The 56,417-nt window shown below is 68.1% G+C and carries 52 protein-coding genes and 4 pseudogenes (1 of these 56 running past the window's edge); 30 read left to right on the forward strand and 26 right to left on the reverse strand.

The window, feature by feature from the left end; genetic code table 11:
* Positions 1 to 86 precede the first annotated feature (86 nt).
* From sigK to ACIA1L_RS29460, 6 genes and pseudogenes are all read right to left on the reverse strand, one after another.
* Positions 87 to 691: pseudogene (gene sigK / locus ACIA1L_RS29435) on the reverse strand (ECF RNA polymerase sigma factor SigK).
* A 233-nt stretch (positions 692 to 924) separates the two neighbouring features.
* Positions 925 to 1,620 carry a class F sortase gene (locus tag ACIA1L_RS29440; RefSeq protein ID WP_396076264.1) on the reverse strand — a complete coding sequence of 232 codons (696 nt, stop codon included), beginning with the start codon at positions 1,618 to 1,620 and terminating at the stop codon, positions 925 to 927.
* 3 nt (positions 1,621 to 1,623) lie between these two features.
* Positions 1,624 to 2,412 (reverse strand): hypothetical protein, encoded by a 789-nt coding sequence (locus ACIA1L_RS29445; RefSeq protein WP_396076265.1) that lies wholly within the window; start codon positions 2,410 to 2,412, stop codon positions 1,624 to 1,626.
* Positions 2,413 to 2,513: 101 nt separating this feature from the next.
* Positions 2,514 to 4,211 carry a protein kinase gene (locus ACIA1L_RS29450; RefSeq protein WP_396076266.1) on the reverse strand — a complete coding sequence of 566 codons (1,698 nt, stop codon included), beginning with the start codon at positions 4,209 to 4,211 and terminating at the stop codon, positions 2,514 to 2,516.
* A gap of 160 nt (positions 4,212 to 4,371) precedes the next feature.
* Complete coding sequence (locus tag ACIA1L_RS29455; protein WP_396076267.1) at positions 4,372 to 6,063, reverse strand: nickel/cobalt transporter; 1,692 nt, start codon at positions 6,061 to 6,063, stop codon at positions 4,372 to 4,374.
* The gene (locus tag ACIA1L_RS29460) at positions 6,060 to 7,364 is read right to left on the reverse strand and encodes a tetratricopeptide repeat protein (RefSeq protein ID WP_396076268.1); all 1,305 of its coding nucleotides are present in this window, start codon (positions 7,362 to 7,364) and stop codon (positions 6,060 to 6,062) included. The genes ACIA1L_RS29455 and ACIA1L_RS29460 overlap by 4 nt, the downstream gene beginning before the upstream one ends.
* Before the next feature lie 183 nt (positions 7,365 to 7,547).
* Between ACIA1L_RS29460 and ACIA1L_RS29465 the strand changes: the two genes are divergently transcribed.
* From ACIA1L_RS29465 to ACIA1L_RS29485, 5 genes are all read left to right on the forward strand, one after another.
* Positions 7,548 to 8,942: a DUF4331 domain-containing protein gene (locus ACIA1L_RS29465; RefSeq protein WP_396076269.1), complete on the forward strand. Its 1,395-nt coding sequence runs from the start codon at positions 7,548 to 7,550 to the stop codon at positions 8,940 to 8,942.
* Positions 8,943 to 9,098: 156 nt separating this feature from the next.
* Positions 9,099 to 9,749, forward strand: coding sequence for a hypothetical protein (locus ACIA1L_RS29470; protein WP_396076270.1), 651 nt, complete (start codon positions 9,099 to 9,101; stop codon positions 9,747 to 9,749).
* A gap of 90 nt (positions 9,750 to 9,839) precedes the next feature.
* Positions 9,840 to 10,871 carry a metal ABC transporter substrate-binding protein gene (locus ACIA1L_RS29475; RefSeq protein ID WP_396076271.1) on the forward strand — a complete coding sequence of 344 codons (1,032 nt, stop codon included), beginning with the start codon at positions 9,840 to 9,842 and terminating at the stop codon, positions 10,869 to 10,871.
* A complete protein-coding gene (locus tag ACIA1L_RS29480) occupies positions 10,868 to 11,656 on the forward strand; it encodes a metal ABC transporter ATP-binding protein (protein ID WP_396076272.1) in 789 nt (262 codons plus the stop codon). Before ACIA1L_RS29475 ends, ACIA1L_RS29480 begins: the two co-directional genes overlap by 4 nt.
* Entirely contained in the window at positions 11,653 to 12,525 is an 873-nt protein-coding gene (locus tag ACIA1L_RS29485; RefSeq protein WP_396076273.1) for a metal ABC transporter permease, read from the forward strand. The genes ACIA1L_RS29480 and ACIA1L_RS29485 overlap by 4 nt, the downstream gene beginning before the upstream one ends.
* A 139-nt stretch (positions 12,526 to 12,664) precedes the next feature.
* On the opposite strand, the gene ACIA1L_RS29490 is transcribed toward ACIA1L_RS29485, so the two are convergent.
* From ACIA1L_RS29490 to ACIA1L_RS29500, 3 genes are all read right to left on the reverse strand, one after another.
* Positions 12,665 to 14,569, reverse strand: a complete 1,905-nt coding sequence (locus ACIA1L_RS29490; RefSeq protein ID WP_396076274.1) for an ATP-binding protein — start codon at positions 14,567 to 14,569, stop codon at positions 12,665 to 12,667.
* 226 nt (positions 14,570 to 14,795) lie between these two features.
* On the reverse strand, positions 14,796 to 16,370 hold the full coding sequence (locus ACIA1L_RS29495) for an ATP-binding protein (protein ID WP_396076275.1): 1,575 nt from the start codon (positions 16,368 to 16,370) through the stop codon (positions 14,796 to 14,798).
* 360 nt (positions 16,371 to 16,730) lie between these two features.
* The gene (locus ACIA1L_RS29500; RefSeq protein ID WP_396076276.1) at positions 16,731 to 17,309 is read right to left on the reverse strand and encodes a hypothetical protein; all 579 of its coding nucleotides are present in this window, start codon (positions 17,307 to 17,309) and stop codon (positions 16,731 to 16,733) included.
* Positions 17,310 to 17,672: 363 nt separating this feature from the next.
* On the opposite strand from ACIA1L_RS29500, the gene ACIA1L_RS29505 reads away from it, so the two are divergent.
* Positions 17,673 to 17,999 (forward strand): STAS domain-containing protein, encoded by a 327-nt coding sequence (locus ACIA1L_RS29505; protein WP_396076277.1) that lies wholly within the window; start codon positions 17,673 to 17,675, stop codon positions 17,997 to 17,999.
* Between the two features lie 174 nt (positions 18,000 to 18,173).
* On the opposite strand, the gene ACIA1L_RS29510 is transcribed toward ACIA1L_RS29505, so the two are convergent.
* The 5 genes from ACIA1L_RS29510 to ACIA1L_RS29530 form a co-directional block, all read right to left on the reverse strand.
* On the reverse strand, positions 18,174 to 18,620 hold the full coding sequence (locus ACIA1L_RS29510) for a response regulator (protein ID WP_396076278.1): 447 nt from the start codon (positions 18,618 to 18,620) through the stop codon (positions 18,174 to 18,176).
* 325 nt (positions 18,621 to 18,945) lie between these two features.
* Entirely contained in the window at positions 18,946 to 19,206 is a 261-nt protein-coding gene (locus tag ACIA1L_RS29515; protein WP_396076279.1) for a DUF3040 domain-containing protein, read from the reverse strand.
* A 174-nt stretch (positions 19,207 to 19,380) separates the two neighbouring features.
* A complete protein-coding gene (locus ACIA1L_RS29520) occupies positions 19,381 to 19,683 on the reverse strand; it encodes an STAS domain-containing protein (protein WP_396076280.1) in 303 nt (100 codons plus the stop codon).
* Positions 19,684 to 19,953: 270 nt separating this feature from the next.
* Positions 19,954 to 20,274, reverse strand: coding sequence for a hypothetical protein (locus ACIA1L_RS29525; protein ID WP_396076281.1), 321 nt, complete (start codon positions 20,272 to 20,274; stop codon positions 19,954 to 19,956).
* A 361-nt stretch (positions 20,275 to 20,635) separates the two neighbouring features.
* Complete coding sequence (locus ACIA1L_RS29530; RefSeq protein ID WP_396076282.1) at positions 20,636 to 21,142, reverse strand: MarR family winged helix-turn-helix transcriptional regulator; 507 nt, start codon at positions 21,140 to 21,142, stop codon at positions 20,636 to 20,638.
* Positions 21,143 to 21,297: 155 nt separating this feature from the next.
* On the opposite strand from ACIA1L_RS29530, the gene ACIA1L_RS29535 reads away from it, so the two are divergent.
* The 8 genes and pseudogenes from ACIA1L_RS29535 to ACIA1L_RS29570 all read left to right on the forward strand — a co-directional run bounded on the left by ACIA1L_RS29535 (position 21,298) and on the right by ACIA1L_RS29570 (position 27,516).
* Positions 21,298 to 22,047, forward strand: coding sequence for a ZIP family metal transporter (locus ACIA1L_RS29535; protein WP_396076283.1), 750 nt, complete (start codon positions 21,298 to 21,300; stop codon positions 22,045 to 22,047).
* Positions 22,048 to 22,170: 123 nt separating this feature from the next.
* The gene (locus ACIA1L_RS29540; protein ID WP_396076285.1) at positions 22,171 to 22,788 is read left to right on the forward strand and encodes a flavodoxin family protein; all 618 of its coding nucleotides are present in this window, start codon (positions 22,171 to 22,173) and stop codon (positions 22,786 to 22,788) included.
* Positions 22,789 to 23,151: 363 nt separating this feature from the next.
* Positions 23,152 to 23,559: an ATP-binding protein gene (locus tag ACIA1L_RS29545; protein WP_396076286.1), complete on the forward strand. Its 408-nt coding sequence runs from the start codon at positions 23,152 to 23,154 to the stop codon at positions 23,557 to 23,559.
* A 322-nt stretch (positions 23,560 to 23,881) separates the two neighbouring features.
* Positions 23,882 to 24,127 (forward strand): hypothetical protein, encoded by a 246-nt coding sequence (locus ACIA1L_RS29550; protein WP_396076287.1) that lies wholly within the window; start codon positions 23,882 to 23,884, stop codon positions 24,125 to 24,127.
* Between the two features lie 101 nt (positions 24,128 to 24,228).
* Positions 24,229 to 24,552: an STAS domain-containing protein gene (locus tag ACIA1L_RS29555; RefSeq protein ID WP_396076288.1), complete on the forward strand. Its 324-nt coding sequence runs from the start codon at positions 24,229 to 24,231 to the stop codon at positions 24,550 to 24,552.
* A gap of 42 nt (positions 24,553 to 24,594) precedes the next feature.
* Complete coding sequence (locus ACIA1L_RS29560; protein ID WP_396076289.1) at positions 24,595 to 24,969, forward strand: hypothetical protein; 375 nt, start codon at positions 24,595 to 24,597, stop codon at positions 24,967 to 24,969.
* A gap of 726 nt (positions 24,970 to 25,695) precedes the next feature.
* Positions 25,696 to 25,829: pseudogene (locus ACIA1L_RS29565) on the forward strand (thioredoxin-disulfide reductase); the annotation flags it as partial.
* Between the two features lie 502 nt (positions 25,830 to 26,331).
* A complete protein-coding gene (locus ACIA1L_RS29570; protein ID WP_396076290.1) occupies positions 26,332 to 27,516 on the forward strand; it encodes a tyrosine-type recombinase/integrase in 1,185 nt (394 codons plus the stop codon).
* A gap of 423 nt (positions 27,517 to 27,939) precedes the next feature.
* Here the strand turns inward: ACIA1L_RS29570 and ACIA1L_RS29575 are convergent, their stop codons facing one another.
* From ACIA1L_RS29575 to ACIA1L_RS29590, 4 genes are all read right to left on the reverse strand, one after another.
* Complete coding sequence (locus tag ACIA1L_RS29575; RefSeq protein ID WP_396076291.1) at positions 27,940 to 28,170, reverse strand: DUF2188 domain-containing protein; 231 nt, start codon at positions 28,168 to 28,170, stop codon at positions 27,940 to 27,942.
* 72 nt (positions 28,171 to 28,242) lie between these two features.
* Positions 28,243 to 28,737 (reverse strand): DUF6527 family protein, encoded by a 495-nt coding sequence (locus tag ACIA1L_RS29580; protein ID WP_396076292.1) that lies wholly within the window; start codon positions 28,735 to 28,737, stop codon positions 28,243 to 28,245.
* Positions 28,734 to 29,915, reverse strand: coding sequence for a ThiF family adenylyltransferase (locus ACIA1L_RS29585; RefSeq protein ID WP_396076293.1), 1,182 nt, complete (start codon positions 29,913 to 29,915; stop codon positions 28,734 to 28,736). Before ACIA1L_RS29585 ends, ACIA1L_RS29580 begins: the two co-directional genes overlap by 4 nt.
* Positions 29,890 to 30,198 (reverse strand): multiubiquitin domain-containing protein, encoded by a 309-nt coding sequence (locus tag ACIA1L_RS29590; protein WP_396076294.1) that lies wholly within the window; start codon positions 30,196 to 30,198, stop codon positions 29,890 to 29,892. Before ACIA1L_RS29590 ends, ACIA1L_RS29585 begins: the two co-directional genes overlap by 26 nt.
* Before the next feature lie 258 nt (positions 30,199 to 30,456).
* Between ACIA1L_RS29590 and ACIA1L_RS29595 the strand changes: the two genes are divergently transcribed.
* Both ACIA1L_RS29595 and ACIA1L_RS29600 read left to right on the forward strand, forming a co-directional pair.
* Positions 30,457 to 30,819, forward strand: coding sequence for a hypothetical protein (locus tag ACIA1L_RS29595; protein ID WP_396076295.1), 363 nt, complete (start codon positions 30,457 to 30,459; stop codon positions 30,817 to 30,819).
* The gene (locus ACIA1L_RS29600) at positions 30,819 to 32,021 is read left to right on the forward strand and encodes a HigA family addiction module antitoxin (RefSeq protein WP_396076296.1); all 1,203 of its coding nucleotides are present in this window, start codon (positions 30,819 to 30,821) and stop codon (positions 32,019 to 32,021) included. Before ACIA1L_RS29595 ends, ACIA1L_RS29600 begins: the two co-directional genes overlap by 1 nt.
* 290 nt (positions 32,022 to 32,311) lie before the next feature.
* Here the strand turns inward: ACIA1L_RS29600 and ACIA1L_RS29605 are convergent, their stop codons facing one another.
* Both ACIA1L_RS29605 and ACIA1L_RS29610 read right to left on the reverse strand, forming a co-directional pair.
* Positions 32,312 to 33,283 carry a site-specific integrase gene (locus tag ACIA1L_RS29605; protein WP_396076297.1) on the reverse strand — a complete coding sequence of 324 codons (972 nt, stop codon included), beginning with the start codon at positions 33,281 to 33,283 and terminating at the stop codon, positions 32,312 to 32,314.
* Positions 33,284 to 33,492: 209 nt separating this feature from the next.
* A pseudogene (locus tag ACIA1L_RS29610) lies at positions 33,493 to 33,582 on the reverse strand (hypothetical protein); the annotation flags it as partial.
* 429 nt (positions 33,583 to 34,011) lie between these two features.
* Here ACIA1L_RS29610 and ACIA1L_RS29615 point away from each other — a divergent pair.
* From ACIA1L_RS29615 to ACIA1L_RS29645, 7 genes and pseudogenes are all read left to right on the forward strand, one after another.
* A pseudogene (locus ACIA1L_RS29615) lies at positions 34,012 to 34,724 on the forward strand (NAD(P)/FAD-dependent oxidoreductase); the annotation flags it as partial.
* 851 nt (positions 34,725 to 35,575) lie between these two features.
* Positions 35,576 to 36,493, forward strand: a complete 918-nt coding sequence (locus ACIA1L_RS29620) for a LamG domain-containing protein (RefSeq protein ID WP_396076298.1) — start codon at positions 35,576 to 35,578, stop codon at positions 36,491 to 36,493.
* Between the two features lie 154 nt (positions 36,494 to 36,647).
* Positions 36,648 to 39,926 (forward strand): hypothetical protein, encoded by a 3,279-nt coding sequence (locus ACIA1L_RS29625; RefSeq protein ID WP_396076299.1) that lies wholly within the window; start codon positions 36,648 to 36,650, stop codon positions 39,924 to 39,926.
* Positions 39,916 to 40,116 carry a hypothetical protein gene (locus ACIA1L_RS29630; protein ID WP_396076300.1) on the forward strand — a complete coding sequence of 67 codons (201 nt, stop codon included), beginning with the start codon at positions 39,916 to 39,918 and terminating at the stop codon, positions 40,114 to 40,116. The genes ACIA1L_RS29625 and ACIA1L_RS29630 overlap by 11 nt, the downstream gene beginning before the upstream one ends.
* 11 nt (positions 40,117 to 40,127) lie before the next feature.
* Positions 40,128 to 40,568, forward strand: coding sequence for a hypothetical protein (locus ACIA1L_RS29635; protein ID WP_396076301.1), 441 nt, complete (start codon positions 40,128 to 40,130; stop codon positions 40,566 to 40,568).
* A 163-nt stretch (positions 40,569 to 40,731) separates the two neighbouring features.
* Positions 40,732 to 41,277, forward strand: a complete 546-nt coding sequence (locus tag ACIA1L_RS29640; RefSeq protein WP_396076302.1) for a hypothetical protein — start codon at positions 40,732 to 40,734, stop codon at positions 41,275 to 41,277.
* Positions 41,278 to 41,488: 211 nt separating this feature from the next.
* Positions 41,489 to 41,644: a hypothetical protein gene (locus ACIA1L_RS29645; protein ID WP_396076303.1), complete on the forward strand. Its 156-nt coding sequence runs from the start codon at positions 41,489 to 41,491 to the stop codon at positions 41,642 to 41,644.
* Between the two features lie 14 nt (positions 41,645 to 41,658).
* On the opposite strand, the gene ACIA1L_RS29650 is transcribed toward ACIA1L_RS29645, so the two are convergent.
* Complete coding sequence (locus ACIA1L_RS29650; protein ID WP_396076304.1) at positions 41,659 to 42,927, reverse strand: MFS transporter; 1,269 nt, start codon at positions 42,925 to 42,927, stop codon at positions 41,659 to 41,661.
* Positions 42,928 to 42,973: 46 nt separating this feature from the next.
* On the opposite strand from ACIA1L_RS29650, the gene ACIA1L_RS29655 reads away from it, so the two are divergent.
* From ACIA1L_RS29655 to ACIA1L_RS29680, 6 genes are all read left to right on the forward strand, one after another.
* A complete protein-coding gene (locus tag ACIA1L_RS29655) occupies positions 42,974 to 44,107 on the forward strand; it encodes an ROK family protein (protein ID WP_396076305.1) in 1,134 nt (377 codons plus the stop codon).
* Positions 44,108 to 44,152: 45 nt separating this feature from the next.
* Positions 44,153 to 45,187, forward strand: coding sequence for a zinc-dependent alcohol dehydrogenase family protein (locus ACIA1L_RS29660; RefSeq protein ID WP_396076306.1), 1,035 nt, complete (start codon positions 44,153 to 44,155; stop codon positions 45,185 to 45,187).
* A 494-nt stretch (positions 45,188 to 45,681) separates the two neighbouring features.
* A complete protein-coding gene (locus ACIA1L_RS29665) occupies positions 45,682 to 45,993 on the forward strand; it encodes a hypothetical protein (RefSeq protein ID WP_396076307.1) in 312 nt (103 codons plus the stop codon).
* Entirely contained in the window at positions 45,990 to 47,651 is a 1,662-nt protein-coding gene (locus ACIA1L_RS29670) for an alpha/beta hydrolase (RefSeq protein ID WP_396076308.1), read from the forward strand. The genes ACIA1L_RS29665 and ACIA1L_RS29670 overlap by 4 nt, the downstream gene beginning before the upstream one ends.
* Positions 47,648 to 48,115, forward strand: coding sequence for a hypothetical protein (locus tag ACIA1L_RS29675; RefSeq protein ID WP_396076309.1), 468 nt, complete (start codon positions 47,648 to 47,650; stop codon positions 48,113 to 48,115). The genes ACIA1L_RS29670 and ACIA1L_RS29675 overlap by 4 nt, the downstream gene beginning before the upstream one ends.
* Before the next feature lie 201 nt (positions 48,116 to 48,316).
* On the forward strand, positions 48,317 to 48,811 hold the full coding sequence (locus tag ACIA1L_RS29680) for a CAP domain-containing protein (RefSeq protein ID WP_396076310.1): 495 nt from the start codon (positions 48,317 to 48,319) through the stop codon (positions 48,809 to 48,811).
* A gap of 77 nt (positions 48,812 to 48,888) precedes the next feature.
* Here the strand turns inward: ACIA1L_RS29680 and ACIA1L_RS29685 are convergent, their stop codons facing one another.
* Positions 48,889 to 50,025 (reverse strand): LCP family protein, encoded by a 1,137-nt coding sequence (locus tag ACIA1L_RS29685; RefSeq protein WP_396076311.1) that lies wholly within the window; start codon positions 50,023 to 50,025, stop codon positions 48,889 to 48,891.
* A 192-nt stretch (positions 50,026 to 50,217) separates the two neighbouring features.
* On the opposite strand from ACIA1L_RS29685, the gene ACIA1L_RS29690 reads away from it, so the two are divergent.
* Complete coding sequence (locus tag ACIA1L_RS29690; RefSeq protein WP_396076312.1) at positions 50,218 to 50,424, forward strand: hypothetical protein; 207 nt, start codon at positions 50,218 to 50,220, stop codon at positions 50,422 to 50,424.
* A gap of 8 nt (positions 50,425 to 50,432) precedes the next feature.
* Here ACIA1L_RS29690 and ACIA1L_RS29695 read toward each other — a convergent pair whose 3' ends face one another.
* The 4 genes in view from ACIA1L_RS29695 to ACIA1L_RS29710 are tightly spaced (each overlapping or abutting the next) and all read right to left on the reverse strand, a layout consistent with a single transcriptional unit that may run on beyond the window.
* Positions 50,433 to 53,555, reverse strand: a complete 3,123-nt coding sequence (locus ACIA1L_RS29695) for a BTAD domain-containing putative transcriptional regulator (RefSeq protein ID WP_396076313.1) — start codon at positions 53,553 to 53,555, stop codon at positions 50,433 to 50,435.
* Positions 53,500 to 54,783, reverse strand: coding sequence for an MFS transporter (locus ACIA1L_RS29700; RefSeq protein WP_396076314.1), 1,284 nt, complete (start codon positions 54,781 to 54,783; stop codon positions 53,500 to 53,502). Before ACIA1L_RS29700 ends, ACIA1L_RS29695 begins: the two co-directional genes overlap by 56 nt.
* Positions 54,780 to 55,703, reverse strand: coding sequence for a phosphotransferase family protein (locus tag ACIA1L_RS29705; RefSeq protein ID WP_396076315.1), 924 nt, complete (start codon positions 55,701 to 55,703; stop codon positions 54,780 to 54,782). Before ACIA1L_RS29705 ends, ACIA1L_RS29700 begins: the two co-directional genes overlap by 4 nt.
* Positions 55,700 to 56,417: the 3' portion of a hypothetical protein gene (locus tag ACIA1L_RS29710; protein WP_396076316.1), read on the reverse strand. 137 nt of this gene lie beyond the right edge of the window; only the last 718 of its 855 coding nucleotides appear in the window; the start codon falls outside the window, past its right edge — the gene reads right to left on this strand; the stop codon is at positions 55,700 to 55,702. The genes ACIA1L_RS29705 and ACIA1L_RS29710 overlap by 4 nt, the downstream gene beginning before the upstream one ends.

A 56,417-nucleotide genomic window follows, 5' to 3' on the forward strand; every position in this document is an offset into this window, starting at 1 on the left:
TACGACCCCGCCAAACACGGCGGAGCCTCGCGGTTCACCACCTCCCCGCCGCTCGCTCAAGCGGCGTGAGGTTGACACAGGGGGTGTCATGCCGGCACCTCCACATTCATGCAGTCGCGCAGCCGGATCAGTCCGTCGCGCATCCGGGACTTGATGGTCGGCAGCGGCGTTTCCAGCAGCTCGGCGACTTCCCGGTACGTGTGACCCTGGTAGTAGGCCAGCGTCACGGCCTGGCGTTGCAGCTCGGTGAGGTCGTCGAGGCAGTGCCGTACCTGCTGGCGTTCCAGCCGCCCGGCCACCTCGTCAGCGACCTCGTCGTACGGGGTGTCGACCGACGCGGCGCCGGCCCTCATCGTGCGGATGGTGGCGGCCTGCTCGGAGCGGACCCGGTCCACGGCGCGGCGGTGCGCGATCGTGAACACCCAGGCCGTGGCCGTGCCGCGGGAGGCGTCGAAGCGGGCCGCCGTTCGCCACACTTCCACGAGAACCTCCTGGGCGACCTCCTCGGCCTGGGCCGGGCGCGTAGGACCCGGCGGATCAGGCCGTACACGCGTGGCGCGATCAGGTCGTACAGCTTCTCGAAGGCAGCCTCGTCGCCGCGGGCGGTCGCCCGGAGCAGGTCGCCGGCGTCCGGCGGTGTAGACGGAACCGCCGAGAGGTGTTCCGGCCTTCTCGCACCGCCGCGATCCATCCAGATCCACCTCTCCGTCTCGGGTTTCCCAGAGTGGATTCGATGCTGTGCGCCGTCGGGATGGGTGGCTCTCCTGCGAATGGCAGCCCTGCAACCGCAACGAGCTGTCCTTATCTGGTGCTGGCCGTGGTTCCTTGTCGTTACTCGCCTCGTACCGCCGGCAATCGAGTCCAAGCATCCACTTTGGTGGTTGTGCCTGCCGCCCGGTCAGGGAGGCGTTGTCAGCCCTCTGCTCAGGGGCGTGCGGGTTGGGCTGTGCGCAGAGTGGCGTAGACGACGATGTTGTCTTCGTAGTGGCCGGTGTCGTTGTCGAAGTCGCCGCCGCAGGTGATGAGTCGCAGGCCGGCGTGGTTGATGGGGCCGTACACGGCGTCGGTGGGGAATTTGTCCTTGGGGTGGCGTTTGGCGGCGGTGACGGAGAAGGTGGCTGTGCTGCCGTCTCGGCGCCGTACGGTGATCAGGTCTGCGGGTTTCAGCTTGGACAGGCGGGCGAAGGTGCCGAGCTGGCCTTGGTAGTCGACGTGGCCGGCCAGGATCGCCGGTCCGAGCGCTCCGGGAGTGGGTGCTTTGGTGTACCAGCCGACGGTGGCGGCGTCGCCGGGCACCTGCATGCTGCCGTCAGCCTGCTGGCCGAGCCCCGTCACGGGTACGGAGATCTTGAGGGCGGGAATGGACACCCGGGTGGGTGCTGAGGTGTCCATCAACGGCCCGGTGGTCAGCGTTGCCCGAGTATCGGGCGTCGGCGCGGGTGACGGGGCGGTCGGGGTGTTTGTCGTGGCGGCGGGTAGGTCTGGTTCGTGCAGGCTTCGCTGCACTCCGATGGACAGGGCGGTGAAGCCGAGCAGGGTGAAGGCGAGGGTCATCGCCGGGAGCAGATGTCGCTCCCAGCGATGCTTGGCTGGCAGCGCCGGCGTGTCTTCGTCACTCATCGGTCAGCTCTGGGCGCGCAGCCGGCGGCGGGCGACGACGGTGCCGAGTGCGCCGAGCAGGGCGATGCCGCCGAGGGCGTACATCGGGGTGGAGTGGGGGCGGCTGGTGCCGTCGCCGGCGGCGACCGCGCCTACCGGTACTGATCCGGCGGCGGCGCCGGAGACCATGCCGCAGGTGGCCGGGTCGGTGGCTTCCTGCGGGATGCCGGTGAGTCCGGCGGATTTGGCCAGGGTGGATTCGCCGAGGCCTTCGAGGTCGTACTTGTCGTTGTTGTTGGCGTCGATGCCGTGTTGCACGACGTGCAGGTCCTTGAGGTGTTCGAGGGTGCCTTTCGGCAAGTCGGCGCCGGGGATGGTGCGGTCGTAGGTCAGGTTGCCTTTCGCGTCGGCGGTTGGCATGCGGTCCACGGCCAGTCCGCTGGCCTTGGCGGTGTCGCCTTTGGTGGTCAGCGAGATGAAGATGTCGCCGTACATCGGTAGACCTTCTTCGGTGCTGACGTAGCCGTTGCCGTCCTTGTCCGCGGACATGTCGGGGCAGTGGAAATCCATCCCCTTGACCGAGCCGTGCAGGTGCTGGGCGTGCGGCGAGTTCGGCACCAGATTCTTGGACCGGATGCTGACTTTCAGGTCGCCGCTGCTGGTGACGGTCAGCGTCGCGGTCCCGGAGGCGCCGGAGTTGTTCAGCGCGTCGAGTTGGACGTGCACGCTTTCGTCGGCGAACGCCGGCGCGGGTGCGGCCAGCAGAACGGCGGCGGCCGCCGGTATGGCCAGAAGAGTGCGGTGCAGTTTCACGGGGGTGCTCCTCGTCGATCAGGGGGTGTCGACAGGGATTCGGCTCCGCGGAAGGTTCGGCTGGGTCACTGATCGATATATGACGCTGAGCGGTTGCCCGGTTACTGCTTGGGTGCGGGTACGGACCAGGTGGCGGGTGCGGAGGACCGGTCGCGGAGGCCGTCGACGAGGATGCGCTGGTGTGCCAGGTTGCGTTGCCAGTCTTGGTCGGGTGTGGTCCAGGTCAGCAGGTGCGAGCGGGTGCTGTCGACGGCGCGCAGGATCTGGTGCGTGTGCAGTCGAGGTCCTGATGGCGGCTGCCAGGTGTATTCCCAGTCGGCGCCGCCGCCCGCCACGAGAAGAACGCCCATGCTGACCCTTCGATAGCCGGGCAGGGTTCCGGAGGCGAGTGCCTGCTGCTCGACCGTCTGCCAATGCCGCAGTGGGTCGCCGGTAGGCGCGAGCCCTGGCTGCACGGTGAAAGCACGACTCCCGGCTGGATCGCAGAACGACACTCTGCTGGCGTCGGCGGTACGCGTCCAGTCCTGCGGGACCGGCAAGGTGAAACCGGCGGGATCGACATGCTGTAACCAGCCGGCCGGCGCCTGGCGCGTATTCGCCGCGGGGGTTGCCGCCAGGGACTCGCGACGCCCCTGGGCACAGGGCTCAACTGTTACTGCTGCCGCTGCGGCGGTAGCCGTAGGACGCGATGTCGGCGGAACGGGAAGAGGATGATCGTTTCCGCGGACGGTTGCGGTGACGGCCGCACCCGTGCCTGCGGCCAGCGCGATGGCTGCTGCCAGAATACCGGCGCGCTTTCCAGGATGGGTGCGGTGCGGCCGGGCAGATGCCTCGGCGCTGCCCGGCGCCGGCGTGCTGGGTTCTCCTCGTGATGGGGCCGCGCGCTGCGGTGGTGGGTCAGCCAGGTCCAGGTTGTCGTGGAGAGGGCGTCGTGGCGCCGGAACGGTAGCCGAACCCACCGCACGCCGGGTCAGTTCCCCGAGCGCCGCCTGCGCCTCGGCGGCCTGGGTGCGGCGGGCTGGATCGGGGTTCAGCAGACCGGCGATCACCGGATGCAACGGACCAGGATGTCGTGGTGGATCCGGGGCGTCCTGCAGGACGGCGGTGAGGGATTCCTCGACGCTGGCGCGTTTGAAGGGTGGTCGTCCTTCGACGGCTGCGTAGAGGGTGGCGCCGAGTGACCACAGGTCGGTACGGGCGTCACCGATCCCTTCGCGCAGCCGTTCGGGTGCGAGGAAGTACGGCGAGCCGAGTAGCGGTTCTTTCGTGCTTGCGGCGGTGCCGAAGGCGGCCAGCCCGAAATCTGTGAGTACCACCCGCCCCTGCGCGGTCAGGAGCACGTTGTGCGGTTTGACGTCGCGGTGCACCACGTCTTGATCGTGTGCTGCCCGCAGCGCCGTCAGGACCGCCAGGCCGACCTTCGCGGCCTCGCGGTGGGACATCGGTCCGTCTTCGGTGATCACCTGCTGCAACGAACGCGATGCCACGTATTCCATGACGATGAAGGAGCGGCCGGCGGTCTGCACGACATCGAAGACGCGCACCACCGCAGGATGGTCCAGACGCGCGGCGGCACGGGCTTCGCGTACCGCCCGGGAGTGGATGTCGTGCTGGGCGGCAGCAGGGAGGCCGGAAGGGGCGACGGCTTCTTTGACGGCGACCTCGCGGTCCAGCAACTCGTCGTGCGCGCGCCACACCCGGCCCATACCGCCCGAGCCGATGAGGGAGCTGAGCCGGTAGCGGCCGGCGACGACCGTGGGCGCGGCGACGATCGCGCGGCCGGACCCGGTCTGCCTCATGTGGCTGCCTGCCTCCTCCTGCGCCGATCACCGTCGCAGAGAAGTTCGAGGCTCCTGAGCTTCCGGCTTGGTGAAGGAGAAGAAAATTTCGCAGGCAGGAAGCGACCGGCCGCTCGTGCCCGTCTTTGGCCCTTTTCCGCCCTGCGGTGAGCGCGGCCGATCAGCCGGGGGAACTGAGGAGGCCGATGGTGGCCATGGCCGTCATGCCGAGGCCGACGGTCAGGATGGTCGCGGCGGTGGCGGTCGGCATGCGGAGCAGGACGAAGCGGCGCCATCGGCTGGAGCCGAGGTGGCGCAGGCGTTCGCCCCAGCGGGCGAGGGCGAATCCGATGCCGGTGAGGGTGGCGGCGAGGCCGATGCCGTAGGCGAGGACGAGGAGTACTCCGTACCAGGCGCGGCCGAGGGCGGCTGCCCCGAGCAGGACGACGACGGCCGACGGGCTGGGTGACAGGCCACCGGCGAAGCCCATGGTGAGCAGGGTGCGCAGGCGTAGCGGTTCGTCCGGGGCGGGCAGGTAGTGCGTGTGGGAGTGACCGCCGTGCGAGTGGGTCAGCGCCGTCTGCTGGCGGCCGCGTCCGTGGGCGTGGGCGCGGTGCTGGCCGTCAGCGTGGTGGTGGCCGCCAGGGTGGCGATGGTCGGCAGCATGGTGATCGTCGTGCGCGGTGTGCGAGTGGACGTGGTCGTGCGCGGTGCGCGAGTGGTGGTGGCCGTGACTGGCGGCGACGGTCTCGGGGAGGTGGTCATGGCTGTGGTCTCGGGCGTGCGGCGCGTGATGGTGGTCGTGGTCGTGATCGTGGTCGGGGGCTGCGCGCCGTCGGCGGGCGTCGCGGATCGCGCGGTGCAGCAGGTGCGCGCCGACGAGGGCGACCAGGACGCCGCTGGCCATCCGGAGCCAGTCGTAGATCGCCGCGGGTGCCAGGTGCAATGAGGTGGCGAGCAGGATGCCGAGGGCCAGGACGCCGACGGTGTGGGTGGCGGCGACAGTGCCGGCGACGGTGAGGGCGTGGCCCAGCCGTCCTCGGGCGGTGACCAGGTAGGCCGCCATGATGGTCTTGCCGTGTCCGGGTGCGAGGGCGTGGAAGCCGCCGAGGATCACCGCGATGAGGATGGCCAGTAGGCCGACGCCGAGGGTCAGTTCGGGGCGTCCGACAAGGTCGGTGAACAGGGTGGTAAGCCGGTCGCTGCTGCCGGGTTGCGCGGCTGAACCGTCAGCAGCGGTGGCGGCTTGCGGGGCGGCGGGTCCGCCGGGGCGCACGGTCATGGTGGCGCTGCGTACGTCGGAGGTCGCGGTGGTGGAGGGGTAGGCGGTCAGCCGTGCGCTGTTGGTGGCGGCGGGGACGTCGGAGTCGGTGATCGTGTAGCGGTCGCCGACGGCGGTGATCTCGCGCCAGCCGATCCGGGTGTCGTAGAGGTTGTTGCGGTAGCTGACGGTGGACTGGGTGGAGATCCGGGCGTCGGCGTGCAGCAGGCAGTGCAGACGCAAGGTGGCCAGTCCACCGCTGCCCGGGGGGAAGGTGAGTGCGACCGTACGCGCGGTCATGCTTTGGGTGCGGTCGTTGACCGTGAGGGTGGCTGCCGCGGCGGCCTCGGTGCAGGTACGCGCGGCGTAGGCGTCCCGTTCGGCGGTCGAGGTGACGGTGTCGCGGTCGGTGTCGATGTCCGCAGTGGTCTGATAGGCGGGCAGTTCGGCGAGGTCGAGGATGAAGTCGACGTCGATGCCGGAGGTGCCGATGCGCAGGCCGGAGTACTGGTTGGTGGTGAAGTTTCCCAACGGGTGGGCCTGCGCCGGGGCGGGCAGCACCAATGCGGTGACGACGGCGATCGCGCCGGTCGCGAGCAGTTTGCGGATCATGCGGCGTCTTTCAGTCGGTCGAGGGCGGCGCGGGCGTGCGGCGCGTACCGCAGGGAGAAGTGCGGGTTGATGGCCAGCGCCTGGTGCAGGTCGGCGCGGGCGCCCGCCCGGTCACCGAGGGTGAGCCGGATCTGGCCGCGGTAGTAGTGGGCGCGGGCATCCCGGGTGCCCAGGCGCAGGCTGCGCTCGGCGTGGGTGAGTGCCTCGCGGTCGCGGCCGGCAGCGTGCAGTGCCCACGCGTACGCGCTCTCGACGGCGACGCTGGGCCGGGTGGCGTACAGGGCGGCGGCCCGGGTGACGGCCTGGCTGGCTTGTCCTCGGTCGGCGTAGAAGAGCACGAGGTCGATGTCGGTGGTGCCCGACGAGCCGGCCGGCAGGCGAGTGCTGGCGCGCACGAGCTCGTCGGTGCGCTCGGCGCCGCCCGGATCTCCGGCCGCGGTCAAGGTGTCGGACAGTGCTGCGAGGTGATCGACCGTCGGCAGGGTGAGCGTGACGGTACGCAGAGCGGCGACGGCGGCGGGCAGGTCACCGCGAGCGGCCTGCACCCGGGCCTGCCAGGCCAGCAGCGCGGGCTGTCCGGGAGTACGGGCCAGTCCTCGGTGGAAGTATTCGGCAGCGGTAGTCAGATCACCGGTGTTGAAGGCGAGTTCGCCGAGGTGGGTGAGGGCGAACGTGGTGTCGCCCGCGGTGGCGGCGACCGCCAGGGCCTGCTGCATGAGATCGACGGCGCGGGCCTGGTCGCCGCGCAGTTCGAACAGGTAAGACGCCCGGGCGTAAGAGCCGGTGTCCGGGCGCAGGTCGAGCATCCGCTGGACGGCATCGGTGGCCTCGTCATAGCGGCCCAGTTCGACGCAGGCGTCAGTGAGTACGCCGAAGGCGTCGGCGGAGTAGGCGTCGACGGTCACGGCCCGGCGCGCGTAGCTCAGGGCCGTGGTGAACTCGTGCCGGGCGGCGGCGAGCGCGCCGAGGCCGGTCAGTGCGGCAGCGTTGTCTTGGGGTTGGACCTTCAGGGATCGACGCAAGGCGGTCTCGGCGTCGGCGTAACGGGCTGGGTCGGACGAGCGACGGGCCAGCTCGAGCTGGGCCATGCCGAGCTGCGCCCACGCCTGCCAGTCCCCGGGCGTGCGGGTCAGGTGCGCGACGGTCCGGGTCACGTACCGGTCGAGATCGTTCACCGACGCCGCAGCCGGGTCCCCGGGCGTCGCGGTGTGGACGGATTCGCGCTGGTCGTGCGGGCCGAGCGCAATTCCGACACCGATTAGCGCCGTCGCAGCGAGGCCGGTCACCAAGACGAATTTCATCCAGCGTCTGCGCATAGAAAGCGTTCCTCTCGCCGACGGCCCAGTACCCGCTCTAACGGACGACACGATCGAAAGAAGCTCCTCAAATCATCCAAATTGTCCTTAAAGGGTGTTTAGTGGATCGCGATGACTTTCGTGACGGTGGCCACCCACGCCGTTGACCCGCACCGAAATCGGAGAATCATGAAACTCGCGCCATCGCGCCGCCGTGCGTTGCGGACCGCCGCCGCCGTCGGGGTGTCCGCCGCTTGTCTGGCCACGCTCGCACCCATCCCGGGCAGCGCGTCCTCACACCGCGAAGCACCCCTGATCGCCGGTACGCCCAGCCTGGACAACACCGACCTGTACGCGTTCGTCAGCCCGGACGCACCCAGCACGGTGACCATGGTGGCGAACTGGCAGCCGTTCTCCGAACCGAACGGCGGGCCGAACTTCTACCCGTTCGCCGAGCACACCGCGCACGACATCAACATCGACAACGATGGTGACGCGCGCGCGGACATCACCTACCGGTGGATGTTCAAGACCACCTACCAGAACCCGAACACGTTCCTCTACAACACCGGCCCGGTCACCTCACTGACCGACCCGGACCTGAACGTGCGGCAGACGTACACGTTGCAGCGCATCACCAAGGGCGGCGCCAAGACGCTGCTGTCCAAGGCCCGGGTGGCACCGTCGTTCACCGGGGCTGCGTCCATGCCGAACTACGGCGCACTGTCCGACGCCGCGGTCACCTCCTACGGCAGCGGCGCGAAGTCGTTCGCCGGGCAGGCCGACGACGCGTTCTTCGCCGACCTGCGGGTCTTCGACCTGCTCTACGGCGGCAACCTGTCCGAGGTCGGGCAGGACACCCTCAAGGGCTACAACGTCAACTCGATCGCCCTGCAGGTCCCCAAGGCCGACCTGGCACTCAAGGGCGACGCCACCCGTAACCCGGTCGTCGGCATCTGGACCACCACGTCCCGCGCCGGCGCGAGCATGAAGTCCAAGAGCAGCAAGCTGCAGCAGGTGTCGCGCCTGGGCATGCCGCTGGTCAACGAGGTCGTCATCCCGGTCGCGAAGAAGAACGAGTTCAACGCCTCCAAGCCCGAGAACGACGTGAAGTTCCTCAAGTACGTGCAGAAGCCCGAGGTGCCGAAGCTGATCCAGGCGATCTACGGCATTCCGGCGCCGGCCGAACCGCGTAAGGACCTGGTCGAGGTGTTCCTGACCGGCGTCTGCAAGGCGTGCGGACCGGTCCAGGCGGACCTGAACTCTCAGCTGCTCAACATGGACGTCAAGGCCAAGAAGTTCGCGCCGAGTGAGCAGCTGCGCCTGAACATGTCGGTGGCCCCGGCCGCCGCACCGAACCGCCTCGGCGTCGTGGGCGGCGACCTCGCCGGCTTCCCCAACGGCCGGCGCCTGGCCGACGACGTCATCGACGTCACCCTGCAGGCCGCCGAAGGCATCCTGCTGCCCAACCCGCCCGCCGCGGTCGCGACCCTGGGCGACGGCGTCAACAGCAACGACCACGCGTTCCGCGCCATGTTCCCGTACGTGGCACTGCCCAACATGGTCGCCGTCAACCAGTCCTGACCACATTCCCCACAGGCAGCGGGGCCGGATCTGTCGATCCGGCCCCGCTGCACGTTCCCGTCCAGCTCATAATCGCCGCGAGAGAAGCCCCCCATGCCTGCTCAGCCGTCCTCCGACTCGACCCGATCCGCCCTCCGTCGAAGGATCGTCCTTACTGTGGCTGCGGGCCTGAGCGTCGTTGCCGCAGGCGCACTCACGGTTCGTGCTGTCCTGCCCGACGACGCACCCGACCCGGCAACCGCCGCGGTCGCCGCAGCACCCGCCGCCGAATCGCCGGCGTCCAGTGCCGTCCCGGCTCCCGCCGCCGACAGCGTCGGCACGGTACGTACGCCGGCGTTGCCGGGGCCGTCCGAGAACGGCTCGCCGGCAGGTGGACCCGCTCGACCGTCCACAGCCGGAACCCTGTCGACCGTCGGCCGTCAGGTCGAGGCAGCCGAACACACGCTGGTCGCCACCGTGCACACCTACCGCCAGCCCGTCGCGGCGGCCACCGTCGACCCGGGCAGTGACACCGAATGGGGTGCCGCAGACGTCGAAGTGTGCGCCACCGCCGGTGCCCCGGGCGATATCCGGATCTCGCATCTGCCGTGGGCGCTGGAGTTCGCCGACCGCACCCGCACCACGGCCGCCACTGTTCGGTACCGCGAATTCCCTCGGCCCGGCTACCCGGTCACCAGCACCCCGCTGGCTCCTGGCGCTTGTGCGCGCGGCTGGATCACTTTTCCCGTACCTTCCGGCGAGCGACCGGCCCTCATCGAATGGTCGCCCAGTAACGAACCTCAGCCGCAACGCTGGCGTATCGCCTGACCCCCCATCCCCCTAAAAGACAAGAAAAGGCTCCACTTCCCTTGTTGCGAGTCTTGGGTAATAACAAGGAGTTCGCACTAAAGTTCCGGCATGTTATTCAACACCCGATATCAGCGGTCATTTCAAAAAAGTGTGGCGATCGCGGCGGTGAGCTTGTGCGTGCTGTCGGGCTGCCGCGGCGGTCAAGCCGGCCAAGCTGCCGCCGGCCAGGACGACGCGCTACGGGTGGTCACCACCGTCGCTCCGCTCACCTCGATCGTGGCCGGCATCGGCGGCGACAAGATCGTCATCGACGGGTTGGTGCCGGAAGGCACCAACTCCCACACCTTCGAGCCGCCACCGAGCGCGGCGAAGGTCCTCAGCAAAGCCGATCTGGTCTTCATCAACGGTCTGCAGCTCGAAGAACCGATCAAGAAGCTCGCCCAGTCCACCACGAAGGACAGTGCGACGCTCGTCGAGCTCGGCACCCAATCACTCCCCGAACGTGAATACCTCTACGACTTCTCCTTCCCCGAGGAAGACGGGAAACCGAACCCGCACCTGTGGACCGACCCCACCTACGCGATCAAGTACGCGGCCCTCATCCGCGACAGCCTGACCGCCGCCGACCCCAGCAACCGCGACTACTACCACGCCAACTACACCGCGTTCGAAGCCCAGGCCCGGCAACTCGACACTGCCTTGCGCGCCGACCAGGACACCCTGGCAGCCGACAGGCGGCAGTTGCTGACCTACCACGACGCCTACGCGTACTTCGCGAAGACCTACGGCTGGACGGTCGTCGGCGCGATCCAGCCCCGCAACTTCGAAGACCCCACACCCCGTGAGGTCGCTGCCCTCATCGACCAGGTCAAAGCCCGGCAGGTCCCGGTGATCTTCGGCTCGGAAGTATTCCCGTCCACGGTCCTCGCCGAGATCGGCGCGGCCACCGGCGCCCGCTACGAGGACACCCTGCGCGACGACGACCTGCCCGGCGCACCCGGCGAGGCAGAACACTCCTGGATGGGCCTCATGCGCTACAACTACGTCACCATGGTCACCGGCCTCGGTGGCACCGCGACACACCTCACCGCACTGGCCACCACGCCGAACGTTCCCGACAACGCCACCTACCCCCAGTGACCCCCACCCGGGACGGCGAACCCCTCATCCGGATCGCCGACGCGACCGTCAGCTACGACAAACACGCTGTCCTCACCGACATCGACATGACCCTGCACGCCGGCGCCTTCGTCGGAGTCGTCGGACCCTCCGGGTCCGGCAAGACCTCACTACTACGACTCATCCTGGGCAGCCTGCGACCGCGCCACGGCACGGTCACCCGCCGGCCCGGCCTGGCCACCGCGTACGTGCCCCAACTCGAGACGGTGAACTGGAACTTCCCCATCACCGTCGGCGAATGCGTGCTCATGGCGCGCACCCGCCGTACCTTGCCGTGGCCGACCCGGGCCGAACGCGCCGACGTCGCCCACACCCTCGAGCGCCTCGGCATCGGCGATCTGGCCCACCGCCACATCAGAGATCTCTCCGGCGGACAACAACAGCGCATGTTCCTCGCCCGGGCACTTCTGCGCCGACCGCAACTGTTGCTGCTCGACGAACCCACCTCCGGCGTCGACATCACCACCCGCCACGACATGCTGCATCTGCTCGCCGACATCAACACCGACGGCGTCGCGATCCTGTTGACCACCCACGACCTCAACGGCGTCGCCGCGCACCTGCCGCAACTGGTCGCCCTGAACCGCACCATCCTGGCCGCCGGCTCTGCCCACCAGGTCATCACCGCACCCGTGCTCGAAGCGACCTTCGGCGCACCGATGCACGTCATGAAACACCTCGGCATGCCCGTCGTCCTCGACGCCCACCCGCCGGCCCGGCACACCCCGAACCGGCTCGCCGCATGATCGAGACGCTCGTCGACCCGTTCACCTACGCCTTCTTCGTCAGAGGCGTCACCGCAGCCACCCTCGCCGGCGGCCTCTGTGGACTGATCGGCGTCTACATCACCCTGCGCGGCATGAGCTACATCGGCCACGGCCTGTCCCACGCCATCTTCGGCGGATTCGCCGCCAGCTCCATCATCGGCATCAACTACTACCTCGGCGCCGGCATCTGGGGACTCGCCTCCGCCCTGACCATCAACCGCGTCACCCGCCACCACCGCATCGGCGCCGACGCCGCGATCGGCGTCGTCACCACCGCCTCATTCGCCCTCGGCGTCGCCCTACTCACCATCTTCGGCAACCGAGGACCCAGCTTCGACGCCGCCCTGTTCGGCAGCATCATCGGCGTCACCACCACCGACGTCTGGGCACTGGCCGCCACCACCGCATTCACCCTCGCCGTCATCACCGCCAACTACCGAGCACTGCTGTTCACCACCTTCGACCCGGACGTAGCGGCCGTCACCGGCATCCGCGTCGCCCGCCTCGACGCCCTGCTCATGCTCACCCTCTCCCTGTCCATCCTCGCCACCCTCACCGTCATCGGCGTCACGCTGGTCGCCGCCACCCTCGTCATCCCTGCCGCCACCGCACGGCTATTCACCCACCGCTTCGCCAGCATGCTCTGGACATCCACCATCATCGGCACGATCTGCGGCTTCATCGGCATGAACGCCAGCTACCACCTCGACATCCCCTCCGGCACCACCATCGTGCTCACCGACGCGGCCGCCTTCGCCATCACCCTGCTGCTGACCGGCGGGCGACGTCTGCACCGCACCCGAACGACCCACGTACGCCACACATCTGCCGCTCCAATCCCGCGCTGATCCACGCCGCCCGGCCATCCAGACTGCGTGTTCGGACGTGGGTTGGGCGCGGATCCCCGGCGTCGATCCGCGAACACAGCCTTTCCGTACGCCCCTCCTCCGGCTAGGCCGTGCCGAGCGGGAGGAGGATGTTCGCCGGTCACGAATGCTGGAACTGATCCGCGGCCTGCTTGCCGGAAGTGTGGAGCGGAGCGATCACGTCATGGTGCGCGATGCCGTGCCCTGTTGCCGGGCCGGGACGGGGCTGTACCTCGGGCAAGGTGATCCGGAAGACGGTGCCGCCGCCGGGATTCTCGTCGGCGACGATCTTCCCGTGGTGTCGCTCGATGATGCGGTGCACGATGGTCAGGCCGAGTCCGGTTCCGGGGTAGCTCTGGCTGCCGTTGGCTCGGGTGAATGCGGTGAATACGGCCTTGCGTTGTGCGGCGGGAATGCCGATACCCCGGTCACTGATCTCCACGGTCCAGGCGTCGTCGTGGCGTTTGGCGGTGATGTTCACCTGGGCGGCGGTGCCGGGGTGGGTGTACTTCAGTGCGTTGCCGATGAGGTTGTCGAAGACCTGCCGTAACAGGGTCGGATCTCCGTCGATCGTGGGTAGGTCGTCCATGGAGACGGCCGGGACGATGTCTGCGCTCTCGGCGGTGCGGTCGGTTACCACCTCGGCGACCAGGTGCGCCAAATCTACGGAGGTGATTTTCAGGTCGCGGTTGTCGGCTGTGGCGTAGTCGAGCAGGTCGTCTAGCAGCGACTGCATCCGGGTGGCCCCGCCGCGTACCCGTTCGAGGAATTCACGGTGCTCTGCGTGGAGGGAGGGTGCGACCTCTTCGCGCAGGAAGTCGGTGTAGGCGCTGATCCTTGCCAACGGCTGGCGCAGGTCGTGGGCCACGATCCCGGCGAACCCGACGAGTTCTTCCTCGCGTTGCCGTAGCTGGTCCTCGACGAGTTCGCGGCGGGCGATGTCCTCGCGCAGCTCTCGGGTGGCCTGCGCGACCCGGCGCACTGCCCGGTCGCGGGAGGTGGTCACCGTCGCGGTCAGGATTGCGAGCAGCGCCGTGAGTACGATGCCGATGATCCACGCTGTTGCCACCGGGTGGAGCCTTGCGTCGGGCTGCAGCTTCCCGGTGGCCGTTACCGTCAGCTGCCATGCGCGTTGTGCTGCCGGCACCGCGGTTACCCGGCTGCCGCCCGCCTTGGCTCCGCCCTGCCGGGCCTGGCCTGGATTCCAGCGGGCTAGCACAGTCGGGGTGCCCTCACTGGAGGTGTCGCTCAACGTGACGGTGACGATGTCGCGGGCGACGACGGCGATGCTGTCGCGTAGGAAGTCTCCGCCCCGCAGCCCGAGGATCACCCAGCCCCGGAATCGGCCGCGATCGGATGCCCGCGGTGATTTGGACGTCACCGGCGCCACCAAGATTGTGGATAGCTGCTGCTGCGCTGCCGGTAGTCCCGCGTCTCGGAGCAACTGGTACGGGCGGCTCGCCGCGACAGAGCCGGTATCTCGCGCCGCCCGCAGAGTCTCCGTCACCGCCTGGCTGACAGCGAGGTCGCGTCCCGGCAGTCCGGCTGAGTCGTCCACGGGCCGCGACATCACCGTGAATGCGTGTTCCCCGGTGGCCGGCTCCGCGGGGCGTAGGGTCAACCCGGTGGCGCCGCGGGCACGCCAGTATTGCTGGACCGCTGACACTTGACCGGCGGGGGCCGGGACGACCAGGGAGACACCGGTCGCCCCGGGAAGCCGTGAACCGTCGATCGGTGCGGTGATCGCCGCGAACTCGGCGGCCTGTAGATCGGCCTGAGCGCCTACGGCGGCTGCCACATCCCGGATCACGTTGCCGTACCGGCGCACCTCCGCGGCCACTGTCAACGACACCACGGCGGAGTGCTCGTTCAGCGCCTGTGCCGCCCGGTTCTCGTCGCCGCGCCGCAACGCTGATGCTGCGAGCAGGGTTGCTGACAAGCCCAGCAGTACCACGACGATCAGCAGGACTACCGACCGGCGACGCGGCGCTACCGCATCCCACACCGCCCAGACCGGAAGTCGCACTGTAACGACGCTACGCGCTCAGGGAGGACCCGACGGGGACTTCCGCGACAGGCAGCAGCGAGTGCACCGTGGCGGATGTCCACCACGGTGCGGGGCACCGACGCCTGTGATGCGAAACTGAGTTGACGGTCTCGTCGCAGCGGCTGCCCGAGGGGGTCTACCACCGGTGAGATGCGGCGTCCGACGGCAGCTCTCGTCGAGATCCAGCGTCTTCGGTGCGTGGCTGTCACGCGTCGCCGGGCGCGCGGTGGTGGGTGGGCAGACGTACGGTGAAGGTGGTGGCGGCCTCGTCGGGTTCGCTGACGGTGATGGCTCCACCGTGTTGATCGACTACGGCTCGCGCCAGGGTCAAACCCAGTCCTGCGCCGGGGTGGGCGTCGATGGTGCTGTCGCTGGTGCGAAAGAAGAGGTCGAAGACGCGGGCGCGGTCCTCGGCGGGAATCCGAGTGCCTGAGTTGCTGACCGCCAGCACCGCGGTGTGGTCATCGCCGTGCACGTTGATGCCGACGGTGCTGCCTTCAGGTGCCCAGGTCAGGGCGTTGCCCAGCAGTTCGTCGACGACGTGGCGCAGCCGGTGTGGGTCACCGTCGATGAGGACGGGCGGGGAGGTGTTGACGTCGATGACGGCCTTGAGTTCGCTGGTGCGGGCGTCGGCGGCAGCTTCCTGCACGACCGCGGCCAGATCCATGTGTTGTGGTTGCAGTGCGATGTCTCCGGAGCGGAGCCCGGCGACGTCGAGCAGTTTGGCGATGAGTGCGTGTACCCGGGTCGTGTTGCGGTGCATGACGTCGAGCATCTGGGCACGCTCGGCGGTGTCGAGGTTGGGTTCGTCGCGCATCACCTCGGTGTACGACTGGATACTGGTCAGCGGGGTACGCAGTTCATGACCGACCAAGGCGATGTACTCGTCGCGGGTCCGGTCGAGTTCCATCAAGGTCTGTTCCGCGCGGCGACGTTCCAGAAATTCGCCGAAGTGCGCGGCGATGCCGGACAGTACGGCGGTGCGGATGTCGTCCGGTGTCTCAGGAGTGTCGCTGTAGCACATCAGGACACCGAGGGTCGCCGAGCCGCTGGGAATCGGCACTGCCAGAGCGCCGCGCAGCCGGCCCCAGTCAGTACCCGGAGCGGCGGCATCGGGGTCGGTGTGCAGATCAGCCGCCCATCGTGCCTCTGCGTTCTGCCACGCCACTCCGGGCAGACCTTCGCCTTCCACGAGCTGGTCCGGAAGGTCATCGGGGAGTTCGTGACCGGCACTGGTCCAATGGGTGCTGCGGCGGAGCACTTGACCGACCGGGTCCAGGGTCCAGAACTCGGTGGCGCTCCACTCGAGCATGTCGCCCAGCAGCGCGACCGCGTCGGCCATGACCGTGTCCGGGGGAGCCGGCCGGGACAGCAGCTCGGAGATCTGCATTTCGCAGTCCTTGAGCCGAGCTGCTCGTGTCTGCAGGGTGACGTCGTGCAGCGCGATCACCGCGGCGAGCGTGTCGTCTGGGACAGGGCGGCCGTGTACGCGAAACCTTCGCGGCGCAGTACCTCCCGCGGTGACCACCAGTTCAGCGTCTCGCACCTGTTCTCCACGTAACGCCCGCAGCAGTGGAAGATTCGCGGGGTCCGCTGCGCCGCCGCGTCCGTCTACGACACCCAGGCGTTGCGGCCACTGCGCCAACGGAACGTCGAGGATCGCGCCGAACAACTCCCGGGCCGCACGATTGAACAGCACCGGCTGCCCGTCATGATCGCAACCCAGCACGGCGGTCTCCAGGCTGTCCAGCACGGTCTGAAGGACCCGTCGATCGTCCACGCGAACTTCCCCACAGTAAACCGACACAACCGTACAAATGGTATCCCGGGTGCTGCTTACCGTCTTGCGATCACCAACAGTCATCGGGCGAGCTGGACGGCTCCACCACGCCGTCGACTCGGACATCGCTTCCGGTAGTGCTGGGTCTACCGATGAAAGTCGACCTTGCGTGGTGTCGTGGGTTGAAGCCGACGACCTGGATTGGGGTCTTGACGGAGAGGCTGCTGCGGGCGGGGCCGAACGGCAGTTCCGGTGATGGCCGGGCTTGGCGCCTGTGAGCCTATGCGCGGCCTGCGCGGCGGATAGCACCAGACGTTGCTGTCCTGGCTAGTCGGCCACGCCGCTTCGCGTGGCTGCGCCTCAGGACGAGAGTTTCACGCTGGTGACGGGCACGGACAGGTAGAAGCCCTGCTGCGCGATCTGGTCGGCGCCCTCAGCCCGGGTGACCCCGGAGTCGGCGGTGAAGTTCGGGGTCACCCTCGCGATGACGCCGGTGAAGTCGACGGTGTCCCCGCGCCGCACGGTGAAGACCGATTCGCCGCGGGTGCCGGTCAGCTGCACCCAGAGTCGATCGAGAGGGCCCGGACCGATCCAGAACCCTTCATCAGCGGGTACTGATTGGACTCGGACCCGGTGTCCGGTCGCGGTGGCGGCGTCGTTGGCGCGTAGATTCGTCACGTTGTCGGCGCCGAGCACGTTCACGCCTGCGGCGATGACGGCACCAGCCACGATGGTGGGGCTGCTGTCAGCCGCTGCCGGGGTCGCCGCGGGTGCACGATTCGCGAGTTGGGTGGCGTCTTGCGCGCCGCACCGCGCCAGCAGCAGCGACACGGCCAGCACGGTCACCACGACAATCGCCAGCGGCAGCACCCACGGAGGTCGGGCAGCGCCGACCGGCGCGGGCGGTGGGTATGGCGCTGGCGCGTCGGGATTCGGCATGATCGCCGCATTCCCCCAAGATCAGTCATGAAACGGCGACCTACCTTGGGTTGCTGTCGCAGTTCCGGATGCACATCGCCCGCATCGACGGGCATCCCCGATGCTGCTGGAAGCTGCGGGGAGCCGATTAAGTGCCACCAGGATGGCGCTACAAACCCCGAACCCCCTCTACCTCGCGGGAATCACTGACCGATGCCCGCGGTCACCGGTTCGAGACCGGTCACCATGACGCTGCCCTCGGCACCGATAGAGTTTCCGCACCACCCGCGCAGAAAAGAAGCGCACCACCGAACTTCTCCGGCACCATCCGGCACGACCCCGATCGACGGGCTCGCCGTCGCGCGCACTGTTGAAGGAGGGATCGTGAACGAGGAACAGCCGCTGTGGCAGCTCCACCTTCACCGCACCGCCGCCACCACCACCTTTGCCCTGGCCGGCGAACTGGACCTACAAAGCGCCGACGACATCCGCACCACGCTGATCGAGGAAGCTCACCGTCCCGCCACGACCACGCTGGTGATTGACCTCGCACAGGTGACGTTCTTGGACTCCACCGTGCTGGGATGTTTCATCAACGGCTATTACGCCGCGCAACAGGCCGGCCGGACGCTGACCATCGTCAACCCCAGCCCCGCCGCGCACCGCGTCCTCAGCATCACCGGCCTATTGGCACTGCTGGCCGAGGCATAGCCACAAAGCAGCCCCTGGTCACCTGGAGGCGATCAATCGACCGCCACGCGTCGATAACTAATCATGCAGCGCAGGCGCTTCCCGGCTATAGATCCGGTCGCGTCGTCGCCGACTATCACCCCGAACGCCGCGTCGACGGGTCCGGCAAGCACGGCGCCGCGGCCTCCCGCCTGGTTACACCCCGACCCGCTTGGACAGGACAACCTGTGTCGCGGCGCGGGGATTCAAGCATCCCGACGCAAGATCATGCCGGTGTGGGCCTGCCGTGATGAGGCGTTGCACCGTGGTGAGCAAGCTCCTGTTGGACATCGGTTCCAGCAGGACAGCGCATGAGCCGATATCCCGTACCCGGGGGTCGTCACGGTGCAGCGTGCCGCTGAGAATCGCGACTGGCGTAGTGCGCAGTCGCCGGTGATTGCGCAGCTCTCGGCAAAGCTGCGCACCGTCAAGACCGGGCATGTCCATGTCCGCCAGGACCAGGTCAGGTTTGTTCGTCACCGCCAACTGCAGCGCCGCGGCTCCGTCCACGGCGCTCAGGACACCGTGACCGGCCCGCGCCAGCAGCAACGTCAAGACCTCACGGATGTCCGCGTCGTCATCAGCGATCAGGATCACGGCCACCTGTCGACGCCCCCCTCAGCGCGAAAGCGATCCGGCCTCCACGATTCTGCGCCCTGTTCCTCGGAGCGGTACAAGGTTCACCGCCATCCACGACGACATCTTTGCCCTGTAGCAAAGAAGACGCGACGCCACAGCCGCAGAAGCACACGCCAGCCCCACTACATAGCGAGCCCACCCGCCAGCACCCAACGGACAAATGACTGACATGCCGGGTCTCTAGCGTGGTGCGTTGCCGCCGCGGGTACCGCGACAGCCTTCACCAGACCCCGAGCAGTCGATGATCCAATGTTCGGGAATGGCTACTCGACAAACATGTGCACCGTGGTCAGCGAGCGCCACGACGCCGCCAGATCACGATGCCCGCCACGGCCGTGACGTTGACGGCGACCAGCACGGCACCGAAGACGTTCCACCACGTCGCGAGCAAGGGGGTGACCAGCCACCACCCGACGACGATCATCGCGATCAGGGTGAGGCTGGGGTCCTTCTTGCCGGGATGACGCATCCGGTCGGCGAAGCGTGGATCTTCTCGCTGCAGACCTGACTCGATGGCGGCCAGCTCACGGCGTTCACGCTCGTTGAGCATCGGCGTCCTCGTCTCGGATTCTTGCGCTCGCCCGCCGGCTCGCATCAGGCAGGCCTGGCCGGGCCTGCCAGCGGTGGCCGCCCTGCTTGCGTCAGTCGGTGCTGAGGCCTGGCAACGCGCGGCACGGTCACACTCGGTGGGGATGCCGCCCGATGTACGCGGGCTTTGAGCTTGTCAGGGCGACGTGCGCAGCCAGGCCTGCTCACCGACTGCCCGCAGCACGTGACGCACTGCCGGATGCGCGGCGGTAAGCACCACCTGTACCTGCTGCCGTGCACCGATCTCGCGCAGATGCAATAAGGCCCGAAGACCCGCCGCGTCACAGAACCACAGACCGGCAAGATCCAAGGTGATGACGTGCGACGGCGGCGCCACCAGCGGTGTCACGGTCGCTGCGAAGCGCGGCGCGTCGACCGAATCCAACTCGCCGACCACCCGCAGCCATCGCACGCTTCCCCGCGCCCGGGCACTGCTCACGATCACCGATGCGATGCGCCACCGCCCCCACACAGTTCGACTGAGTCCCCTCTGGCTGTGGGCTTGACCCTCATGATGGCGCGTGGCATCGGCATGGTCAGCATCCACCGAAGCGGCAAGAAATCACGCCCGCGAGACGTTCATCGCGGCGAGGAACGCGCCAAGAGGCTCGCACTGCCCGTTTCCAGCACTGAGCGATCACGACGATAACCCCGCCCGGCCGGTGCATGAGGCCAACTTCGCCACGGCGGCAACCCCGCAGCCGGATGATCAGATCAGTTTGCCGACGGCAGCGTCGCCAGAAGCCGTCACCGTCTCGCTAGACAGGGCCTTGCCGCCCCGGGTGGCGGGGCGGGCCGGGGACACCTTCTGCGTGCTACCGGCCGACGGAGTCGGCGCCGTCGGCGCCGATCCGGCCCGCACGGCAGAGCCCGCCGGTGGCAGGTTAGTCAGCGAGGGCGAACTGCCACTCTGGTCGCGGCCGGTCGCTTTCCGCACGGCCCCCACGATCTGTTCGTACTTCTCCCGGCCGGCGCGGCTGCCCAGCACATACCCCGCGGCAAGCCCGACGGCGAACTTCATCATCTTCATCCGAACTCCTTGACTCGGCGAACGCGCCTTTACTGCCGCGGGACCAGGCCTTTCAAACCCGCAGGCAGGGTGACAGTGAAAGTCGCCGCGGCACCGGCTCCGCGTTCACGCCTGCGCTCACCGAATCCTGAACTACCTCTTCGCATGGACGGTCGGGGACGGCAGGTTGCTGCCGCCCCGACCACCGCGGATCACTGTCGACGGTGCTGAACCAGTTCGCGCTGAACACGAATGAATCGTGGGGGCAGCGTGCGAGGCAGCGTGGTCGCAGGCCGCGATGTCAGGTACCGCCAGGCCGCCATCTCGCCCCATGAATCTCGGGGTGGCGTCAACCGGCGATGGCGTGTCGATCATCATGCGGTTAGCTGCGAGGGCTGCGCCTTTGCTGAAGCGGGTATCGAGGCACCGGCAATGGCGGCGCGCAATCTTGGTCAGCGGCGTTCTCGAACTCGCGTAGACCCCGGAGGAGGGCGGCACGGCTCAGCGGGTCCATCCGGTGCAATACCTCGGCCAGAATCTCGCGACGGAGGCGGCGCAGGTCCTTGAGCAGTCGGCGCGACGACGGCGTCAGGAACAGGGCGATCTCACGGCGGTCGGCATGGCCAGGCCTGCGGTGCACCAGCCCGCAAGCCACCAACCGGTCGCAGAGCCGACTCACCGACGACTGCATGGCATTGAGCTCGTCGGCCAAGGTGCGCAGATTCGCCCCTTCAAGACGTTCCACCGCCAGCAAGGCGTTCAGCTGCGGCCAGGACAGCCGCGGCGCCGCGCGGTCGCGGGCAGCCTCCCACACCGCCAGCAGAGCTGGCGCGGCATCGTCGACTGCCGCGGCGAGAAGGGGGCTGTCCAGCCCGGAATGTTCGCGCAAAGTGCCGACAGGATACCCGTGCGGTCATCTCGATCGCCGCTCGGCGAGGGGCGAGACGCACCCACCGCAGCTCGCCTGCCGGGTATGGCCGGTCGCTGCCCGGCTGCGTCTGGTTCCAGGCGTTTGGGGTCGTGGCGGCGGGGCACAAGATCGCGGTGCCAGGATGGATACACGCGGGCGGCTGGGGTCTGCTGGGCGGATCAGCGTTGTTGATCGGCGCCGCGGTCGGCTACGGAACCCGGCTGCCGCCCAAACTCATCGCGTCCGTCATGGCGTTCGGCGCCGGCGTGCTGCTATCGGCAGTGTCCTTCGAGCTGATCGCCGAGGCACACGAACAGGCAGGACTCCTACCCACGACGATCGGCGCGGTCACCGGCGCCCTGACATACACCGGCTGCAACATGCTGCTGGCCCGCCGAGGCGCCCGGCACCGCAAACGCTCCCAAGATCAGCAGCCATCCGAGGACGAGCAGGACGGATCCGGCACCGCGCTCGCGCTCGGCGCGCTGCTGGACGGCATACCCGAGTCGATCGTCATCGGGACCAGCCTGCTCGCCGGCGGAGCCGTCTCGACCGTGACGGTCGCGGCGGTGTTCATCAGCAACATCCCCGAGGGGCTGGCCAGCGCGGCCGGCATGCGCCGGGCCGGCCGTTCCCGCGGCTACGTCTTCGGCCTGTGGGGCGCCATCGCCGCCCTCAGCGGCGCCGCCGCGATCGCCGGTTACCTGCTGCTCGGCGGCGCCGCACCCGCCGTGCTGGCCTTCATCACCGCCCTGGCCGCCGGCGCGATCCTCACGATGATCGCCGACACGATGATCCCGGAGGCGTTCGAACACACGCATCTCGCGATGGGATTGATCCTGCTGGCCGGCTTCCTCAGCGCCTTCGCCCTCTCCCAGCAATAGCCCCGTGAGGGTCCGGCGAACGACGCCGCTCCCGCACACTCACCATCAGCGCGCAGAGCAGCGGCGTCAGCCGTCAGCACCACGGAAGCGTTTCGGCCGATCATGGGCGGGCATTCCCGGCGCATGACTGAATCTTCGACCTTGCGTGCTGTCGTGCTCGGCTGCTCGCTGAAGTCTTCCGGTAGCGAGTCGAGCAGCGAATTGCTCGGCCGTCAGGTTCTCACCGCGCTCGCCGACCACGACGTTGACGGCGAGGTGATCCGGATTGCCGACCATGACGTCAAGTTTGGGGTCAGCACCGACGAGGGTGACGGCGACGCTTGGCCCGCCCTGCGGGAGAAGATCTGCGCCGCGCACATCCTGGTCATCGCCACGCCGATCTGGATGGGTCAGCCCTCGGCCATCACGAAAATGGTCCTCGAACGTCTCGACGCCGAACTGTCCGAGACCGACGACCAGGGCCGGCCCTCCATGTACGGCAAAGTCGCCGTCGTCGCGGTCGTCGGCAACGAGGACGGCGCCCACCACGTATGCGCCGAAGTGTTCCAAGCCCTCAACGACGTCGGCTTCACCATCCCGGCCGCCGGCGGCACCTACTGGGTCGGCGAAGCCATGGGCAAGCTCGACTACAAAGACGCAGGCCCGAAACCGGACACCACCGGCGACGCCACCAAGACCCTCGCCGCGAACGCCGCCCACCTGGCCCGGCTACTGGCCTCCGCCGCCTACCCGGCCCCCTGACGACCATGCACCCCGCGAGAGCTAGTTGCCGTCGAAGCCGGTTCCGGACGGTCGCCCTTTGGTCGGAACGTCCGCTCGACGGAGCAATGACGTCGAGAGCATCCGAAAGGGCACAGTGGCCCACCTCGAGTTCGATCCACCACTGACCTGAATCGACACCCACGAGGAACCTGCAGATCGCATGACCCGCGACGCAAGATGTGCGAACAGCCCCGCAATCTTGCGGCACTAACTGCAGGCAACCCCTGATCATGGTCAGGGTGCCGGGCTCGTGTCGTCGTCCAATCACGGTGCCGGTGCCTGTTCAGTGGTGCGCGAGGGACGGCGGGCGTATTCAGCGGTATGCAGGGTAGTCGGCTCGCCATGGATACGTTGCGGTTGGCGTTCACCCGTGGCACGGACTGCGCCGACCTACGCCAGCAGGCTCGACCGGTCCTGGCGCAGTGGCAGAGCCCTCCACTCGTAGAGGACACGCTGCTGGTCATCACCGAACTAGTCCAGAACGTGGAACAACACACGACATCCGGCGGGGAACTCGCGATCTACCGGCATGACAATGTCGTCCACATCGAGGTCACCGACTCCTGCAGCAACATGCCCCACGCCCGCACAGCTGACCCACGCCGTATCGGCGGACGGGGCCTACTCGTCGTCTCCGCCATCACCACCAGCTGGGGAGCTCACCGCATCCATCAAGGCAAAATCGTCTGGGCGCACATCGCCGTCAACGAACCAAGCACCGCCGACTCCCTCCAGCCGATCTTCCCGTGACACAGCACTACCAGCGGCCAAGAGCTGGACATCATCGGGCGTCCCGGCCCACCACTGGCAAGCCTTGAGCGGCCAGGACGTGCGGCAGGCAACCCATCTCGGTGAACGCGCTGAGCGTCGCATCAACCGCCGGCTTGCCGGCGCCCTCGGCGCGAGCGCACCGGACGTCGTTGCGTTGCTCCAAGATCCGAAACAGCGACGATCGTGTTGATCCGTGACGTGATGACGCGGACCAGCTCGGCGCTCGGCACTCGGGAGATCGCGTCGGCGCAGGTTCGCGATTTGTTCGCCGCGGGTGGTCAGCGGGGAGGACGATGATCGCATGACGGACACGCAGGGCAAGAATCTGGCGGAGCTGTGCCGGATGTGGAATGACCTCCCCATATCGGTATCCGCGTTCGCGGACCTGGTCGAGAAGACCAAACACGATGGCCCGCGCTCCGACTCGGCCTACGCGATGAAGGCTGTCGCCGAAGAAATCGCCGATCTCAACGCTGTGGCAACCGCGATCGCCGACCGACTCCTCGCCGGTCACGACAACGCCGATGACTGCCAACTCATCCCTTAATCGATGTGGCGAGTGGCTCTCCATTCCCTACACGTACGTGGGATGGCCTTTGCCCTGATCCGCAGGGAGAATCCTCCCCGAGGCCGGTACGGGGAGAGTGTGTGAACGAGCCGCCGTTGTGGCAGTACGACCTGCATCGTGACGGCGGAACCTCGACCGTCGCCCTCGCCGGAGAAATCGATCTTCAGAACGCGGACGAGGTGCAAAATCTGCTACTCGAGGAAATGCAGCGCGGAGACACCTCAGCGGTAGAGGTCGACCTCCGTCAAGTCAGCTTCCTAGACTCCACTGCCGTCGGCTGCCTCATCAGTGGCTACCACGCCGCGAAGAACACCGGCTGTGGACTCGCAGTCGTCAACCCGAGCCGCCCGGCACACCGAATTCTGAGCCTGACCGGAGTGCTCGCTGTCCTGACAGGCACCTGAAACAGCGCCCAGCGGCGGCACGCCGATTCACTGTTCTCCTCGATGCAGGTGTCCGGGTCTTCGGCAGCGAAGAACAAGGCCTTGGCCCTGCGCGTGCTCGGCGAAGAAGCGCAGCCAGCATGCGCCAAGATCGAGGCGAAGCTCCCGGCTCGCATGCTTGCGGAAATCGGGAAACACCTCGCCCTCCTCCTCGGCCAGGTGCTCGCCCTCGACTCGGCCTATTTTCCGCCAGCTGACCGACCACGGCCGGGCCGCCGCGACCAACGCTTAGCGACGCATACGGTGGATGGGCTCGGCATCGGCGGCAGCAGCCCGAGCAAGTCGACCCGCCGACTTGTTCGCGGTGGCGCCGGAATCGCCGTGCAAAGCGGCGGTTACGCTGGATTAACCGCAACCCGAGGATGTGACCGCGGATGATCAATGTGCAGGAATTTGCCCGCCGGCTCAGCACCCTCGCAGCCGAGGAGTTCACCACCGACGATGTCGTCGACCTGGCGACCGCCGCCGACGTTCGGATCAGCACTGACCTCGAGATCGACGCCAATCTGGCGCAGCGGCTGCTTGATCGCATGTCACCCGCTCCGTCCGTTACAGGAGCGCAGATCGCAGCGTCGCAGTGGCCGCCGCCGGCTTCCTCCCGGCCTGCGGCGCCTGCGGTGTCGTTCTCCAGCCCCGGCGCCGTCGATGGCCCTGCTGACCAGCCGACTCGACCCCGCAGTTCCAGGCCTGCGCGAAGCGACCGGCGACCCAGCTCGCGACGACCTGGTAGGTGAACTGGAATGCTTATGCCGGTCCGTCCGTAAGTTGCACTGGTTCGCACGAGCACGCGGATCGCAGCATCGCAAATGTGGTAAAGGTCGTTACCACCCGGTGCCGCAACTTCCGGAGGACGCCACTCCACAGTCGACTTGAACCTTCATTAAACCCCGCGATCGCACCGCCGCTCGACGGCCAATGAGTCCACTTCCGCGCGGCCGGAGTGCATCGAACCTGCAAGATCTTCCGATCGCTCGTGATGATCTAGGATCGGGATTTGTCCCGCCCGGTCCCCCGTGCCGGGCGGGCCATCCCGCCCCCCCGCTCTGCTCGGGCGCTCAGATAATGCGTGCGTGCCGACCATCAGTGATCGCATCCATGATGGCTGAGCTCGACGATGAGCGCTACGTGAAGGTCGACTCGCCAAGCACCCCGTGCCAACCTGCCCGGGCGTCTACGCCGCCGGCGACCTGGTCGACCACACGTGCCGCCGGGCCATCACCGTCTCCGGCGCCGGTTAAGCCGACGTGCTCGTCACCGAAGGTCCCGCGCGGCCTCCTTTGTGGATGCACGATCAGCGGCACTCCGCACCGAGGCGAAATTGGATGTCCAGTACACCCTTTTAATCCTTAGGTTCGGGGTTCGAGTCCCCGGCGGCCCACCATGTTTGACCTGGGATTTTAGCTCTGCCTCGCTGCTCGGCGGTGTGGTTGTGGGGCGTAGGTGAGGCGCGGTTGCGCCTCACTGGTCGGGCATGGTTGGTCGCTGGGAGCTTGAGCCCCGGACTTGTGGGATCGAGAGTTCTGCCGTTGGAGGCAGTGTCGACTTGATCAGCATTTTCGGAGTCGAGGCCGGTGCTAGCGGGCCGGTCCGCGCGAGTTCGCGACGGGCGGTCGTATGGGTACGGACAGTCCTGGGTCGGTGTTTCGCCGGTGTGCGTGCCGCTCTGATCAGACGGGCCGGCAGTGGGGCGCGAAGTGTCCGCGGTTGGTGGAGCCATCGCATGGGCGCTGGTATTTCGATGTGCATGTGCCCGGGGGTGACGGCCGCAAGCGCAGGCTGCGCCGCGGCGGTTTCGGTTCACAGGCGGACGCAGAGTGGGAGCTGGCTGGCGTAGTTGGCCTGTCGGGGCCGGAGGCGATCGCGCAGACGTGGACGGTGCGGCGGTGGCTGTTGTGCTGGTTGTCGCAGATGGAGGGCCGGCTGCGGCCGTCGACGGTGCGCGCGTATCGGTCGGTGACGCATCAGCATTTGATCCCGAGGCTGGGCCAGTTGCGGTTGGCGGATTTGGATGGTCGTGCGGGTGTGCGCACGGTGCAGCGGGCGGTGGACGCTATCGGCCGGCAAGAGCTCGCGGACGGCGGGTTGATCGCTGCGGGAACGGTGCATCGGATCGTCGCGGTGCTGCGCAGCGCGTTGAGTGAGGCGCGACGCCAGGGTTTGGTGACGGTGAACGCGGCGTGGCGGTTGCGTCTGCCGCAGGGCGGCCGGGCGCACGCCGTGGCGTGGACGCGGGAGCGGGAGGCGTTATGGCGGGCGACCGGTGCCCGGCCGAGGGTCGCGGTGTGGGACGTCGAGAACGTGGCGGCGTTTCTGGAGTCGGTGCGTGATGACCACTTGTTCCCGCTGTGGTGGTTGGTGGCCTTGCGGGGTTTGCGGCGTGGGGAGGTGGCCGCGTTGCGGGAAGCAGATCTCGATGAGGGGTTGCGCGAACTGCGGGTGTGCCGCCAAGTGTTACGGGTGGATGGGCGGGTCGTGGTGGGTCCGCCGAAGTCTGCGGCGGGGGTGCGGGTGCTGGCCTTGGACGAGTTCACGAATCAGTTGCTGCGCGAGCATCGGATTCGGCAGCGGGATCGATTCGGAGTCGATGGCAGCAATCCGGACGGTTATTTGTTCACCCGTGCGGATGGGCGGCCGGTGGCTCCGGATTGGCTCAGTCACCGGTTTCGGGCCTTGATGCTGCGCAGCGGGTTGCCGCCGGTGCGCTTGCACGATCTGCGGCATGGTGCGGCGAGTTTGGCCGGTGCGGCCGGTGTGGAGTTGAAGGTGATCCAGCACGACATGGGTCATTCCAGTTCGGTGACTACCGCCGACACGTACTGGACGGTGTTTCGGGAGTTGGGGCATCGGGCGGTTGCGGCGACTGCAGGTTTGTTGCGGTCGCATGCGCGGGTCCGGCTGAGTTTGGTGGGCGCATCTCAGGCCTGAAGGTGCAGATGCCGCAGCACAGGTTCGGCCTCGGCCGATGTGTCACCGCCACGGGAGTGCAACTGGTCACGGGCTGTTGCCCGGTTCTGCGAGCGGGTCGGGTCAGAGCAGGGTACGCCAGTAGTCCCAGAACTGGACACCGATCAGCGCGGTGAGGGTCATTATCCAAGGAATCCCTCACCTCTGCGCTAGCCAGGTTCACGGTCGACTCGGCGATACTGCCCCGCCGGCACCGGCTGCGCCGCCGCGCTGGACGCCGAGCGCTTCATCGCATCTTTCGTAAACGCGTGAGCACGGTCGCCGCGTTCGGCTTGCTCGCCCTGGCGAGGATGGGCGAGACATGCAGGGTCTCGAGTAACCCACCCTCGCCCTCTCCGTCCACGGCGACCGTGCATGCAGACGCTGCCGAGAAGCGGACGTCGGTCAGCCCTCAGATCCGCGCGGGTCGCGGCTGCGGGGGTAGGTGTTGCGCTCGCCGATAGTGCCGTCCTGTTTGTGGATGATGTGCTCGACGCCGCGGTCGATCGCCAGGTCGCGACCGGCGGCTTGGGCCTCGGCTTTGGTGGTGGCGCTGTTGGTGGCGCGCTGGTTGCCCTCCGCCCTGTTCACCCATTTGTCGCCCTGCTTGCTGGTGTGGATGTCTCCCTTGGCCATCAGGCCCTCCTTAACCGGTGTAGCAATCTTTGATCTCTGTGTCCCGGGCCGTTGGTGGCCCGAAGGCAGGGCCTACTTTTTGGGCCGTCGGCCGTTCATGAGGCGGTGCCAACGGTCTTTCAGCCAGCTCTGCCGAGGTACGGGGCGCGGGCGCCGTGCCTCTCTGGCGGGTGTGGGATCCGGTGGGGTGGGCGCTGGCGTCGTGGACGAGGCCGGTACCGGTCCGTCGAAGTACGCGGCGCGGTGTGCGCTCTCCTGGCGGCGAGCCGCGGCGATCTCCGCGGGACTCCATTGCCGGTCCCAGCGGACGCGTCCGTCGGTGATCCAGTAGTGGGAGTGGCAGGGGAAGTCCCAGTTGCCGATCGAGGGGTGGAGCGAGACGGCGATGCCGTTGAAGGTGAGGCGCCATCCGGTGGGCTTGATCGGGGTGACGACTTCCTCGCCGCAGCCGCACAGGCACAGGTGCATCGCGGTCGTGTGCGGGATGCAGACGTACACGATGCCCTCGGCGAGGTCGTCGGGTACGACGTCGACGAACTGGTGGGCGACGGCGGTGGCCCGGCTCATGCGTGGTCCTCCCCGCTCAGCGCTCCGGTGCCGATGGTGAAGGTGCAGTGGTGCTCCCCGGAGAGGTTGAGGTAGGAGCCGTAGAGCTTGCGCCACTGCAGGACGGCGAGGGCCGCGTTGAGGGTGTTGAGGTCGCCGGTCTGGATGTTGCGTTCGTATTCGTCGTCGGGGTCGGCGGCGTCCGTGGGGATGCGGTGCCGGTCGTGGACGTGGTTGCGCTGCCGAGGCGTGCTGGTGGTGACCCGTAGGATCCCGCCGACCGCCCCGTCGACGTTGTAGAGGCCCATGCCGACGTCGATGAAGGGGATCTCGAACTTCTCCAGCGCGGCGATGATGTGCTTCTTGGGCGGGCCGTCGTCGATGGCGATGAAGACGAAGGTCATGTCCTTGAGCTCGTCGACGTTGTCCTTGGTCAGGTAGTAGGGGTGCGCGACGATGCCGTTGCGCATCACCGAGTACATCTCGGTGTAGTAGTCGACCTTGTTCATGCGGCGGTGCAGCTGCTCGATGGGGGTTGCGCCGGGCGCCCGGAAGGCGCAGTGCTGCTGGAAGACGTCGCCGTCGAACAGGTGGATCTGCCGCACCATGGTCTTCGCGATGTTGTCGAGGATGTGCGCGCCGGTGCCGCCGAGCCCGATGATGGCGACCTTGTCCAGCGCCATCTTCGCGGCGCTCGCGCTGATCCCGGCACGGCCGGTGGCCGTGTCGAGGTAGCGGAAGATCGCGTCCGGGTCATCGTCCTCGACGACCCGGTGGGTGCGGGCAGTCACGTCCGGGTCGAGCGCCTGCGCCGGGCCCTGGAGCATGGCGATGTAGGTGGTCATCTTGTGGTAGTAGTCGCGGTAGCCGTCGTCGGGCTTCTGCGAGAACAGGAACCGCAGCCGGATGTCGTCGCCGACCTGCTCTTCGATCACGCTGTTGATCAGCGTGGTGAGCGGGCGGCCGTCGCGGTCGCAGGGCTGCTCTCCGGCGAACCGGGCGACGTGGTCGCCCGGTCGCGCCGTGTGGTCACCAGCGAGTTCCAGCCCCGACACCAGGGTGCCGTAACCGATCTCGCCGGCCGGGGTGACGTACGGGATGTTCCGGACGACGAGCTGCCCATCCACGATCGCCACCTCGAAGCCCTCGTCGCGCAGCCGACGCAGGTCGGGGCTACGACTTGTTAGTGCGTGTGACATCGAAGATCGTTCCCTGCTTGATGGTCACCTTGCCGCCCGGGCTGAGAACGCCCTCGTGCTGCGGCTTCACCGCCCGGCTGTAGGTGACGGTGAACGTGACGTCCGGGCCGGCGGGCACCGCCTTGAACGCCAGCCGCACGATCTCGTCGAAGGTCAGCACCTTCTCGTGCACCACCTTCCCGCGACCGTTCACGATGATCGCGAACTCGCGGGCCGACGCGCGGGCGTCGTCACCCTCGCTCTCGGCCTCCGCCTGGACATCGACGGTCTGTGCTTCCGTCATCTCTGCTCCTTCCGCGGACGTCCGCCCCACTTGAGACAGAGCACTCGCTCTTTACCAATTTGGTTCATTACCTTGCGGTTCAACATCAACAGATACGCCGATCTTCGCCGGAGCACAAGAGCGTTTCCTGGCCGGACACGAAAGAGTGAAGGGCTGACGCTGTGCGGAGCTGCGCCACGCCCGCGGTAGGCCGGCGTCGCTTGCGCACGGTGGGGGTATCGTTACCTGATTGGTGAACCGCAAGATCTACGGAGCAACGTGCAACTCCTCCATCACGCCGAGAAGACGAAGTCGGCCTGCGTCGATGAACCTGCACTGCGGCGGGCGTTCGGCACGGCCTGGGAAATGGTGGCGACGGCCTTGACGCTGTTGCTCAACGTCGCGAACCTTGCGGAAGTCGCCCAGTTCGCCTGTGTCACCCTGCGTCGGCTCGCTACCGCCGCCGACGGCGTCGTACGGTTCGTCGTGAGACACGGTGACGCCGAGATCTTCTTCCGCGCCGCCGATGCCGCACTGATGTTTCAGGAGTCGGAGAAGCAGTCTGATGCAGTGCGACTCATGCAGCGCATCCGTGTGATCGTCATCGAAGGCATCACCGTGCCAGTCCCGATGCCGGTCTGATGGACCGCAACCACCACCAGGCCAGCTCGCCAACCCGGGCGAGGTCGAAGCCAGCCTCGGACCAGCGAGACGGCGAGGAATCGCAGATTCGCGGCGTCCGCAGCCATGAAGGCGACACCTTCGCGGAGACAGGACTTTCGCCGGACTGGCAGCGGCCGCCGGGCAAGATGCTTCAGGCGGAGCTCGACGCCCGCAACATCACCCAAGCCGAACTTGCCGTTCGGCTGAACGTTTCCGCGAAGCACGTCAACCAGGTCATCAAGGGCGTCGCCAGCCTGACCTTCGACATGGCCCTACGCCTCGAACGCACGCTGGGCACACCCGCCGCGTTCTGGAACCAACTCGAGGCCAGCTATCAGGACCGGCGCGCACGCGAGAAGGCGCGCACTGAGTGGGCCCGCGACCACCTCGGCTGGTTGCGACGCTTTCCTCTGCCTGCGCTCGTCGACCGTGGCGTACTCGTCGCAGGAGACTCCGAGATCACCATGCTGGAAAGGCTCCTCGCCTTCTTCCAAGTCGCGGACCCCGACGCCTACCAGCGGGCATGGGCCGAGCCGGTCGCCGCAGGGTTCCGCCGGACGCAGGACGCCAACGTCGACCCCTACGCCACCGCTGCCTGGCTGCGGCTCGGCGAACGCGCCGCCGACATGACACCGTGCCGACCGTACGACTCCACAGCTTTCGCGGCGCTTCTGCCTTCGCTGACGCGGTTGACAACGATGCCCGACCGCGAGGCATTCGAGATCCTGCGCCGAGAATGCGCAGACGTAGGTGTCGCAGTCGAATTCGAGCGGGGCTTACCAGGAAGTCGAATAACCGGAGCGGCTAGATGGATTACCTCCACAAAAGCGCTCATCGTCCTATCTGGACGTTACGGTATGCACGACATCTTCTGGTTCGCCTTCTTCCATGAGGCCGCCCACCTTATTCTGCACCCGAAGCGACGGGTGGTTGTTGACCTGGAACTCTCTGGTGACGACGCTGACGGCCAAGAAAGCGCGGCCAATGAATATGCGGCGGCGATCCTCATTCCAGAGCACTACGCGGACCAACTCACCGAACGCACCACCGCACGCCGCGCCGTCGAGATCGCCGACGAGATCGGGGTAGCGCCCAGCATCGTCGGCGGCAGGCTCAGCTACCTTCAGCAGAACTGGACTCGGTACGCACGCCTACGACGCAAGCTGGAAGACCTCACATAGCCCCAGCAGGGCGGCGCCGCTGGCGGTACGGGCAGCCGACTTTGCTGCGCCGAGTAGCTATTCCGATCGCCGGGGGCCAGGCCACCGAAGGATCTGGTCGCTCCACGGTCGCTCGGATGTTCCGTACCCCCATCGGACGCAGCCGGTCCGTGCCGGATTCCTGCGTCGAATGACTGTTCCTATTCGCTCGGACGCAACCAGACGTAGCCGGACCGTGCCGGACTGTGCGAGAATAAAGTCCGCTATTCCTGCCGTGCCGAGAATGGTTTCTCCCTACGGACTTTTAATCCTTAGGTTCGGGGTTCGAGTCCCCGGCGGCCCACCCCTTCTGACCTGCGGATTCCCGGCTGTACTTTGTCGCGTGTGGAGCGCGGTCGCTTGTTGGTCGCTCGTTGCGCCTTGGGTTGTTTACGCCCCTTTTCGTCCTGCCGGGCGGTTGCCCGGGGGCTTTGACCTGCGGTTTTGCTCGCCGGAGCGGTGTTAGCGGGGCGCGATGTGGTGGACGGCGGCGGGCCGGGGCGGCGGTGCTTGCGGCGGATTTTGCCGCGGACGGCGCGGGCGGTGGTGAGAATCAGCCGGGCGGTGGCTTCAGCGGCCTTGTGCTGGGCGGCGGGCAGCACGCTGGTGTACGTGTCGGCGGTGAGCACGATGCTGGCGTGGCCGAGCTGGTCCTGGACGGTTTTGAGGTCGACGCCGGCGGTGTGGGCAAGGGTCGCGGCGCCATGGCGCAGGTCGTGCAGACGAACGGGCGGTAAGTCATGCCGGTTGGTGAGCCAGCGCAGCCGGTGGGTGAGGTAGTTCGGGTGGTAGGGCTGACCGTCGGGCCGGGTGAAGACGTAGCCGGTGTCGCGCCAGGTCCGTCCGGTGCGTAGGTATTCGGCGCGTTGTCGGCGGAGGTGCTCGCGCAGGATGGTGACGGTGCGCCGGTCGAGGGCGACGGCGCGGTGGCTGGCGGCGGACTTGGGTGGGACTTCGATGACTTGGTAGCCGAGGGTGGTGCGTCGTTGCTGGGTGATGGTCAGTTCGCGGCGGTCGAGGTCAATGTCGTGCCAGCGCAGTCCGGCGGCTTCGCCGCGACGCAAGCCGCGCAGGGCGATGAGCCACCACAGGGGGTAGAGGCGGTCGTCGCTGACCAGGTCGAGGAATTGGGCGAGCTGGCCGGGTGTCCAGACCGCCACCGAAGGCCGGGCGCCGTCCTCGCGCCACTGCTCGACACGGCCGTCGGTCCAGACGACGGCATGGGGGCGGCGTCCGGTGGGCATTTCGACGCGACGGGCGGGATTGTCGGAGACAAGGCCGTCACGGATGGCGGCGTTGTAGCGGCGCGCAGGGTCGCGCGGATGCGTTGCAGTGTGGCGGGGCTGCGCAGTTGGCCGGTGACGGTGGTCTGTTGGCCGAGTTCGGCGAACATCGCGGTCAAGTGCCGGGGCGTGACCTCGCACAGGCGCAGATGACCGATGGCAGGGATCAGATAGCTGCGCACGTGCTGGGTGTAGATGGCGAGGGTCGACGCGCGGATGGAAGTGCGGGTGGTCAGCCAGTAGGTGAGCCATTGGCTCAATGTCCAGGTGCGTCCGGCGAAGTGTTCCTGAGATTCGGCCTCCGCGGCGTTGCGGGCATGCCGGGCGGCGGTCTGGGTGGCGCAGCCGCCGCGGCTGATCTGCTTGGGCCGGCCGAGCAGGTCGCGGATTTAGCAGCGGTAGTACCAGGTCCCGTACCGGCGATCGGTCAGGCCGGGACAGTGCCGGCCGAGACGGCGACCGGTGGTGGTGTCGCGGCATCAGCAGAGTTTGAACAGTCCCTGGTGTGCTCATGGCGACCTCCCGGGTTGCTTCTCCTCCACGATAGGCTCGGGGTTCGGGGTGCGGTGTCGTCCGTCCGGTGGACAGGCCATTCTCGCCACCGCTCACGCTGCCCGTGCGCCCGATCTGGTACAAGATCAAAGCCCGGATCGAGAAGCTGCTCGCCGGCCTCCTCCCGGCCAGCTGACATGGACGAGGTCCGGAATCTGATCATCATCGGCTCGGGGCCGTCCGGATACACCGCGGCGCTGTACGCGGCCCGGGGCGAACCTGAAGCCCCTGGCGATCGAGGGCATCCAGTCCGGCGGTGCGCTGATGACCACCACCGAGGTGGAGAACTTCCCCGGTCACCCGAGGGCATCATGGGCCCCGAGCTCATGGACAACATGCGCAAGCAGGCCGAGCGGTTCGGCGCCGAGTTCATCACCGACGACGCAACCCGGGTCGAGGAGGGCGACAAGCCCACCGAGCCGGCACCGAAGGCCTCAAGACCGTGTGGATCGGCGACAAGCAATTCTTCGCCTGCGCGGTCATCCTGACCCGCTTCGCCGAGACCGTGACCATCGTGCACCGCCGTGACTCGTTCCGGGCCAGCAAGGTCATGCAGAAGCGCGCCCTGGACAACCCGAAGATCAAGGTCGAGTGGAACTCCGCGGTCGAGGAGATCCTCGGCGACAACGGCAAGGTCGTCGGCGCCCGCATCCGTGACGTCAACACCGGCGAGACCAAGGTCCTCGACGTCACCGGCGTCTTCGTCGCCATCGGCCACGACCCGCGCAGCGAGCTATTCAAGGGCCAGATCGAGCTCGACGACGAGGGCTACGTGAAGGTCGATGCGCCCAGCACCCGCACCAACCTGCCCGGCGTGTTCGCCGCCGGTGAACTGGTCGACCACACCTACCACTAGGCCATCGCCGCGGGCCTTCGAATCGGGCCCGCCTGCGGTCTGACGATACGGTGATGCTGATCAATAGCTACCGTCGCTTTCTGCGTCAAGCGCGATGCCGCTGCCTGTAGTTCCTGGTGTCGAGCTTCGGGCGAGACAGATTTGCCCCGGCTGGCACGTGCCCCCGGCCGGCGGAAGTCGGTCGATCCGTACTTGGTCGCGGTACGCGCCGGGCCGGTCGCTCTTTCGAAGCGGAACGTGATCTGTCGGTGTCTCGTCGGGACGAACGGAAGCAGAGACGCCGACTTTGGTAGCTGGGGATGGGTGCGCTGTGTTCGACAGTGACGGGAGCGGACTAGACGGAGAGTGACGGTCGGTATCAGTCCGACAACAGCATTGACATCTTTGATCATGTTCGGGTTTTTCTAGTGCCGCTGTTCGCCGCCTCGGAGCGGCATGCAACGGGGGGAAGTCATGGGCATCATGAACGGTTCGGCGCTGGGTTGCGCCAGGTCCGCAGCTCGGCTTGAACAGCGCGTCTCGGACTCGCCGCCGTTGAGCTAGCCCCAAGCGGCGGCAGGTTGCCGCCCCACACTGCTCGTCCTCCAACACCGCGATTTCCGCCGGCTACCGATGGCCGGCTGACGTTTCGTGCATTTTTGCCTGTTCAGTCTGTGAAGTGGAGTGTCGTGAGAAACTCGTTCAGCCCTGTACCTGGCGGCCTCCGCCGGGCGTTGCGGGGTAGTTGGTCCACCGCTGTGGCGGTGGTGGCCGCGACGGCGGTTGTGCTGTCGGCGAGTGTGGAGCCCGCTTCTGCCGCGCCGACGCCGGTCGCAAAGAGAGATGCGCTGCCTGAGGGTGCGCACGTGGCGCATTTCGCGTTTACTCAGGACGAGACAGGTGGGGCCGTCCGGAACTGGGCGGGCTACGAGTACGGTATCGGCGCCTCACGCGGTGATGCGTCGGTGATCGAGGAGTCACCGTTCCCGAGATTTGGTCCGGAGAAGTCGTTGCGGTTGGACGGCTCGGGGGACCATGTGTCCACCGAGGTGGTAGTCCCGACGGACAAGTCGTTCACCGTGGCGGCGTGGGCCCGGCTTGACGCGGTCGACCGGACTTCGTCGGTGCTGTCTCAAGACGGCATGCGGGTCTCCGGCTTCTCGCTGAAGGCGCAGAAGAACGGCGCTTGGGAGTTTGGGATTCCCCAGGCGGACGCGGAGAACGTCGCATGGGACGTAGTCCGGGGTCCCACGGTGGCGGCGAACCGGTGGACTCACTTGGCTGGCGTGTACGACGCGGCCGTAAATGAGCTGCGCTTCTACGTCAACGGTTCACTCGTCGGCAAGACGAAGCGGACCAGCACGTGGAAGGCATCCGGCGGCCTGCAGATCGGCCGCGGCATGTGGAACGGCATCGAAGGCGACCACCTCGCCGGAGGCATCGACGAGGTCCACGCCTGGACCGGGGCGCGCGACGAGGCGGGACTAGCCGACTACGTTGTTCCGGCCGCCCAGAGCCGCGAAGACCGGTGCAACATCGGTCACTGGCTACACGCCGGCGGCCCACAGGTCAAAGCGGCGGCGAGCGCTGCATTGGCAGGAACCGACTACGACCGGCGCCTCACCTACCAGCAAATCGGTGGCACGCAGCACCAGCTCACCTACGCGTCCTTCAAGGACCAGGAGGACTACCGGGTAGCGCTGCCGATACGCGGCCTGGAAGGCAGTCCTCGAAAAGCAGGCGGTCTGGGGAGCCGACTTCGACTCGTTCCACCAGGTCCCTGACTACGGCAAGGATCTGCACTGGTTCCTGCTGGAACGCAACGACCAGTCTTTCCAGAACTTCCTCGAGCCTCCTGCACTGCCCAAAGCGTCTCCTGCCGCGCTGCAGCAAGCCCGTGCGGTCGTCGACAAACTGGTCGCGGACGGTGTATGGGGAGTGCCGGACTTCAACATCGTGAAGACGTGGCCGGCGAGCCGCGTCGAGCGGTTCATCCGCCACGGCGGCTCCCCGAAGGTGGGGCCGACGCCGGGCACGGCAGAGTACCGCCACGAAATCGAGACGCTCAAGAACAGCTGGCTCGACTGCGACCCAGCAGACCCCGACGGTGTGCGGGCGGAGGACTGGTGGTGGACCGGGAATCCGGGGCCGCTGGCCGAGGTAGCTAACACCGCCCAGCGGGAGCTGCAGGCCGAGCTGGACGCCCAGGCCGGGCCGCGTAAGGACATCGTCGACGCCGAAGCCCAGGCCATGCGCGACGTGCGTGCTGCCTCGGCGGCGCTGATCGAGGCACAAGGCCAGGCGTGGGTTGCCGGTCAGGCGTTGAAGTGGCAGCGGTACTGGGCCGGTAAGCCGAAGAACGACCCCCACTACCCGGCGGCTGCGGAGTTCCCCAAGGTCAACCAAGACCTGGCGACTGCCCGCGACCGGGTCGCTGCCCAGATAGCGCTCGCGAACAACGCAGCAGCGTCAGCCAAACAGCAGGTCGACAAGGTCAATGCGGCGCAACAGAAGGCTGCCGCAACCGCCACCACACAGCTAACACCGATCTACCGTGGTTTGGCCTACGCGCGGCAGTCCGCTCAGGTCGTCAAGGCCTCCTCGGCGGCGGCGACCGCGGCAGCGAAGTCGGTGGAGATCACGCTCAACTCAGTGACGGCGGCAAACGCCGACGCCGCGGCACTGCAGTCGCTGGCGCGCACCCAGCAGATCGCCCTGCAGGCGGAATACAAGCGAGTCGCCGCGCAGGAAGCCGCCGATCAGGCACAGGCCGCCGCAGCCGCGGCCAAGGGGCAGTCCGACGCTGCTGCGTCTGCCGCCGCATCAGCGAAGCGCAATCGGGCAATCGCTGAGCGTGCTGAGGCGGCAGCGCGCGGCGCCGCGCAACGGGCTGATCAGCAGCGTGTTGTCGCGGAACGAGAGAAGAAGAAAGCGGCCGACGCCCGAGGCAAGGCAGAGTCGGAGCGTGCCAAGGCTGACGAGGCCGAAGAGCGCGCTCAGCAGTACAAGAACACAGCCGCGGAAGCTCGTGGCCGCGCCGACTCCTCCGCGTCCATGGCAAAGGACAAGCGGATCGTGGCTGAGCGGGCCGAAGTCGACGCGCGGGTGGCGCGGGACCAGGCCGTTGCCGCGGAACGCGCGAAGGATGCGGCGGTCGCTCGGGCGGAGGCGGCAGAAGCTGATGCCTGGGCCAAACAGGGCACTGACGCAGCGCAGGGCGCTCGACAGGCGGCTACTGAGGCACGGGCGGCTGCGGGCCAGGCAACCGACGCAGCAGCCGGTGCCCGACGTGCGGCCGACAGCGCCACGGCCGCTGCAGTCAAAGCGCGACAGGCGGCGACTGAGGCGCAGGGGGCCGCGTCTCGAGCTGCGGCCGCGCAGAAGCGGGCTGACGCCGAATGGACCTACGCACTGTCGCAGTCGGTGGCGGCGCATGCGGCCGCTGCAGATGCTCTTCAAGCGGCGAAGGCAGCAGCCGAGGACGTCAAGCTGGCCGAAATTCAAGCTGAGCAGGCGAAGGCCGAATCAATCAAAGCCAACGCCGAGGCCCTCCAAGCCGCGGTTGAAGCTGAGAAGGCCCAGGCAGAAAGCGCCGTGACATCCGGACAGGCCTTCGCCGCCGCTCAGGCTGCGATTGCCGCCCGGGACTCCGCAGCCGGGGCGATCAATGCCGGAAACGAGGCCATTGCAGCTGGAATTCCCTTCCGCGATAGCGACGTCACTGCCGGTCTCGCCGTGTTGATCGGCCAAGACGCAAAGTCTGTCGCGGAACAGCAGGCAGCACTTGCTCAAGCCCGCGCAGATGAGGCGGCGAGGGCCGCTAAGCACGCGGCCGAATGGGCAGATAAGGCCACCGGGGACGCCAAGCTCGCCGCAAAGGCCGCGGCCGCCGCGGCCGAATACGCTGCCAAGGCTGCCGGATACGTTGCGGCGGCGAGGATCTATGCGGCAGCTGCGGCGAGGATCTATGCGGCAGCTGCGGCGACCGATGCGGCAGCTGCCGTGACAGCCGACAAGCGCACGAAAGACTGGGCTGACAAAACATTGTCCTCAGCGGTAGCCACTACCGCCGCGGCCAACTCTGCCCGGGTCGATGCGATGGCCGCCGATCACTCCGCGACCGATGCAGAACGTGATGCTGCCTCCGCCCGCGCCGCGGCAAAGGAAGCTGACTCGCAAGCAAAGGCGGCCGACGGCGCGGCCGACCGAGCTGAGACAGACGCCACCGCAGCAGAGGAAGCGGCGTCCAACGCTAATGCCCTCGCCGAGGAAGCGCAGGCCGCAGCCAATCGAGCCGAAGCTGCAGAACGAGCAAAATTCGATGCGGCGCTCTTGATCGAAGGGGGGCCGGCCGGCGATCCGAACATTAAGGTCACACCGGTAAATGTCAAAGACGACTTCTCGACTGACATCCGGTGTGTTCAGACAGACCCCCTCCACTGCCGGGCCGAAATCCCGCACCACATTACCGGACAGAAGATCTACAGCCTGATCGCCTGCCCGGACCCGACTGACACGGTTTGCCCGGGTAAGGAAGTCACCGACTACCTACACACGGAACAAATCGATTTCCGCTACACCCAAGTGCTGGTCTTGAACCTCATGGACATCTCCAAGGAGGTGCTCACAAATCTCGGCAAGGCCCTCGTCATGGATTACGTCAACTGCTTCACCCTCAAAAAGGACGAGTGGGCGAAATCCTGTACATGGGTGGCAGTGGACATTGTCGCCCCGTTTGCCATCAATCGTATTGCAAAGAGCGTCAAGGCCTTCCGCGCCAGCATGAAGACTGGTGTCGGCGTCTCCGAGGCGCAGAAGGGGCTTAGGGCGAGTGGGATCGAGCCGGCAGCGTTGGCCAAACTCGAGCGCGACACGGCCCGCGCCCTAGGCGGAAAGTGTCGAGTCGCCTCGCGCGCCTCCGCGGCCTTTACGCCCACTGTCGGGGCAGCAATTACCAGCAAGTCGGTCGGCGACCCTCAGGCGAAGCGCGAGTCACCCGCTGCTGTGGCGACCTTCAGCTTTACCGCCCACCAGCAGGCTTCCCGCATGCTGAGCAATCCGTGCAGCCCGGACCATATCGCACTTGGACTAACCGAGAAGGTACCCGATTTCGCCAAGAACGTCGGAGCCCGCCACCTGATGACGGAGGCGCCCGGTCAGTGGCAGCAGTCGGTCATTCGGGGTGCCTCCCGGAACCAAATTCAGCGTGACCCTTGACGACATCGAGGATCTTGAAGGGGTCGTCCTCCGAGGCAAGTACCGAGAGGCCGGACTCGACATCGCGGTCGGCGGTCGAAAGCCCAGCTGGTTTGACTGGGAAATGTATATCCTCGACGAGGCCAAGGCTTGGGAGCGCGTGACGTTCTATTTCGATGGCCAGGTGCATCCGAATCCATTCACTCGTTAGCGAGGAGAAAAATGAATAGCGCATGGCAGTCTCCTGAGGTGACCATTAAGTCTTTGCCATTGGAGTTCGGGCGCCCATTCAGCGTGTTTGCGATGGCCCCGACACACCGCCAGCTCTTACTGCGCAGTCCGATGGGCAATGAGTGGGAGGATCGAATTGACGTGATCCTGAAAGGAGTGGTGGCCATGAAGGTCAAGACGCAACTCCCTGATCTCGTCATTTCTGCAGCCAATGATCGGGAGGTGGCAGACGTCGACCTTGACTGCGAAGCAGATCTGAGACGTAACGAATCGTTCAAAGTTTATATGCTTCGAGCCGGAAAGTTCCGCGGATACGTCGTTGCCGCTTCAGCTTGGATGGCAAGAGACCGCCGCCCTGCCAACGACCCTAGTCCGCTATTGTTCGATATCGAAGGTACCCCGATGCCTGAGAGGATCATCCAACTGATCTAGATCGGTACTGCGATTTCGGGTAGCGGCGAGCGCGAATGGCGTAGCTGCACGGCAGACATCGAATAGGTCTGCCGTGCAGCTACGTCCTGCCCACCGTGCTGGAATCACCGCCGGCGCCGGCGGTAAAACGGCTCGCCTGGCGGTGGGCGGCTAGAGTCGCCGCGTGAGTTGGGCGGACTGGGTGGAGATTGTGGTTCCCTCTGAGGCCAACCGCCGCGCCCGGGCGGATCTGCGGGCGTTGGCGGCGTCGCTCGAGGAGCACGGGTATGCGTCGTTGCCGGTCGGTTCAGCGCGGCGGCGCAGGCGTGGGGACGCTGAGGCGGGTCGGCGGGCCGTTCGCAATCGAGTGTTCCGGCCGCGTGCGTGGCCGGCCGTCGTCGACGGTGTTTCCGAGCGGCTCGCTGTGACGCCTCGCGGTGAGTTGTTGGTGGTGGCGAAGGTGCTCTTCACGAGCGGTGCGCCGGTGCGTCCGGGCTTGCCCGTCGAACAGCTCGCGGGGCATGGTCCAGGCGTCCTGTTTCTGTCCTTCGCGGAGCAGGGCATTCAGTTCGGCCAGGCAGCTGTTGGACCGCCGGTCGGGGTCGTCCGTATCTTGGGGTGGGGCTACGAGTACCACGAGCAGTTCGCCCTCGATCAGCTGATTGCCCAGACCATGGACGCCTACGCCGAAGACCCGCACTGGCATCTACGCCCCCACGCCCGCGGCTGAGCTGACCCCGGCTCGACGTTGCGCACATCGCAATGCTGAGGTGGGCGCGATCGGCGATCGTGCGCACCGCAGATACGGCGCCGGGCGCAAGCTTCAGGCGGAGTCACTTCGCCGCTTTCCGCATCGGCAAAGATTCCTATGTTTCTAAGAGTGGATGCGTGGGGTATAGCCGGGTCGGCGGGAGATGCTCGCCGATGAACGGAGCGAAGTCATGCTGATCCTCGGGCTCATCCTGTTGCTGTTGGGCATGTTCTTGAAGGTGTCGATCCTCTACACGATCGGCATCGTTCTTCTCGTGGTCGGTGCCGTGCTCTGGATCCTCGGCGCGGTCGGCCGCCCGGTCGCTGGGCGAAAAGTCTGGTTCTGACACATCCATCGTCGTCACGAGGGGGTGCCCACCGAACGTGGGCGCCCCCTCGTGTCGAATGCCGTCAGGCGGGCGAAGCTGATCGCGGCCAGGCACAGGCCGACGGCGCCGAGGGCGACGCCGATCCAGGCTGGTGCCCGGTATCCGAGGCCGGCGGCGATCACCGCACCGCCCAGGGCCGCGCCGAGGCTGTTGGCGATGTTCATCGCGGACTGGTTGACGGCGGCGCCCATGAGCTGGGCGTCGGGTGCGACGGCGATGAGCCGGGCTTGCAGGGCCGGGCCGAGGAACAGGCTGGTGGCACCGATCAGGAACGCCCCGGAGAACAGGCCTGCCGGGGTGCCGGCAGCAACACCGAACAACGCGGCTGAGGCGATCATCGCGAGGAACCCGTACAGGGTGGCGCGGCGCAGGTCGCGGTCGGCCAGCCAGCCGCCCAGGGCGTTGCCCACGGTCATGCCGAGCCCCATCGCGGCCAGCACCCAGGGCACAGCCCCGGCGGACAGGCCTGTCACCTCGGTGGTGACCGGGGCGACGTAGCTGTTGACGGCGAAGAACCCGGCGAACCCGATCGCAGCGGTCGCCGCGGTGAGCCACACCTGCGGGCTCAGGAGTGAGCGCAGTTCAGCGGCGGGGGAACCGCCTGAGGCGGGCGCCTCCGGGACGGTGGCGGCCACGGCCAGCAGTGCGAGGGCAAAGACACCGGCGATGAGCAGGTACGCGATCCGCCAGCCGGCGGTCTGTCCCAGCCAGGTGACCGCGGGTACGCCGACGACGTTGGCCGCGGTCAGTCCGCTGAGCACGACGGCGAATCCGCGTGCCGCTTTGCCCGGCCCCATCAGGGAGGCGGCGAGCAGGCCGGCCGCGCCGAAGTAGGCGCCGTGCGGCAGCCCGGCCATGAACCGTGCGGCCAGCACCAGCCCGAAGTTGGGGGCGAGGGCGGAGGCCACTGTGCCCACAACGAACAGCAGCAGCAGTGCGAGGACCAGGCGTCGCCGTGGCATTCGGGCGGTGAGCGCGGCGATCAGCGGGGCGCCGACCACCACTCCGAGTGCGTACGCGGTGATCATCCAGCCGGCCTGGGCGACTGCGCCGGACTGGTCGCGGGCGTACTCGGTGCCGAGGGTGTTGGCGGCGATCTGCGGGAGCAGGCCGGCGGGTACGAACTCGGTCAGGCCGATCGCGACCGCGCCGAAGGCGAGCGCGAGCAAGGCGGGCCACCGCCGCTGATGGCGGGGTGCTGCCTGCTCGACGTCGGCAATTCCGGTGCTCTGGGTCGCCACGGTCGAGACTTTAGCAACACTGTTGCTTTAATGGTAGAGTGACCTCGTGCACCTGGACTTCCTGCGCGATTACCACGAAGCACTGGTCATCGCCCTGGCTCGGACCCAGCCGACGATCGAGCGGGGCACGGTCGCCGAGGTGACCGGCCTGACTCCCCAGGCGGTCTCCAAGGTGCTGGCCCGGCTCCTCGAGGAGGGCGTCATCGCCCCGGCCGGCGTGCGCCGCCCCGCACTGGGCAAACCGGCCGCGGTCTATCGCCTGGTGCCTGAGGCCCGGTGGGCCATCGGCGCACACGTCAGTCGCCGCGCACTGCGACTGGTCGTGACCGATCTGGGTGGCGCAGTGCGGGCCTCCACCGAGACCCCGTTGCCATCGGACTTCACCCCGGACGAGTTGCTGACCTGCCTGTCGGCCGGTGTCACCACGCTGATCGAGGAGCACCAGCTCGTCCGTCCGGAAGACGCCGCGCCGGGCGGCGGTGACCAGCTCGCGCGCCGGCTGGTCGGTGTCGGGATCGGCATGATCGGACCCCTCGATCAGGGCACCGGCACCGTCCGCGACGCGCACCGGCTGCGTCACTGGCATGACATCCCCCTGGCGACCCTCGCGGGGCACCACCTGTCCCTGCCGGTGCTTGTCGACAAGGACGTCACCGCTGCGGTAACAGCCGAGGCGTGGCGCCGCGGAAACGGATTCCACGACGCCGCCGTGATCATGGTGGAAAGCGGTCTCGGTGCCGGGCTGTGGCTCGACGGCACCGCCTACCGCGGCGCCCATACCAACGCCGGCGAGTTCGGGCACACTGTCATCCAGCTCGATGGGCCGCCGTGCGTCTGCGGCCGTCGGGGCTGCCTCGAAGCGGTGCACGAGCAGGCCACCGACCCGGCAGCCGCAGCCGCCGTCCTCGGCGCCGGCGTGGTCAACCTGCTGCAGACCCTCGACCTCGGCCACGTCGTGCTCGCCGGCGCCGACCTGCTGCAACACGGCGACCTCTACCGCCGCGCCGTCGAGGTCGCCGTGCGCACCCAGGTCAAGCGGGCCGACTGGCTCAGCGTCGAGGTCAGCCTGACCAGCCTGGGGACCGACGCGATCGCCGCCGGCGCCGCCATGCAGGTGCTCAACGCCCGCTACGGCGTACCCGAACCGACTCGGCCCCGTCCGGCGCCCCAGCGCCGATGACCCGGCTGCCTACCAAGGTCCGACTCTCCAGAACGGAAAACCCAGATGCGTGCCACCTTTATGTACGGCGCCGGCGACGTCCGCGTGGTCGACGTCCCCGACCCGAAGCTGAAGCAGTCGACCGACGCCCTGGTGCGGGTGGTGCAGGCGTGTATCTGCGGTAGTGACCTGCACCCGTACCACCGCATGCGGGCGAAGGCTGACGGCACGTCCATGGGGCACGAGTTTCTCGGCGTGGTCGAGGAAGCTGGCGTGGACGTGGCGACGGTCAAGGCCGGCGACCTGGTGGTAGCCCCGTTCGCGTGGCAGGACAACACCTGCGACTTCTGCCGCGAAGGCCTGCAAACCTCGTGCCGGCACGGCGGGTTCTGGAACTCCGGCGACGTCGGCGGTGGGCAGGCCGAGGCCGTCCGCGTCCCACTGGCCGACGGGACCCTGGTCAAGCTGCCGGTCGCGCCGGATTCCGCACTGCTGCCGTCGCTGCTGACCCTCTCCGATGTGTACGGCACCGGCCACCACGCAGCCGTCCGCGCCCAGGTCAACCCGCGCACCACCGTGACCGTGATCGGCGACGGCGCCGTCGGGTTGCTGGCCGTCCTGTCCGCCCGACGGCTCGGCGCCGAACGGATCATCCTGATGGGCCGGCACAAGTCCCGTACCGATCTGGGTCGCGATTTCGGCGCCACTGACGTCGTTGCCGAACGCGGCGAGGAAGGCATCGCCATGGTCCGCGAGTTGACCGGCGGCGACGGTACGCACACCGTCCTGGAATGCGTCGGTCACCTGCCCGCCTACGAGCAGGCCCTCGGCGTGGTCCGAGCGGGCGGGGTGATCAGTCGGGTCGGCGTACCGCAGTATTCGGACGGTGACATCGGCTGGAAGCTGTTCGGCCGCAACCTCACCCTCACCGGCGGACCCGCACCGGTACGCCACTACATCGAGGAACTGATGCCCGACATCCTCGACGGCACAGTCGAACCCGGCAAAGTCTTCGACCGCACCATCGGCCTGGCGGACACCCCGGACGGCTACCGCGCCATGGACCAGCGGGAAGCGTTGAAGGTCCTCGTCCGGCCGTGAGCTGCGCTGCCCCGACGACCCGCGCCCGCCGGTCTGCTCACGACTGCCACCCACGCAGTGGCGGTCGTGAGCAGACCGGTAGTACCAGAACCCAGAGATCGCCTGCACGGGTACGAGACCCGAGCCCCCGATTGCCCGGCCCATCGACCGAAGCTGTCAGCGATCACCTCGTCCTGGCGCGCCGTGTCCACACCTCTGGACTGGCTGGCCCAAGCGCCACGAAGACTCGGGCCGTTCACTGCGACAACGTTAGGCGCGCGGCCCGTCTGCTCGTTGCTCCCGTACGCCATCTGGTTAGCCTTGCGCACATCGGCTGACTTCGACCGTCAGGCCAGGTCGGGGAACGCGGTCCGCGGCGTCGTCGCGCCGTATCCGGATCGCTTCGAGCGGCGGAGTCATTGGCGGGAAGGCAGCCGTGGTCTGGGGCAGATCGGTGGGGCGTCTGCGCTGTACCGTGGCGCGCGTACGCCTGGGGTCCTCGGGGGGAGACAGCGATGGATCAGCCCGTCAGTCAGATGAATGTTCCTGCTCTCGGCAGAATGGGCGCCGATGTGCGGGCGGCCGCGGACGCGTTCGGCCGGGCGCACGCCGACAGTGGCAGGCTTGCCGGAGCTGCCGCTTTGTCGGGTTGGCCGGCGGCGCGGGCTGTCACCGGTGCGGAGCAGGTGTGGGCGGGGTTCCTGAAGCAGCTTTCCGGTCAGGTTCGTCAGCTCGGCGATGGTCTGGCGCAGGCTGCCAGCGACTATCAGGCCGCCGATGAGCACGCTGCCGACCAGGTCACCGGTGCGGGCCGGCTGCCGCGATGAGCTTGACCTTGCAGCTATTGGTCGACACCGACGTTGCTGGCATCGACGCGCAGGCTTCGGCGTGGGAGGCGCTGGGAAGCGCGCTTGATGACGCCACCGAGTCGCTGATCGACGCCACCTTCGACCTGGCGCATGTGTGGTCCGACGGGGTAGCTGCGGTGGCTGCCGGTGAGCGGGCCCAGCTGACGCGTCGGGAGGCGTCGAACGCGGTGGTGCCCTGCCGGGCCATCGGTCGGGCCCTGAGTGAGCACGCTGCGACCGTGCGTGGGCTGCAGACCATGCTGCACCAGATCATCGCGGATGCGCGAGCCGGCGGTTATGTCGTGGACGTCGCGACGGGCACGGTGTCCGCGGCGGAGACCGTCTACGAGCGGGCGTCGACGCTGCATGTAATGCAGCAGCAGATGGACAGCCTCGCCCAGCAGTTGCAGGGCGTTCTTGAGCGGGCGGCGGACAGTGATGCCCGCACCACGACGGCGATCAACGCCAACCTTCCGGACCAGCGGGACGGTTTCGGTTCCGCGGCGGCAGCCCCCGTCGGCGAGGATCAGGTACGCAGCCAGCAGGGGCGCCCGCCCGCCGAGGTCAACCAGTGGTGGGACACCCTCTCCCCGGAACAGCAGGAGCAAGCCATCCGGGACTTTCCCCAGCTGGTCGGCTGGCTGGACGGCGTACCGGCCGATGACCGGGACGCCGCCAATCGCAGCTATCTGGCGCAGCGGACCGGGCAGCTCGATGCGGAGGCGGCCGCGATCCTGGAACGACAGCGGCAGGTGGTGCAGCCGCGCTCGGCCGAGGATTACGAGTTGTGGCATCGCTATCAAGCCATCCAGAAGGAACGCGAGGAGCTCGCCGCCGTCCAGGCCGGCCTCGACCGAGCCGGACCGCAGGGGCTGCTGCTGGGCGTGGACACGGCCGGTGACGGGCGAGCCATCATCGCGATCGGCAACCCGGACACCGCCGCGCACACCGCGGCGTGGGTTCCCGGTTTGGGTACGACCATCGGCTCCACCAAGGAAAACGTCGAGCGCATGGTGTGGCTGAACGAGGAGGCGCAAAAGCACGTCAATCCCGGCGAGACCGTCTCGACGGTGTACTGGCTTGGTTATGACGCCCCCGAGTTCACCAACACCAGCGTTGCCGAATCCGACCGGTCGAGGGCCGGCGCCGGCCCCTACGTCACCTTCATGCAGGGCATGCGGGCCACCCACGAGGGCGAGCCCGGGCATCTGGTAGCCATGGGCCATTCCTATGGCTCCACCGTCATCGGCGAGGCCGCGCTGACCGGGAATCTGCCCGTCGACGACTTCGTCACGCAGGGCAGTCCGGGCGTGCACACCGATCACGCCAGCAAGGTGCTGCCCGACCCGCGTCACGTGTGGGTCGGTTCGTCGCCCACCGACCCGGTGTCCACGACCGGCGGCCTGGTCGCCGTACCCATCGTCGGCTCCTGGTTGGCTAAGGAGTACGACGACGTGCACGGGCCCAGTCCGCAGAGCAAGTCGTTCGGCGCGAACGAATACGACGCCGACACGTTCTTCCACACGCGTTATTGGGAGCCGGACAGCGACAGCCTGCTGAACCAGGCTGCCATCGTTGCCGGCCGCTACTCTGCTGTCGAGTTGGAACACGGTCAGAAACCGGAGAATTGGAAATGAGCCGTCCGGCAACCCGGATTGCCGCACTAGCCATCGTCGTGCTGACGCTGACCGGATGTTTCGGAGGAGACGTGGAAACCCGCACCGAGGACGAGGCCAAGGCCCTGGTTCGCGACCGCAGCGCTCAGCTCGCTACGCAACTCGGCGGTGTCGCTTTCACCGAGGCCAAGGAGAATCCGGGGCCGTGCACCAGCGGCGGCAACGCTGACGTGTTTGCCGTGCAGGGTTCTTATCAGGCGCCCCTGCCCACGGCGGAACAGATTCCCACGCTGAACCGCATCCGCGACGCCTGGAAGCGGGATGGCTGGGAGATCACCGACGACCGTGTCATCGAACCCAACGCCGGCATCCTGCGTGCGAAGTCCTCTGACGGCTACACCTACCACCTCACCAGTGCTCGTTCCACCACGGAGCTCGGCGTCATCATCTATTCGCCGTGCTTTGAGTCGCCGACGCCCCGCTGAGCTGCGTTCTGGGGTCCCCTGCACCCGTACGGCAACCAGGCGTCGACCTCGGCGGAAACCTGCGGAGGGCAGGCACCCGGGCGGCAACTCAGCGCTCACGCCAAGGCACCCGTAACGGCATCAGTGAATACCGCGGCCACACCGAAGAGATATGCGTAGCCGGCGAACAAGCGCCGATTACCTGCTCCGAAAGGTGTGACCTTGCCGAAGAAGACCCTGGTTCGTCGCCTCGCCACCCTCGCGCTGATCCCCGCCGCCGCCATCATCGGCCTGATCACCCTCGCGAGCCCGGCCCAGGCCGCCACGGTCTCCCCCACGACCCTCCAGACGCAGGTCGTCACCCTCTCCAACCAAGCCCGCGTCAAGGCCGGCTGCAAAGCCCTCAAGGTCAACGCCGCCCTGCTCTGGGCCGCCCGCGGCCACAGCAAGTACATGGCTACCACCGGCCGCTTCAGCCACACCGGCGCCCGCAACTCCACCTTCACCGCCCGCGCCCGCGCCGCCGGCTACACCGCCGCCCGCAGCGAAAACATCGCCTGGGGCTACCGCACCGCCCGCGAAGTCGTCAACGCCTGGCTCAAGTCCCCCGGCCACCGCGCCAACCTGCTCGACTGCGGCGCCAAGACCATGGCCGTCGGCGTCGTCTACGCCGCCAACGGCGCCCCGTACTACACCCAGGAGTTCGGCAGCCGCTGAAACTGAAGCTTTGTTCGCCCCCCGAAAGACCGGCCGGCATGCCCCCGCATGCCGGCCGTTCTGTTGTCAGCGGGGGTTCAGATCTTCTGCAGGAAGGTCGGGTTCTCGAGCAGGAACGACGAGATCGTGTCGTTGCGCAGCGCGGTGAAGAAGTTCTCCGACGAGGGGTCGAGCTGCTCGCCCTGGTAGTTGGCGCCTTCACCCAGACCGCCGCCCTTGAGCTTGATCAGCGCCATGTCCTCGGATTTGAGGTTGCGCAAAGCCAATGCCCAGTCGAGGACGGTGTAGCCGTTGCCGTCGAAGATGAGGGCGTCGCCGGCTGCCCGGAGGACCTGGTCGATTTTGCCGGGGTTGGTGACGACGTCCTTGCTCAGCGCCTGCTCCGCCATGGCGCGGATGAACTGTTGCTGGTGTCGTTGCCGGTCGTAGTCGCCGTTGGGCAGGCCGTACCGCTGCCGTACGTAGTCGAGTGCCTGCCAGCCTTTGAGGTGGTGGGTGCCTTTCTTGTATTCGGCTTGGGGGCCGATGTACGGGTTGGGGCAGGTGTGGTCGGTGGCACACGCAGCGCTGCGGTCACGGGGTTCGCCGTTCGGCTTGCGGTGCTCCGATTTCACGTCTTGGTCGATGTTCATGGTGACACCGTCCATGGCGTCGACGATGTCCTTGAAGCCGGAGAAGTTGATGATCGCCCCGGCGTCGAACTTCTTGATGCCGGTGAGCTTGCCGACGGTCTTGGCGAGCAGGTCGAAGCCTTGCGCCGTGTCGAATGTGCCGTTGCCGAGATTGCTGCCGTGCGACATCGCGGCGTTGACCTTCTCGGTGCCGCCCGGGTAGTTGGCTTTGGGGAAGGCCGGAATCTCGACGAGCAGGTCGCGCGGAATGGAGAACAGGTAGGCCTGCTTGAGTCCGGCGGGGACGTGCGCGACGACGATGGAGTCGGACAGCGGCGCGGTCTTCTCGTCGCGGGGGTCGATGCCGACGAGCAGGATGTTGAGGGGTCCCGCGATGTTACTCGTGGCTTTCTTGACCTTGCCGTCTGTGCCGTTACCGAGAAGGTCCCTCGTTTCCACCGCTCCGGCGTATCGAGCGATCAGCACTTTGCTGCCGATGATCGCAGCACCGCTGAGGACCACGAGTACACAGCCGACGATTACGCACAGCCGGGCCCACAATGGCGATCGCCGCCGGGTTTTGACTTTCTCACCTGCCGCCACGTGCACTCCTGCTGCCGTCGATGACCGCGACCGCGATCGAAGCGACCATGATCGCAAGACCGCGCCACCCCCGCCGCGAGCCAACTCAGCCGCTTCGCGCGGACAGCTGGCCGGAAAGACGACATAGTTATGGATCTCGATCGCTCATACTGGCTCGCGGCGCGGAGCGCCGGGAGAAAGAGGGGGATTGCGATGAGGTTCAGACGAGGCGGATCCACGATGCGGTTCGGGGTGGCTGCGCTGCTCGCCGCGCTGGTCGCGCTGGGGGGCGCGGGAACCGACCCGAGTGGCCGGTGGGCGGATCCGAACGGCACCACGGCGTGCGGCACCACGTCGGCCGAGTACATCACTCGGCCGCCGAGCAGCGACTGTGATGGTCCGGGGCCTGCGCAGATGTAGTGCGCGGCTCAGGCGAGCTCGAGCGCCTGGTCCAGCAACCGCTGGGCCAGGCGTTCCTTCGCCGGATGACCGATCCGCCGATGAGCGTCGCGGGCCTGCTCGGCGAGTTCGGCGGCCTCGCTCACCCGGGCGGCACCGGCCAACGCTGCGGTCGCGAGCACGGTCAGCGCGTCCGCTTCGAGCATGCCGAGCCCGGTGCGGCGGGTCGCCGCCAGTGCCTCCCTCGCTCCGTCGTAGGCCTCGGCTGTCCGGCCGGCCGGCAGGTCTGCTTCGGCCAGCCCGATCAGGGCGGCTGCAGCGCCCCGACCGTGTCCCGCCTCGCCTGCTAGCCGCAGCGCCTCCCGGTGCCGATCGACGGCCTCCGCCAGCTCGTTCTGCCGGGTCGCGATGCCACCGAGCAGGTTGTGCGCGTCGGCCTGAATGCGCCGGTCGCCCACCTCGACGGCCAGTTCCAGGCCGGCACGGGCCAGGTCGGTCGCCGCGGCGTAGGCGTTCGCCTCCCGGTGCGCCTCACCCATGTTCACCATCGTGTCGGCCTCGCCCTCGGGGCTGCCCGCCTCCCGATGCAAGGTCAGCGCCCGGTCGAACTCCCCGCGGGCTTCCGTGATCCGGCCTGCGCCGAGGTGGGCGTACCCCAGGCTGTTGTGCATCATGGCCTGGCCGTTCGCCGAGCCGAGCGTGCGATAGAGCGCCATGGACTCGGTGAGCCGGTCGATCCCGGCGGCCAGGTCGCCCAGCTCGACGAGGACGTTGCCGAGGTTGCCGAGGCTGACCGCTTCGCCGCCGCGCCCGCCGGTCTCCCGATAGATCTGCAGCGCCTGCTGGTGGTGTTCCGCGGCCTCGGACAGTCGGCCCTGGTCGCGGAAGAGGTTGGCGAGGCTGCCCAGCGCGGCGGCTTCGCCCTGCCGCCAACCCGCCAACCCTGCATCGGTACGGGCCGCAGCAAAATGCCCGACAGCAGCCTCATGCCGCGACAGCGACCGGTTGGCCTGAGCAAGCGACAGCTGCGCGGCGGCCCGGCCGTGCGGGTCGTCCGCAGCCTCCGCCGCGGCGAGTCCACCGGCGGCGGTGGTCAGCCAGTCGTCGGCGTGCCGCCGGGTCCAGAAGTAGCCGCGCAGGATGTCAGCCAGGAGCCAGGTCGGCCGGCGCAGGGCGGGTGTCGCGGCGCCGCCGCGGACCAGCGCGACCATGGTGGGGCGTTCCGCGTCCAGCCAGGCGAGTGCGGCGGCCGGATCGCCGAACGTTCGTCCGGGTGGTCCGCCGTCGCCCGGCAGCCGTTGCATCTGGGGGTAGAGCACGGCCGCGGCGGCGCTGGCCGTACGCGGGTGGAAGTCGTAGAGGCGGTGCGTGGCGGCGGCACGCTCGGCCGAAGCGGCGGTGAGCTCCGCGGCGTACAGGTGGAGGAGGTCGTGCCAGGCGTATCGGCCTGCGGGGAGTTCTTCGATCAGGTGCGCGTCGGCGAGGTCGGACAGCAGCGCGCGGGTCTGCGGCAGGTCCAGGTCGGCCAGCGCGGCGGCTGCGGGCAACGCCACCTCGGGCAGCGGCAGCAGTCCGCCCAACCGGAACAGCCGGGACGCCGCTGGTTTCAGCGCCGTGTAGGACAGCGCGAAGGCGGCGCGGACCGCCGACTGCTCATCGCCGGGAACGGCCAGCATGGTCAGCCGGTTGCCGTCGGCAAGCTCGGCCACCAGCTCGGCGGCCGGACGTCGGGGGCGGCACAGGAGGTGCGCCGCGGCGATCCGTAGGGCCAGCGGCAGGTGGCCGCAGAGTCGGGCCAGCTCGGCGGTTGCTGCCGGATCGTCCACCGCGCGGGCGCCGACCAGGCCGGTCAGCAGCTCCGCGGCTCCGGACGGGGTCAGCTCTCCCAGGGTCAGCGGCCGGGCACCGTCGCGGGCGATCAGGCCGGTCAGCCGGTCCCGGCTGGTGACCAGGGTGACGCAGTGGGCGCCGCCGGGGAGCAGCGGCCGGACCTGATCCGGGCAGGCAGCGTTGTCCAGCAGCACCAGCAGCCGCCGCTCCGCCACCAACGTGCGGAACAGGGCTTCCGCCTCGATGACGTCGACCGGCACCTGCTCGGCGGGCACTCCGAGGGCGCGCAGGAACGTGGCGAGGGCCTGTGCGGGCTGGACGGGGCTGCCGCCGTACCCGTTGAGGTTGATGTGGAGCTGACCATCCGGGAAGCGTTCGCGGTGCCGCTGCGCCCATTGGACGGCCAGCGCGGTTTTGCCCGATCCCGCGGTGCCGCCGATGATCACGATGGCACTGCGCTCGCCTGCAGCCAGCAGTTCGTCGAGCTCGGCGAGCTGCGCTTCCCGGCCGGCGAACCCGGCGACCCGTCCGGGGAGTTGGGCGGGCACGGTGTGTTTCGGCGCCGGCGCGGACCAGGCGAGTGCCGGGTCCTGCCGCATGATGGCGAGTTCGAGGCGTTGCAGCGGCAGGCCCGGGTCGAGGCCCAGCTGGTCGGCGAGCACCTGGCGGGTCGCCCGCGCGACGCCGAGCGCGTCGGCCGGGCGCCCACTGCGGTACAACGCCAGCATGAGCTGGGTGGCGGGGCGTTCTCGCTGCGGCTCGGTGGCGGTCAGGTCGGTCAGCTCGTCCACCAGCTCGCGGTGCCGGCCGAGCCGTAGTCCCGCGTCGAGCCGGTCTTCGATCGCGGCGAGCCGGGATTCGACCAGGCCGGCGCCCAGGCGGTGAGCCACCTCAGGCGTCGCGACGCCGTGCAGGGGGGCTCCGCCCCACAGCCCGAGTGCCTGGTCCAGCAGCGCTGTCCGGGCTTCGTCGCAGGCTGCGTCCCCAGCCTGGGCGAGCAACGCCCGGAACCGGTGCACATCGATCCGCTGCGGGTCGGTGTCCAGGAGATACCCGGGTCCTTCGGTACGGATCTCGATGCCGTCCCGCCCCGCGAACGCACCGCGCAGACCGGACACGCACACCTGAATGGCGTGACCGGCGGTACGCGGTGGCGCAACCGGCCAGGCCAGGTCGACGAGTCGGTCAACCGGTACCGCACGGTTGACCTCCAGGGCGAGTACGGCGAGTACGAGCCGCTGTTTACGCGGGCCGAGCTGCAGCCGCTCAGCCCCGGCCTGCGCCTCGACCGCGCCCAGCAGCCGTAGTTCGACGTCCGTCACGGCCGGAATGGTAACGCCGTCCATCGATCCCTGGATCCTGCGCCTGCGGTGCACCGACGGCGATCCGGTGTGCCACCACCCCGGCACTGGCAAAGATCACGGCGAGGACGGCCCAGCCGGGCGGGCCACCGCCGGCGAGCAGAGCGGTGACGAGCGCCGGGCCGACGAACTGGCCGAACCCGCGGCCGAGCCCGAAGACCGCCTGATATTCGGCGAGCTGGGCGGGCAGGGCCAGCTCGAACGCGAGTCCCCAGGCGCCGGCCGACTGCCACATCTCCCCGATCGCGAGCGTGGCCGTGCCCACCAGCAGCACTGCCACCGCTGTCAGCGGACCACCGGCGGCACTGGCCGCACAGATCAGGCAGCCCACGGCCAAGACCAGCCCGGATCGGCGCAGCAATCCCGCCGCTCCAAAAACCGTGTCGGCCCGGCGGCTCAGGCGGACCTGGAGCAGCAGGACAAGCACCGTGTTCGCGATGACGAGCGCGGCCGTCAGCCCGGCCGGGGCCCGGGTGTGCGTGACAATCCACAGCGGCAGGCCCAGCGTCAGCACGACGACATGCGTTTCCAACACCCCGTTGACTGCGGCGAGCAGCACGAATCGCACGTCACGCAGCGCGGTTCCCCCGCGCCGCTCCTTCGGTACGGGCGCAGCCCGCAAAGTCCGCGCCACCACGGCACACGCCACATGTGCCAGCGCGTTGACGACGGACACTACAGCGAAGGCAGTGGCGTTGGGCGTAGCCAGGACGACACCGGCCGCACCGGCACCGAGCAGGAAGCCGACGTTGAAGCCGCCCCGCATCTGCGCTCGTACGGTGAGGGCTTCGGTCGTGTCCACCAAGCTCCGCAGCACTGCCGCACGCAATGGGCTGCCCGCAGTTTCCGCGACCGTCACCAGCGCGGCCACGACCAGGAAGGACCCGAAGCTCCGGACCATCGGGTACGCGACGAAGAGCAGCGCTAGTGCCGCGTACACCAGGACCAGGAGGCGTCGGGCGCCGTGCCGGTCGGCGAGGCGGCCGAGCGGCACAGTGGTGAGCAGTCCGGCCAGGCCCGCCCCGGACAGGCCGAGGCCGACTTCGGTGGGTGCGAGTCCCGCGACCCGGACGAGGAACACCGCGCTCGACGTCAGGAACAGTCCGTTGCCCGCGGCCTGGACCGTGGCGAGCACGACCAGCCGCCGCCCCGGCCCCGGTGCGGGCACCAGCTCGCGGAGCAGGGTCACCGCCATCCGGTACGCCGGATCAGCCAGGTCAGCGAGTGCCGGGCGATCGCGGCCTGGAAGTCGCGCAGATACGGCGAGCGAGGCAACGCCGGCCCTCGACTTTCGCGGGCGAAACAGCCAGCCAGCGCACACACGAAGGCGTCGATGGCCGCCGCGGGAACTTCCCGGCTGAGCGGGTGGGTGCGGATCACCCGGTCGGCGTCCACCCCTTCGGCGGAGACGAGCAGGATCGCGAGGTCGACCCATGCGGCGCCGCGGCTCGCGCAGGCCCAGTCCACGACGACGACTTCGCCGGCCGGGGTGAGCAGCATGTTGTCCGCACGCAGGTCAAGGTGCAGCAGAGTGTCGCCGGCGACCGCCGCCGCCCAGCCCGATTCCAGCACCGCGAGCCGGTCGAGGTGTCGCACCGCCCAGGGGTCCAGGTCGTCCGGTGGCCCCTGGGCCGCATATTGGCGCCAGGCGGTGACCAGCGGGGCGAGCACCGCTTCGGCCGTCGGCAGGTCCGGCACCGGCGTCGGCGTGAGCAGCGTCGCCAGCCGGGTCAGCGTGGCCGACACCGCCGCCCGTTCGGTGCGCGACCGCAGGTCCGGATGCCGGCCAGCCACGTCGTCGAACGCCAGAACCACCCAGCCGTACGCCTCGACGGTGAACCGCAGCCGGGGTGCGGGCACGGCAGGTCCCAGCAGGGCGGCGCAGCGGGCCTCGTTGCGGTACTGGTCGGCGAGCTCGTCGTCCGCCTCGATCGCCTTGACGAAGGCCCGCGATCCGTCCGCGAGCTCGGCTCGGGCCGCGACGCCCGGGGTGAAGCCGCCGTCCTGCCCCACGGCCGCCCGGATCCGCGCGCCGAGCCGGTTCTCCACGAGGTCCCGTACCTCGACGGGAAGTCGCGCCCATGCCGGACGCAGCGCCGTGGCGGTCACGGTCGCTCCGCGGCTCGGGCCAGGCGGTGTGCGGCGAGGGCGTCGTCGAAGGTGGGTCCGGTCCCGGACGTCAGGAATTCCGGGTACGGGTTACGCGACGTCGCGCCGAACACCCGTTCTCCCGTACTCGATCCGCACGTCAGCCGCCACAATCCGGCGCCGTCCCGCGGGTTCACCACGACCAGCAGCGTCGCCCGGGTGCCGATGGCGGTCAGTTGGAACCGCGGCTCACCCCGGCCCAACCGGGACGTGAGGATCCGCGCGTAGGGGCCAGACGGGCCGGTGCGCAGACCCAGCGAGGTGACGGCGGCGCCAGGGTTCGCCCAGACCGTGTCGACGGTCCATTCCTGGCCGGTCGACCACCGCAGCAGGTCGAGCTGGTGCACCACGCCGGAGGGGTCCTCGTGACTCGTGCAGTCGAAGGTGAGCAGCTCGCCGAGAATGCCAGCCGCGATCGCCTGGCGCGCATCGCGCAGAGCGGTGTGGACCCGCCACGGGAAGGCGACCACCGCGGGCACCCCTGACCGACGTGCAGCAGCAGCGAGTTCCGCCGCTGCCGGAACGTTCGTGCTGCCGGCCGGCCCGCAGCAGACGGCGACGCCCCGGTCCAGCGCGGTCAGGATCAGCTCGCGGTACGCCGGCTCGGCGGCGGGCAGCACGATGGCGTCCACGCCGTCCTGGACGAGGGACAGGGTCCGAGGGCCGTCGCGCCCG

This window comes from Actinoplanes sp. NPDC051859 (assembly GCF_044452725.1).
Taxonomy (GTDB): Bacteria; Actinomycetota; Actinomycetes; order Mycobacteriales; family Micromonosporaceae; genus Actinoplanes.

What these genes read in the sequence shown, in the direction of transcription:
- ACIA1L_RS29585 (WP_396076293.1), bottom strand. Translation starts at nt 29,915, where the DNA reads ATGTCACACGCACTAACAAGTCGTAGCCCCGACCTGCGTCGGCTGCGC.
- ACIA1L_RS29690 (WP_396076312.1), top strand. Translation starts at nt 50,218, where the DNA reads ATGAGGTTCAGACGAGGCGGATCCACGATGCGGTTCGGGGTGGCTGCG.
- ACIA1L_RS29675 (WP_396076309.1), top strand. Translation starts at nt 47,648, where the DNA reads ATGAGCCGTCCGGCAACCCGGATTGCCGCACTAGCCATCGTCGTGCTG.
- ACIA1L_RS29485 (WP_396076273.1), top strand. Translation starts at nt 11,653, where the DNA reads ATGATCGAGACGCTCGTCGACCCGTTCACCTACGCCTTCTTCGTCAGA.
- ACIA1L_RS29440 (WP_396076264.1), bottom strand. Translation starts at nt 1,620, where the DNA reads ATGAGTGACGAAGACACGCCGGCGCTGCCAGCCAAGCATCGCTGGGAG.
- ACIA1L_RS29635 (WP_396076301.1), top strand. Translation starts at nt 40,128, where the DNA reads ATGAATAGCGCATGGCAGTCTCCTGAGGTGACCATTAAGTCTTTGCCA.
- ACIA1L_RS29605 (WP_396076297.1), bottom strand. Translation starts at nt 33,283, where the DNA reads ATGCCCACCGGACGCCGCCCCCATGCCGTCGTCTGGACCGACGGCCGT.
- ACIA1L_RS29545 (WP_396076286.1), top strand. Translation starts at nt 23,152, where the DNA reads ATGGATACGTTGCGGTTGGCGTTCACCCGTGGCACGGACTGCGCCGAC.
- ACIA1L_RS29540 (WP_396076285.1), top strand. Translation starts at nt 22,171, where the DNA reads ATGACTGAATCTTCGACCTTGCGTGCTGTCGTGCTCGGCTGCTCGCTG.
- ACIA1L_RS29450 (WP_396076266.1), bottom strand. Translation starts at nt 4,211, where the DNA reads ATGAGGCAGACCGGGTCCGGCCGCGCGATCGTCGCCGCGCCCACGGTC.
- ACIA1L_RS29455 (WP_396076267.1), bottom strand. Translation starts at nt 6,063, where the DNA reads ATGATCCGCAAACTGCTCGCGACCGGCGCGATCGCCGTCGTCACCGCA.
- ACIA1L_RS29525 (WP_396076281.1), bottom strand. Translation starts at nt 20,274, where the DNA reads ATGAAGATGATGAAGTTCGCCGTCGGGCTTGCCGCGGGGTATGTGCTG.
- ACIA1L_RS29580 (WP_396076292.1), bottom strand. Translation starts at nt 28,737, where the DNA reads ATGAGCCGGGCCACCGCCGTCGCCCACCAGTTCGTCGACGTCGTACCC.
- ACIA1L_RS29590 (WP_396076294.1), bottom strand. Translation starts at nt 30,198, where the DNA reads ATGACGGAAGCACAGACCGTCGATGTCCAGGCGGAGGCCGAGAGCGAG.
- ACIA1L_RS29460 (WP_396076268.1), bottom strand. Translation starts at nt 7,364, where the DNA reads ATGAAATTCGTCTTGGTGACCGGCCTCGCTGCGACGGCGCTAATCGGT.
- ACIA1L_RS29500 (WP_396076276.1), bottom strand. Translation starts at nt 17,309, where the DNA reads ATGCCGAATCCCGACGCGCCAGCGCCATACCCACCGCCCGCGCCGGTC.
- ACIA1L_RS29575 (WP_396076291.1), bottom strand. Translation starts at nt 28,170, where the DNA reads ATGGCCAAGGGAGACATCCACACCAGCAAGCAGGGCGACAAATGGGTG.
- ACIA1L_RS29670 (WP_396076308.1), top strand. Translation starts at nt 45,990, where the DNA reads ATGAGCTTGACCTTGCAGCTATTGGTCGACACCGACGTTGCTGGCATC.
- ACIA1L_RS29465 (WP_396076269.1), top strand. Translation starts at nt 7,548, where the DNA reads ATGAAACTCGCGCCATCGCGCCGCCGTGCGTTGCGGACCGCCGCCGCC.
- ACIA1L_RS29475 (WP_396076271.1), top strand. Translation starts at nt 9,840, where the DNA reads ATGTTATTCAACACCCGATATCAGCGGTCATTTCAAAAAAGTGTGGCG.
- ACIA1L_RS29645 (WP_396076303.1), top strand. Translation starts at nt 41,489, where the DNA reads ATGCTGATCCTCGGGCTCATCCTGTTGCTGTTGGGCATGTTCTTGAAG.
- ACIA1L_RS29660 (WP_396076306.1), top strand. Translation starts at nt 44,153, where the DNA reads ATGCGTGCCACCTTTATGTACGGCGCCGGCGACGTCCGCGTGGTCGAC.
- ACIA1L_RS29665 (WP_396076307.1), top strand. Translation starts at nt 45,682, where the DNA reads ATGGATCAGCCCGTCAGTCAGATGAATGTTCCTGCTCTCGGCAGAATG.
- ACIA1L_RS29600 (WP_396076296.1), top strand. Translation starts at nt 30,819, where the DNA reads ATGGACCGCAACCACCACCAGGCCAGCTCGCCAACCCGGGCGAGGTCG.
- ACIA1L_RS29550 (WP_396076287.1), top strand. Translation starts at nt 23,882, where the DNA reads ATGACGGACACGCAGGGCAAGAATCTGGCGGAGCTGTGCCGGATGTGG.
- ACIA1L_RS29515 (WP_396076279.1), bottom strand. Translation starts at nt 19,206, where the DNA reads ATGCTCAACGAGCGTGAACGCCGTGAGCTGGCCGCCATCGAGTCAGGT.
- ACIA1L_RS29560 (WP_396076289.1), top strand. Translation starts at nt 24,595, where the DNA reads ATGCAGGTGTCCGGGTCTTCGGCAGCGAAGAACAAGGCCTTGGCCCTG.